Source organism: Rhodobacter sp. (assembly GCA_020637515.1).
Classification (GTDB): Bacteria; Pseudomonadota; Alphaproteobacteria; order Rhodobacterales; family Rhodobacteraceae; genus Pararhodobacter.
In genome coordinates, this window is record JACKKG010000001.1 from 2,535,934 (window position 1) to 2,592,219 (window position 56,286).

Annotated in this window: 55 protein-coding genes, 1 tRNA gene, 1 other RNA gene and 1 pseudogene (2 of these 58 cut by a window edge); 35 read left to right on the forward strand and 23 right to left on the reverse strand. The window is 68.1% G+C overall.

What is annotated here, in order from left to right; all coding sequences use genetic code 11:
• The 5 genes from H6900_12445 to H6900_12465 form a co-directional block, all read left to right on the forward strand.
• A protein-coding gene (locus H6900_12445; protein MCC0074089.1) for a hypothetical protein crosses the window boundary here: on the forward strand, positions 1-620 show its 3' portion. It extends 1,498 nt beyond the left edge of the window; only the last 620 of its 2,118 coding nucleotides appear in the window; its start codon lies off the left edge, out of view; it ends in the stop codon at positions 618-620.
• Between the two features lie 31 nt (positions 621-651).
• Positions 652-1,287 (forward strand): methyltransferase domain-containing protein, encoded by a 636-nt coding sequence (locus H6900_12450; GenBank protein ID MCC0074090.1) that lies wholly within the window; start codon positions 652-654, stop codon positions 1,285-1,287.
• Positions 1,284-2,177, forward strand: coding sequence for a kinase (locus tag H6900_12455; GenBank protein ID MCC0074091.1), 894 nt, complete (start codon positions 1,284-1,286; stop codon positions 2,175-2,177). Before H6900_12450 ends, H6900_12455 begins: the two co-directional genes overlap by 4 nt.
• A complete protein-coding gene (locus H6900_12460) occupies positions 2,174-3,082 on the forward strand; it encodes a pseudouridine-5'-phosphate glycosidase (GenBank protein MCC0074092.1) in 909 nt (302 codons plus the stop codon). The genes H6900_12455 and H6900_12460 overlap by 4 nt, the downstream gene beginning before the upstream one ends.
• A 130-nt stretch (positions 3,083-3,212) precedes the next feature.
• Positions 3,213-3,929 carry a DUF502 domain-containing protein gene (locus tag H6900_12465; GenBank protein ID MCC0074093.1) on the forward strand — a complete coding sequence of 239 codons (717 nt, stop codon included), beginning with the start codon at positions 3,213-3,215 and terminating at the stop codon, positions 3,927-3,929.
• On the opposite strand, the gene H6900_12470 is transcribed toward H6900_12465, so the two are convergent.
• Both H6900_12470 and H6900_12475 read right to left on the reverse strand, forming a co-directional pair.
• A complete protein-coding gene (locus tag H6900_12470) occupies positions 3,926-4,966 on the reverse strand; it encodes a patatin-like phospholipase family protein (GenBank protein MCC0074094.1) in 1,041 nt (346 codons plus the stop codon). The two genes, H6900_12465 and H6900_12470, sit on opposite strands and share 4 nt — an antisense overlap.
• Complete coding sequence (locus H6900_12475; protein ID MCC0074095.1) at positions 4,951-5,730, reverse strand: 3-hydroxybutyrate dehydrogenase; 780 nt, start codon at positions 5,728-5,730, stop codon at positions 4,951-4,953. The genes H6900_12470 and H6900_12475 overlap by 16 nt, the downstream gene beginning before the upstream one ends.
• Positions 5,731-6,160: 430 nt before the next feature.
• On the opposite strand from H6900_12475, the gene H6900_12480 reads away from it, so the two are divergent.
• Together H6900_12480 and H6900_12485 are read left to right on the forward strand one after the other, a co-directional pair.
• Positions 6,161-7,882, forward strand: coding sequence for an ABC transporter substrate-binding protein (locus tag H6900_12480; GenBank protein ID MCC0074096.1), 1,722 nt, complete (start codon positions 6,161-6,163; stop codon positions 7,880-7,882).
• Complete coding sequence (locus H6900_12485) at positions 7,879-8,007, forward strand: entericidin (GenBank protein ID MCC0074097.1); 129 nt, start codon at positions 7,879-7,881, stop codon at positions 8,005-8,007. The genes H6900_12480 and H6900_12485 overlap by 4 nt, the downstream gene beginning before the upstream one ends.
• 61 nt (positions 8,008-8,068) lie before the next feature.
• On the opposite strand, the gene H6900_12490 is transcribed toward H6900_12485, so the two are convergent.
• Positions 8,069-8,692: a helix-turn-helix transcriptional regulator gene (locus tag H6900_12490; GenBank protein MCC0074098.1), complete on the reverse strand. Its 624-nt coding sequence runs from the start codon at positions 8,690-8,692 to the stop codon at positions 8,069-8,071.
• Between the two features lie 135 nt (positions 8,693-8,827).
• Here H6900_12490 and H6900_12495 point away from each other — a divergent pair, with 135 nt between their 5' ends.
• Genes H6900_12495 through H6900_12505 form a run of 3 tightly spaced genes read left to right on the forward strand, consistent with a single transcriptional unit; the run spans position 8,828 to position 12,173 of the window.
• Positions 8,828-10,345, forward strand: coding sequence for an acyl--CoA ligase (locus tag H6900_12495; protein ID MCC0074099.1), 1,518 nt, complete (start codon positions 8,828-8,830; stop codon positions 10,343-10,345).
• Positions 10,342-10,977 (forward strand): DsbA family oxidoreductase, encoded by a 636-nt coding sequence (locus tag H6900_12500; protein ID MCC0074100.1) that lies wholly within the window; start codon positions 10,342-10,344, stop codon positions 10,975-10,977. Before H6900_12495 ends, H6900_12500 begins: the two co-directional genes overlap by 4 nt.
• Complete coding sequence (locus H6900_12505) at positions 10,974-12,173, forward strand: multidrug effflux MFS transporter (protein MCC0074101.1); 1,200 nt, start codon at positions 10,974-10,976, stop codon at positions 12,171-12,173. Before H6900_12500 ends, H6900_12505 begins: the two co-directional genes overlap by 4 nt.
• 158 nt (positions 12,174-12,331) lie before the next feature.
• Here H6900_12505 and H6900_12510 read toward each other — a convergent pair.
• The 6 genes and pseudogenes from H6900_12510 to H6900_12535 form a co-directional block, all read right to left on the reverse strand.
• Positions 12,332-12,514, reverse strand: a pseudogene (locus H6900_12510) (hypothetical protein).
• Positions 12,515-12,638: 124 nt separating this feature from the next.
• A complete protein-coding gene (locus tag H6900_12515; GenBank protein MCC0074102.1) occupies positions 12,639-13,778 on the reverse strand; it encodes an NUDIX domain-containing protein in 1,140 nt (379 codons plus the stop codon).
• Positions 13,765-14,229 carry a TrgA family protein gene (locus H6900_12520; GenBank protein MCC0074103.1) on the reverse strand — a complete coding sequence of 155 codons (465 nt, stop codon included), beginning with the start codon at positions 14,227-14,229 and terminating at the stop codon, positions 13,765-13,767. Before H6900_12520 ends, H6900_12515 begins: the two co-directional genes overlap by 14 nt.
• 32 nt (positions 14,230-14,261) lie before the next feature.
• Entirely contained in the window at positions 14,262-15,473 is a 1,212-nt protein-coding gene (locus H6900_12525; GenBank protein ID MCC0074104.1) for a class I SAM-dependent methyltransferase, read from the reverse strand.
• Between the two features lie 73 nt (positions 15,474-15,546).
• A complete protein-coding gene (locus tag H6900_12530) occupies positions 15,547-16,893 on the reverse strand; it encodes a deoxyribodipyrimidine photo-lyase (GenBank protein MCC0074105.1) in 1,347 nt (448 codons plus the stop codon).
• Between the two features lie 50 nt (positions 16,894-16,943).
• The gene (locus H6900_12535) at positions 16,944-18,164 is read right to left on the reverse strand and encodes an aminotransferase class V-fold PLP-dependent enzyme (GenBank protein ID MCC0074106.1); all 1,221 of its coding nucleotides are present in this window, start codon (positions 18,162-18,164) and stop codon (positions 16,944-16,946) included.
• A gap of 139 nt (positions 18,165-18,303) precedes the next feature.
• On the opposite strand from H6900_12535, the gene H6900_12540 reads away from it, so the two are divergent.
• The 11 genes from H6900_12540 to H6900_12590 all read left to right on the forward strand — a co-directional run bounded on the left by H6900_12540 (position 18,304) and on the right by H6900_12590 (position 26,609).
• Complete coding sequence (locus tag H6900_12540; protein ID MCC0074107.1) at positions 18,304-19,104, forward strand: FadR family transcriptional regulator; 801 nt, start codon at positions 18,304-18,306, stop codon at positions 19,102-19,104.
• Between the two features lie 9 nt (positions 19,105-19,113).
• A complete protein-coding gene (locus H6900_12545) occupies positions 19,114-19,887 on the forward strand; it encodes an ion transporter (protein MCC0074108.1) in 774 nt (257 codons plus the stop codon).
• Between the two features lie 2 nt (positions 19,888-19,889).
• Positions 19,890-20,244: a transfer-messenger RNA gene (ssrA, locus tag H6900_12550) on the forward strand.
• 124 nt (positions 20,245-20,368) lie between these two features.
• A complete protein-coding gene (locus H6900_12555; protein ID MCC0074109.1) occupies positions 20,369-20,836 on the forward strand; it encodes a hypothetical protein in 468 nt (155 codons plus the stop codon).
• Between the two features lie 97 nt (positions 20,837-20,933).
• The gene (locus tag H6900_12560; protein ID MCC0074110.1) at positions 20,934-21,398 is read left to right on the forward strand and encodes a YbaK/EbsC family protein; all 465 of its coding nucleotides are present in this window, start codon (positions 20,934-20,936) and stop codon (positions 21,396-21,398) included.
• The gene (locus tag H6900_12565) at positions 21,395-21,829 is read left to right on the forward strand and encodes an RDD family protein (protein MCC0074111.1); all 435 of its coding nucleotides are present in this window, start codon (positions 21,395-21,397) and stop codon (positions 21,827-21,829) included. Before H6900_12560 ends, H6900_12565 begins: the two co-directional genes overlap by 4 nt.
• A 124-nt stretch (positions 21,830-21,953) precedes the next feature.
• Positions 21,954-22,814, forward strand: coding sequence for an arginyltransferase (locus H6900_12570; protein ID MCC0074112.1), 861 nt, complete (start codon positions 21,954-21,956; stop codon positions 22,812-22,814).
• A 313-nt stretch (positions 22,815-23,127) separates the two neighbouring features.
• On the forward strand, positions 23,128-24,885 hold the full coding sequence (locus H6900_12575; protein ID MCC0074113.1) for an acetolactate synthase 3 large subunit: 1,758 nt from the start codon (positions 23,128-23,130) through the stop codon (positions 24,883-24,885).
• Between the two features lie 90 nt (positions 24,886-24,975).
• Complete coding sequence (gene ilvN / locus H6900_12580; protein ID MCC0074114.1) at positions 24,976-25,536, forward strand: acetolactate synthase small subunit; 561 nt, start codon at positions 24,976-24,978, stop codon at positions 25,534-25,536.
• A gap of 24 nt (positions 25,537-25,560) precedes the next feature.
• On the forward strand, positions 25,561-25,974 hold the full coding sequence (locus tag H6900_12585; GenBank protein MCC0074115.1) for a hypothetical protein: 414 nt from the start codon (positions 25,561-25,563) through the stop codon (positions 25,972-25,974).
• Complete coding sequence (locus tag H6900_12590) at positions 25,971-26,609, forward strand: 5'-methylthioadenosine/S-adenosylhomocysteine nucleosidase (protein ID MCC0074116.1); 639 nt, start codon at positions 25,971-25,973, stop codon at positions 26,607-26,609. Before H6900_12585 ends, H6900_12590 begins: the two co-directional genes overlap by 4 nt.
• Here the strand turns inward: H6900_12590 and H6900_12595 are convergent.
• Together H6900_12595 and H6900_12600 are read right to left on the reverse strand one after the other, a co-directional pair.
• The gene (locus H6900_12595; protein MCC0074117.1) at positions 26,606-27,772 is read right to left on the reverse strand and encodes an NAD(P)/FAD-dependent oxidoreductase; all 1,167 of its coding nucleotides are present in this window, start codon (positions 27,770-27,772) and stop codon (positions 26,606-26,608) included. The two genes, H6900_12590 and H6900_12595, sit on opposite strands and share 4 nt — an antisense overlap.
• A 27-nt stretch (positions 27,773-27,799) precedes the next feature.
• On the reverse strand, positions 27,800-28,159 hold the full coding sequence (locus tag H6900_12600) for a hypothetical protein (protein ID MCC0074118.1): 360 nt from the start codon (positions 28,157-28,159) through the stop codon (positions 27,800-27,802).
• A 232-nt stretch (positions 28,160-28,391) separates the two neighbouring features.
• On the opposite strand from H6900_12600, the gene H6900_12605 reads away from it, so the two are divergent.
• Positions 28,392-28,466: transfer RNA gene (locus H6900_12605), tRNA-Gln, on the forward strand.
• A gap of 138 nt (positions 28,467-28,604) precedes the next feature.
• Here the strand turns inward: H6900_12605 and H6900_12610 are convergent.
• The 7 genes from H6900_12610 to H6900_12640 all read right to left on the reverse strand — a co-directional run bounded on the left by H6900_12610 (position 28,605) and on the right by H6900_12640 (position 38,625).
• A complete protein-coding gene (locus H6900_12610) occupies positions 28,605-29,399 on the reverse strand; it encodes an ABC transporter ATP-binding protein (GenBank protein MCC0074119.1) in 795 nt (264 codons plus the stop codon).
• The gene (locus H6900_12615) at positions 29,392-30,414 is read right to left on the reverse strand and encodes an ABC transporter ATP-binding protein (GenBank protein MCC0074120.1); all 1,023 of its coding nucleotides are present in this window, start codon (positions 30,412-30,414) and stop codon (positions 29,392-29,394) included. Before H6900_12615 ends, H6900_12610 begins: the two co-directional genes overlap by 8 nt.
• Position 30,415: 1 nt before the next feature.
• Entirely contained in the window at positions 30,416-31,303 is an 888-nt protein-coding gene (locus H6900_12620) for an ABC transporter permease (protein MCC0074121.1), read from the reverse strand.
• Positions 31,300-32,307 carry an ABC transporter permease gene (locus H6900_12625; GenBank protein MCC0074122.1) on the reverse strand — a complete coding sequence of 336 codons (1,008 nt, stop codon included), beginning with the start codon at positions 32,305-32,307 and terminating at the stop codon, positions 31,300-31,302. The genes H6900_12620 and H6900_12625 overlap by 4 nt, the downstream gene beginning before the upstream one ends.
• Before the next feature lie 69 nt (positions 32,308-32,376).
• The gene (locus H6900_12630) at positions 32,377-33,951 is read right to left on the reverse strand and encodes an ABC transporter substrate-binding protein (protein ID MCC0074123.1); all 1,575 of its coding nucleotides are present in this window, start codon (positions 33,949-33,951) and stop codon (positions 32,377-32,379) included.
• Between the two features lie 63 nt (positions 33,952-34,014).
• Positions 34,015-37,857, reverse strand: coding sequence for a hydantoinase B/oxoprolinase family protein (locus H6900_12635; GenBank protein ID MCC0074124.1), 3,843 nt, complete (start codon positions 37,855-37,857; stop codon positions 34,015-34,017).
• Between the two features lie 9 nt (positions 37,858-37,866).
• Positions 37,867-38,625: an IclR family transcriptional regulator gene (locus H6900_12640; GenBank protein ID MCC0074125.1), complete on the reverse strand. Its 759-nt coding sequence runs from the start codon at positions 38,623-38,625 to the stop codon at positions 37,867-37,869.
• A gap of 361 nt (positions 38,626-38,986) precedes the next feature.
• On the opposite strand from H6900_12640, the gene H6900_12645 reads away from it, so the two are divergent.
• The 9 genes from H6900_12645 to H6900_12685 all read left to right on the forward strand — a co-directional run bounded on the left by H6900_12645 (position 38,987) and on the right by H6900_12685 (position 48,361).
• The gene (locus tag H6900_12645; GenBank protein ID MCC0074126.1) at positions 38,987-39,868 is read left to right on the forward strand and encodes a LysR family transcriptional regulator; all 882 of its coding nucleotides are present in this window, start codon (positions 38,987-38,989) and stop codon (positions 39,866-39,868) included.
• A 19-nt stretch (positions 39,869-39,887) separates the two neighbouring features.
• Entirely contained in the window at positions 39,888-41,561 is a 1,674-nt protein-coding gene (locus H6900_12650) for a sulfatase-like hydrolase/transferase (GenBank protein ID MCC0074127.1), read from the forward strand.
• A gap of 180 nt (positions 41,562-41,741) precedes the next feature.
• Positions 41,742-43,154 (forward strand): circularly permuted type 2 ATP-grasp protein, encoded by a 1,413-nt coding sequence (locus tag H6900_12655; protein MCC0074128.1) that lies wholly within the window; start codon positions 41,742-41,744, stop codon positions 43,152-43,154.
• Between the two features lie 118 nt (positions 43,155-43,272).
• Entirely contained in the window at positions 43,273-44,226 is a 954-nt protein-coding gene (locus H6900_12660) for an alpha-E domain-containing protein (GenBank protein MCC0074129.1), read from the forward strand.
• Positions 44,223-45,029 (forward strand): transglutaminase family protein, encoded by an 807-nt coding sequence (locus tag H6900_12665; GenBank protein ID MCC0074130.1) that lies wholly within the window; start codon positions 44,223-44,225, stop codon positions 45,027-45,029. Before H6900_12660 ends, H6900_12665 begins: the two co-directional genes overlap by 4 nt.
• Before the next feature lie 60 nt (positions 45,030-45,089).
• Positions 45,090-45,815, forward strand: coding sequence for a peptidase (locus tag H6900_12670; GenBank protein ID MCC0074131.1), 726 nt, complete (start codon positions 45,090-45,092; stop codon positions 45,813-45,815).
• Between the two features lie 97 nt (positions 45,816-45,912).
• Complete coding sequence (locus H6900_12675) at positions 45,913-47,100, forward strand: phosphoglycerate kinase (protein ID MCC0074132.1); 1,188 nt, start codon at positions 45,913-45,915, stop codon at positions 47,098-47,100.
• Positions 47,097-47,387 carry a hypothetical protein gene (locus tag H6900_12680; protein ID MCC0074133.1) on the forward strand — a complete coding sequence of 97 codons (291 nt, stop codon included), beginning with the start codon at positions 47,097-47,099 and terminating at the stop codon, positions 47,385-47,387. Before H6900_12675 ends, H6900_12680 begins: the two co-directional genes overlap by 4 nt.
• Entirely contained in the window at positions 47,384-48,361 is a 978-nt protein-coding gene (locus H6900_12685) for an alpha/beta hydrolase (GenBank protein ID MCC0074134.1), read from the forward strand. Before H6900_12680 ends, H6900_12685 begins: the two co-directional genes overlap by 4 nt.
• Here the strand turns inward: H6900_12685 and H6900_12690 are convergent.
• Positions 48,347-49,111 (reverse strand): sulfite exporter TauE/SafE family protein, encoded by a 765-nt coding sequence (locus tag H6900_12690; GenBank protein MCC0074135.1) that lies wholly within the window; start codon positions 49,109-49,111, stop codon positions 48,347-48,349. The two genes, H6900_12685 and H6900_12690, sit on opposite strands and share 15 nt — an antisense overlap.
• 121 nt (positions 49,112-49,232) lie before the next feature.
• The gene (gene moaA / locus H6900_12695; protein ID MCC0074136.1) at positions 49,233-50,243 is read right to left on the reverse strand and encodes a GTP 3',8-cyclase MoaA; all 1,011 of its coding nucleotides are present in this window, start codon (positions 50,241-50,243) and stop codon (positions 49,233-49,235) included.
• Between the two features lie 93 nt (positions 50,244-50,336).
• On the opposite strand from moaA, the gene H6900_12700 reads away from it, so the two are divergent.
• From H6900_12700 to H6900_12710, 3 genes are all read left to right on the forward strand, one after another.
• The gene (locus tag H6900_12700; GenBank protein MCC0074137.1) at positions 50,337-50,801 is read left to right on the forward strand and encodes a D-galactarate dehydratase; all 465 of its coding nucleotides are present in this window, start codon (positions 50,337-50,339) and stop codon (positions 50,799-50,801) included.
• Between the two features lie 91 nt (positions 50,802-50,892).
• Entirely contained in the window at positions 50,893-52,194 is a 1,302-nt protein-coding gene (locus tag H6900_12705) for an adenylosuccinate lyase (protein MCC0074138.1), read from the forward strand.
• Positions 52,195-52,328: 134 nt separating this feature from the next.
• Positions 52,329-53,141 (forward strand): class I SAM-dependent methyltransferase, encoded by an 813-nt coding sequence (locus H6900_12710; GenBank protein ID MCC0074139.1) that lies wholly within the window; start codon positions 52,329-52,331, stop codon positions 53,139-53,141.
• A gap of 2 nt (positions 53,142-53,143) precedes the next feature.
• Here H6900_12710 and H6900_12715 read toward each other — a convergent pair whose 3' ends face one another.
• From H6900_12715 to fumC, 3 genes are all read right to left on the reverse strand, one after another.
• Positions 53,144-53,329, reverse strand: a complete 186-nt coding sequence (locus tag H6900_12715) for a DUF4169 family protein (protein ID MCC0074140.1) — start codon at positions 53,327-53,329, stop codon at positions 53,144-53,146.
• On the reverse strand, positions 53,329-54,201 hold the full coding sequence (locus tag H6900_12720; protein MCC0074141.1) for a neutral zinc metallopeptidase: 873 nt from the start codon (positions 54,199-54,201) through the stop codon (positions 53,329-53,331). The genes H6900_12715 and H6900_12720 overlap by 1 nt, the downstream gene beginning before the upstream one ends.
• 108 nt (positions 54,202-54,309) lie before the next feature.
• Positions 54,310-55,704, reverse strand: a complete 1,395-nt coding sequence (fumC, locus tag H6900_12725; GenBank protein ID MCC0074142.1) for a class II fumarate hydratase — start codon at positions 55,702-55,704, stop codon at positions 54,310-54,312.
• Between the two features lie 335 nt (positions 55,705-56,039).
• On the opposite strand from fumC, the gene H6900_12730 reads away from it, so the two are divergent.
• Positions 56,040-56,286, forward strand: partial view of a hypothetical protein gene (locus H6900_12730; protein ID MCC0074143.1) — the 5' portion only. The gene runs 1,403 nt beyond the window's last position; only the first 247 of its 1,650 coding nucleotides appear in the window; its start codon is at positions 56,040-56,042; its stop codon lies off the right edge, out of view.

The following is a 56,286-nucleotide window of genomic DNA, read 5'->3' on the forward strand; positions in this document are numbered from 1 at the left end:
TGGCCCTGACGCCGCCCAGCTTCGTGCCGGTGCCGGGCGCGCGCATCCCCCGGCGCATCGCGCATTACTGGGAGGGGCCGCGCAGCCCTGCGATCGAGGACGGCCTCGACGCCTGGGCCGAGTTCCCGCAAACCCTGTTCGACGCGCCCGCCGCGCGGCTCTGGCTGGCCGCCCATGCGCCCGACCTGGGCGGCGCCTTCGACCGGCTGGCCCAGCCCGCGGCGCGCGCCGATCTGTTCCGCGTGGCCTGGATCGCGCACGAGGGCGGGCTGTTCGCCGACCTGGACGAACGGCCGCGCGCATCGGTCGCGTCCTGGCTCGATGGCGCGCGCGCGGTGCTGGTGATCGAACAGGGCCACGGCACCATCGCCAACAATTTCCTGGCCGCGGAACCCGGTCTGGCGCTGTTCACCCAGGCGCGCGAGCGGATCGCGCGGCGCCTCGATCAGGTTGCGACACCCTATCCCTGGTGGGATTGCGGGCCGGCGCAGATGACGCTGGCGGTCTGGCCGCACCGCGACACCCCCGGGCTGCGGCTGCTGACCCAGCAGGCCTATGATGCGCGCGTCGCCACCAATCTGCCATATCCGCACAAACGCGGCCCCGGCCATTGGCGTTGACGCCGCCCGGATGCCGTGCACCAATGACGCGATGACGACCCCCGATCTCTCAGGTGCCTATGCGCTGGACGGCGCCGACGCCTGCCGGCGGCTCTATGCCGACTGGGCAGACAGTTACGATTCCGATTTTGCCGCCGGCATGGATTATCGCCTGCCGGCCGAGACCGCGGCCGCCTGGCTGCGCTCGGACCCGCCGCCGGGCCCGGTGCTGGATGTCGGCGCGGGCACCGGGCTTTTGGCGGCGGCGCTCAGGGGGATGGGCCACCGGGGCGCCATCGACGCGGTGGACCTGTCGGAGGCGATGCTCGACCGGGCGGCGCGCAAGGGTCTCTATCGACGCCTGACCGCCGCCGACGTGACCCGGCCCCTGCCCTTGCCCGCCGAGTATGCCGGTATCGTCAGCTCGGGCACCTTCACCCATGGCCATGTCGGCCCCGAGGCGCTCGCCCCGCTGCTGGCCATCGCCCGGCCCGGCGCCGTCTTCGCCCTGTCGGTCAATGCCGCGGTCTGGGAGGCGCTGGGATTTGCCCGGGCGCTTGATGCCCTGGGGGAACGGATCGGCGGGCTTGACCGCGCCGAGGTGTCGATCTACGGCGAGGCGGCGCGGCGGCGCGACCCCGCCCATGCCGCCGACCATGCCCTGATCGTGACATTCCGCAAGACATGACCACGCCTGACATTCTCTGCATCGGCTCGGTCCTTTGGGACATCATCGGCCGCACCCGGGGCGCCTTGCGCAGCAGGGGCGACGTGGCCGGCCAGATCACGCGCCTGCCCGGCGGCGTGGCGATGAACATCGCGATGACGCTGGCCCGGTTCGGGATGCGGCCCGCCGTGCTGACGGCGATCGGCCGCGATGCCGAGGGGCGCGAACTGATCGAGGCCGTGCGCCACCTGGGCGTGATCCCCGATTTCGCCCTGCGGACCGATCGGCCCACGGATCGCTACATGGCGATCGAGGACGCGGGCGGGTTGGTCGCCGCAATTGCCGACGCGCACACGCTGGAAGCCTGCGACGACGCGATCCTGGCGCCCCTGACCGACGGCCGCCTGGGCCGACCCGGGGCGCCCTGGCGCGGGCCCATCGCGCTGGATGGCAACCTGACGGCGGACCTGTTGGGCCGCATCGCCGGCGCACCCGCCTTTGACGGGGCCGATCTGCGCGTCGCCCCCGCCAGCCCCGGCAAGGCCGAACGCCTGCTGCCCCTGCTGGCGCATCCCGGCACCGTGCTTTACGTGAATCGGCAAGAGGCCAGCCTGCTCACCGGCCGGGACCATTCCGACAGTCGCGCCGCCGCCGAGGCGCTGGTCGCCGCCGGTGCGCCGCGCGCGCTGGTCACCGATGGCGCCCGCGACGCCTCGGACGCCCGACTCGACGCGCCGACCCTGACCGTCGCCGCCCATCCCGTGCAGGCCCGCCGCGTCACCGGGGCCGGCGACACGTTCATGGCCGCGCATCTCTTTGCCGAAACCCGCGGCGCCACCCGGCCCGAGGCCCTGACCCGTGCCCAGGCCGCCGCCGCCGCCTATGTGGCCCAAGACGAGGGAACGCCATGACCACTCTTCCGCTGACCTTTTCGACCGAGGTGCGCGAGGCCCGCGCCCGGGGCCTGCCGCTGGTGGCCCTGGAATCAACCATCATCACCCATGGGATGCCGTGGCCGCAGAACGTCGAGACCGCCCGCGCGGTCGAGGACGCGGTGCGTGGGGCGGGCGCGGTTCCGGCCACCATCGCGGTGCTGGACGGGACGGTGCACATCGGGCTGGAGGCCGCCGATCTGGACCGTCTGGGCCGGGCCGAGGGCGTGATGAAACTGTCGCGCGCCGATCTGGCGGTCTGCGTCGCGCAGGGCCGCACCGGCGCAACGACGGTCGCGGCGACGATGATCTGCGCCCATCTGGCCGGGATCGCGGTCTTTGCCACCGGCGGGATCGGCGGCGTGCATCGCGGAGCCGAGACCAGCTTCGACATCTCGGCCGATCTGCACGAACTGGCGAAAACGCCGGTTACCGTGGTCGCCGCCGGCGCCAAGGCGATCCTCGATCTGCCAAAGACGCTCGAGGTTCTCGAAACCCTGGGCGTGCCGGTCATCGCCGTGGGGCAGGACGAACTGCCGGGCTTCTGGTCGCGCGCCTCGGGGTTGAAGGCCCCGGTGCGGATGGACCATCCCCAGCAGATCGCCGCCGCCCACCGGATGCGCGCGGCCCTGGGGATCGCGGGCGGGCAACTGGTGGCCAACCCGATCCCGGCCGAGGCCGAGATTCCGCGCGAACAGATCCTGCCGGTGATCGAAACCGCCCTGGACGAGGCCGAGGCCCGCGGCATCGCCGCCAAGGCCGTCACCCCCTTCCTGCTGCAACGCATTTTCGAGCTGACCGACGGCCGGTCGCTGACCGCGAACACCGCCCTGGTGCTGAACAACGCCCGCCTGGCGGCACGGATCGCCGCTGAATTGGTCTGACATTCCTTTGCGCCCGTCGCGCTGATTTGCCTGACATTTCTTCGACCGGATTTCCCCGCCGCGCCCCTTGCGCGCGGGACCCGTCTTGCCCATATCCCTCAGGCCCTGCGCCCTTTGGACCCGTGACATCATGACCCATAGTCCACGCCCGCCACGCCGGGGGTTGCTCGCCGGCCTGCGGGCCTCGTTCCTGACGGGGCTGGTCATCGTCGCTCCGGCGGTGTTGACGATCTGGCTGATCACCACGGTCGTTGAATTCGTGGACAGCCGGGTCATGCCGCTGATCCCCGAAGGGTTCGTCCAGCGGTTCCTGCCCGAAGGCTACACGCGCCTCGATATCCTGAACCTGCCCGGGATCGGCCTGATCATCGCGCTGGTTTTCACGCTGCTGGTCGGTTGGCTGGCCAAGGGCTACATCGGCCGCAGCCTGATCCAGTGGGGCGAGGACCTGGTGGCCCGGATGCCGGTCGTGCGGTCGATCTACAACGGGCTGAAACAGATCGCGGAAACGGTGTTCTCGACCTCGAGCACCTCGTTCAGCAAGGCCTGCCTTGTGGAATACCCGCGTCCGGGCCTGTGGGCGGTCGCCTTTGTCTCGACCGAGACCAAGGGCGAGATCGCGCGCAAGCTGACCGAGGCCAGCGGCGAGGACCGGTTGATCTCGGTTTTCCTGCCGACCACGCCCAACCCGACCTCGGGGTTCTTGCTGTTCGTGCCGGAATCGACGGTCATTACCCTGGACATGTCGATCGAGGACGCCGCCAAACTGATCATTTCGGCCGGGCTGGTCTCGCCCGATCCCGATCGGCCGGGCCAGGTGCGCGGCGGCAAGCGGCGGCGCGACTAGTCGAACATCGCCACCAGATCGACCGTCGCGCGCTTGTTCAGGTCCTTGGCATGGGCCGCCAGGAAGCGGTCGGCGGCCTTGCGCCCGGCCTCGAACAGCCGATCCAGCAGCAGGGGCGTCGGCGCGATCTTGGTGCGCACCGAAAGGCTGCGCATCAGCGGCTCGTCGTCGATGAGATGCACCAGAACGTCCTTCATCGCGCCCTTTTGCACCGCCCCCTGGGCGATCAGACGCTTGACGAAGGCGATCGCCCTGAGATCGCGCAAGAGCGCGGCGTTGAAGCTGATCTCGTTGATACGGTTCAGGATTTCCTGCACGTTGTCCGGCACTTCGGGGCGAAAGAGCGGGTTCAGCGAGACGATCACCACGTCGTCCGGCAGGCCCGGATCATACAGCGGATGCAGCGCCGGATTGGCCGAATAGCCGCCGTCCCAATAGTGCTGGCCGTCGATCTCGACCGCCTTGAAAAAGGTCGGCAGGCAGGCCGAGGCGAGGATTGCCTCATGCGTGACCTCGGCGTCGCCAAAGACGCGCACCTTGCCGGTGTGCACATTGGTCGCCGCCACGAAAAGCCGCGGTCCGGCGTGCGCGTGCACCTCGTCGATCTTGAGCGCGCGCACGGCGGGCTCCAACGGGTTCGACCACAGCGGGCCCCAGTCATAGGGGCTGACCATCTGCGCGGCCAGTTCGGCGGGCGACACCGGCATGAAGCTTTCGGCGACCGAAGCGGCGTATTCCGCGCCCGCCATGAAGGGCTTGAACCAGTCGATGCCGGGCACGTCGTTGAATTCGAACGCGCCGACGCGCTCCCACAGGGCGCGCAGCGCCGCGCGCGCGCCGTCACGCCCGCCGGTCGCCATGCCCGCCTTGAAGGCCGCGCCGTTCAGCGCCCCGGCCGAGGTGCCCGAGATCGCCGCGATCTCGAGCCAATCGTCATCCAGCAGGCGGTCCAGCACGCCCCAGGTGAAGGCGCCATGCGCGCCCCCACCCTGAAGCGCCAGGTTGATGCGTTTGCGGGTCCTCACGCGGCGGTCCAGCCACCATCCACCGACAGGGTCGTGCCGGTGATCTGCGCCGCCGCGGCCGAACACAGGAAGACCGCGGTGCCGCCGATTTCCTCGACCGTGGCGAACTGGCGCGAGGGCTGGCGGTCCAGCATGACCTCGCGGATGACCGTCTCGCGGTCCATGTTGTGCGTCTTCATCTGATCGGGGATCTGGGCTTCGACCAGCGGTGTCAGCACATAGCCCGGACAGATCGCGTTCGCGGTGATCCCCTTGCCGGCGGCTTCCAGAGCGGTCACCTTGGTCAGGCCGACGATGCCGTGCTTGGCCGCGACATAGGCCGATTTGAACGGCGAGGCCCTGAGCCCGTGCGCCGAGGCGATGTTGACGATCCGTCCCCAGCCCTTGTCATACATGCCCGGCAGCGCGGCCGCGGTGGTGTGAAAGGCCGAGCTCAGGTTGATCGCGAGGATCGCGTTCCACTTGTCGATCGGGAATTCCTCGATCCGGGCGACGTGCTGGATGCCGGCGTTGTTCACCAGGATGTCGCATCCCCCGGCCTGCTCCACCAGCGCGCGGCAGTCCTCGGGTTTGGACATGTCGGCCTTGATGTAGCGCACGGTCGTGCCGTGGCGCCGGGCCAGGTCCTGCGCCAGCGCGTGATCCTCGTCGCGGTCGGTAAAGGAATTCAGCACGACCTCGGCGCCGGCGGCGGCCAGGGCCTCGGCGGTGCCCAGCCCGATGCCCGAGTTCGATCCCGTGACGATCGCGCGGCGGCCCGTGAGCGGCTTGTCCATCTGACTCTCCTGTCGATGTTGGTTCGCATGCGCAGCATACGCGCCGCACCCGCGCAGGCCAGAGCGAATTCGGGCGAGCGACTACACGTTAGCGGGAACAATTCGGCCCGACCCAGACACCGCGCGGCGTAAAAAAAACGCCCGCACAAGGCGGGCGTCAGTCGTTGAGGCAGGTTTCATACAGGCAAGAAACCTATCGAGCAGTGAGTTACTTATAGCCAATCCTTGAGACGACTCCAAGCTTAAAGTTTACAGCCAGCCGCCCCCCCTGTAGGCAGGTCGCGAACGCCAACGGCCTCGGGGGATCGTTTCGACCATGCGCAGAAATCACCGCTTTCACCCATGGATTGTTTCCGTTCTGACCCTTGCCGCGCTGGTATTCGTCCCCTCGACCAGCCCCGCGCAGGACCTGCCGACGCATGGCATCGCTATGTATGGCGACCCGGCCCTGCCACCAGATTTCGCGTTCCTGCCCTATGCGAACCCCGATGCACCCCAGGGCGGGCGAATCGTTTTCGCGGAAATCGGCGGGTTTGATTCGCTCAATCCCTTCATCCTGCGCGGATCGGCGCCCTGGGGCGTCAACCTGCTGACGGTTCAATCGCTTCTGGGTCGCAGTTACGACGAGCCGTTTACCCTGTATGGCGTTCTGGCCGAGTCCGTCGAGACCGATTCGGACCGCGATTTCGTCACCTTCACGTTACGCGACGAGGCCCGATTCTCGGATGGAAGCCCCGTCACGGTGGCCGATGTGCTCTGGTCCTTCGAGACGCTGGGCACCCAGGGGCACCCCCGCTACCGCACCGCCTGGGACAAGATCGCCGCGATCGAACAGGTCGGGCCGCGGTCGATCCGCGTCACCTTTACCGAACCCGACCGCGAGTTGCCGCTGATCCTGGGCCTGCGCCCGATCCTGCAACGGTCTCAATTCGACGTGAGCGCGGGTGGGCGGGAATTCGCCGAGTCCGGGCTGACCCCGGTGATCGGCTCGGGCCCCTATGAGGTGGCCGAGGTCGATCCGGGGCGTTCGATCACCTTTCGGCGGGTCGCCAACTGGTGGGGCAACGACCTGCCCTTTTTTCGCGGCCAGAACAATCTCGACGAAATCCGCTATGAATACTACAGCGACGCCTCGGTCGCGTTCGAGGCCTTCAAGAGCGGTCTCATCAGCGTGTGGCGCGAGCCGAACGCCGCCCGCTGGGCCGACAGCTACGATTTCCCCGCCGTGACCGATGGCCGCGTGCGCCGGGTCGATATCCCACACCAGCGCCCCTCGGGGATGTCGGGGTTCGTGTTCAACACCCGCCGGCCGCAATTCGCGGATTGGCGGGTGCGCGAGGCGCTGATCCTGGCCTTTGATTTCGAACGCATCAACACCACCGTCACCGGCGGCGCCGAGCCGCGCATCGCCTCCTATTTCGGGAACTCGGTTCTCGGGATGCGGCCCGGCCCGGCCGAGGGGCGCGTGCGGGCGCTGCTGTCGCCCTTTGCCGATGACCTGCCCCCCGGCGCGTTGGACGGCTACGCGCTGCCCGTCAGCGATGGCCGCGCCAACCGGCGCAACCTGCGCGCGGCGACGCGGCTGCTGGACCAGGCGGGATGGCGGCCCGATGCCGAGGGCGTGCTGCGCAATGCGGCCGGCGATGCGTTCCGCTTCGAAATCCTTCTGATGCAGGGGCAGACCGACTATCAGACCATCGCCAGCGCCTATGTCGAATCCCTGCAAACCCTGGGGATCGCGGCGCGTGTGACGGTGATCGACCCGGCGCAATACGTCCAGCGCACCAATGGCTACGACTTCGACATGACCTATCTTCTGCGCCTGATGTCCTTGAGCCCGGGCAACGAACAGACGCTGTATTGGGGCGCAAACGGCGTCAGCGATCCGGGCACCCGCAACTGGGCCGGGGTTCACGACCCCGCGGTCGAGGCGATGATCTCCACCATGCTGGGGTCGCGGACCGAGGCGGATTTCACCGCCGCGGTGCGCGCGCTCGACCGGGTGCTGATGGCCGGGCGCTATGTCATCCCCTTCTGGTATGCGCCCGTCAGCCGATTGGCGGTGGCCCAAGGGTTGCATTATCCCGCAACCTTGCCCATATATGGTGACTGGACCGGCTTCCTGCCCGAAGTATGGTGGTTTCAGGAATGAACTCAAAACTCGTGCTTGCCCTTGCGCTGATGCTGGCCACACTGGCCGGCTGCAACACCGTCGAAGGGATCGGCCGCGACATCTCGGGCGGCGCCAACGCGGTGCGGGGGTGGTTCAGCCACTGACCCCGACCCCGGCGCGCGCCCGGTCGTGTGTCTGTCGGGCCGGTGTCGCCGGGTCTGGCGCCTAATCCAGCGACGTGACCCAGAGGATCGTGGCATCCTCGGGGCTGAGGCTGATGACATTGTGCCCCATCGACGCATCGTAATAGGCGCTGTCGCCGCGCTTCATGTCGATCGGCGCGTAGAATTCTGTCAGCAACCGGATCTGGCCGGTCAGCACATACAGGAATTCCTCACCATCGTGGCGCACCCAACCGTCGAAATCCTCAAAGGATCGGGCCCGGATCCGGGCGCGGTAGGGCAGCATCGACTTGCGCGTCAGCCCACCCGACAGCAACTCGTGCTCGTAGGTCGTGGTGACATGGGCCTCGCCCTCGCCCGCGCGGGTGGTGGTCATGCGCCCACCCGGCGCGGTGTTGCGCGGCGGGGTGAACAACTGGGGCACGGAAATGCCCAACCCCTCGGCCAGCTTCTTCAGCCCGTCGTAGGTGGGCGACATCTGGCCGTTCTCGATCTTGGACAGTGTCGAGCGCGCCAGCCCCGCGGCCTGCGCCGCCTGCTCGAGCGTCCAGCCGCGATCCTTGCGCAGCGCGCGCACGCGCTCGGCCAGATCGACCGGGGTTGCCAGCGCCTCTTCGCCGTCGGAACGGACAATGCGCGAGATCATCGGGTTGGACAGATCGCTCATGATGGGCGCGTTCTGCGCCAAAACGGCGCGAATGTCGAGATGCCGCCAAAGACGGCGCCCGCCGGCATGGCGCCCGGACGGATGGCGGGCCCGCGCCCTCTTGCCCCGGAAAGCGCAAAAGGTTAGCTCGATTCCATGCACGCGTTAATTGACTCTGGTCCCCCGGCACCGCCGCCTGCCCTGTTCAACCTGGCGCGCCACGTTCTGGGGGCCGGGTCGTGCACGCCCGACAAGATCGCCTTGCAGATCCTGACCCTCTCGGGCGCGGAACGCTGGTCCTATGCGGCGCTCGGCGCGGCGGTGCGGGGGATCGGCACGGGGCTGATCGCCCTGGGCCTGGCGCCCGGCGACCGGGTGTTGCTGCGGCTGGGCAACACGGTGGATTTTCCGCTGGCCTTTCTGGGGGCGATCACCGCCGGTCTGGTGCCCGTGCCGACCTCGTCGCAGCTGACCACCGACGAGATCACCGCCATGGCCGCGCAAATTGCCCCCGCGGCGGTGGTCGCGGCGCCCGGCATCGCGCTGCCCGAGGGCGCGGCGCGGGTGATCGACATCCCTGCCCTGCACGCCATGCGCGCGCTTCCGCCCTGTGACTGGGCGATGGGTGCGCCCGACCGGCTGGCCTATCTGATCTTTACGTCGGGCACCTCGGGGCGACCGCGGGCGGTCATGCACGCGCATCGCGCGGTCTGGGCGCGGCGGCTGATGTGGCAAGGCTGGTATGGGCTGACGCCCGAGGACCGGCTGCTGCACGCCGGCGCATTCAACTGGACCTACACCCTGGGCACCGGACTGCTGGACCCCTGGGCCATCGGCGCGACCGCCCTCATCCCAGGTGCCGGGGTCACGCCCGCGCAATTGCCGCTGCTGCTGAAACGCTTCGACGCGACGATCTTTGCAGCGGCGCCGGGGGTCTACCGGCAGATGCTGCGCGCGCCGCTGGCGCCGATGCCACGGCTCAGGCACGGGCTGTCGGCCGGCGAGACGCTGCCCGAGGGCACGCGCCACGCCTGGACCCAGGCCACCGGCACGCCGATCTACGAGGCGCTCGGCATGTCCGAAGTGTCCACCTATGTATCGGCCGCCCCCGGCCGGCCCGCGCCCGCGGGGACCGCGGGCTATGCGCAGCCGGGCCGCCGGATCGCCGTTCTGGGCCCCGATCACAGCCCGGTCGCGCGCGGCGAGGCGGGGGTGCTGGCGGTCGGCGCGGACGACCCCGGCCTGTTCCTGGGCTATTGGGGCCAGCCTGAAGAAACGGCGGCGAAATTCGCCAGGGGCTGGTTCCTCACCGGCGACACGGTCCGCATGGAGAGCGACGGCGCGATCCGCTACCTGGGGCGCGACGACGACATGATGAACGCGGGCGGCTACCGCGTCTCGCCGCTCGAGGTGGAGCATGTCATGGCCATGCACCCGGGCATCGCCGAATGCGCCGCGGTCGAGGTGCCGGTCCGCGATGGCGTCAGCGTGATCGGGCTGTTCTATGTGCCCGGCGCGGTGCCCGTGACCGAGGGCGCGCTGGCCGACCACGCGGCGCACCACCTGGCCCGATACAAGCAACCGCGGCTGTTTCGCCCCCTCGACGCGCTGCCCAAGGGCGCCAACGCCAAGATCAACCGCCGCGCGCTGCGGCAGGGATGGAGCCCGGAATGACCACCAAACTCGACATCTTCTCGGACCCGATCTGCCCCTGGTGCTATATTGGCAAGGCCCGGCTCGAATCCGCGCTGGAGCAGCGGCCCGATCACCCGTTCCTCATCGAGTGGCACCCGTTCATGCTGAACCCCGCGATGCCGCCTGCCGGCATGGACCGGCTGGCCTATATGCAGGCCAAGTTCGGCGACGCGGACGGTATCCTGAAAGCCTATTTGCCAATTCAGCAAGCCGCCGAGGCCGCCGGCCTGCCGTTCCACCTGGAGCGGATCACGCGCACGCCCGCGACGCTGGATGCCCACCGGCTGATCCATTGGGCCGGGCTCGAGGGGCGCCAGAATGCGGTCGTCAGCGCGCTGTTTCGCGCCTATTTCGCCGAAGGGCGCGACATCGGCGATGCCGCCGTCCTGTCCGAGGTTGCCGGCGCGGCGGGGATGGATGCCACGATGACCGCGCGGCTTCTGGCCACCGATGCCGATGCCCAGGACATCCGCGAACGCGATGCCATGATCCGCGAACGCGGCCTGGGCGGCGTGCCCGGGTTCCTGATCGGGCGCAAATACGTCCTGACGGGCGCGCAACCGGCCGAGGTCTGGACCCGGCTCATCGACGATCTGGTGGCCAGCGCATGACCCCCCGCCGCAAACCCCTGCCTTTCCCCGAATTCGTCGCGCTGCTGGCGCTGCTCATGGCCACGGTTGCCTATTCGGTGGACGCGATGTTGCCCTTGCTGCGCCCCATCGGCGAGGACCTGGCGCCCCATGCGCCCGAACAGGCGCAACTGGTCATCACGGTCTTCATGGTCGGATTGGGGCTGGGCACCTTTACCATGGGGCCGATCTCGGACGCGTTCGGGCGCAAGCCCGTGATGCTGGCGGGCATCGTGCTGTATATGGTCGCCGCGGTGGTGGCGGCCCTGTCGCAGAACCTGGCGGTCCTGCTGGCCGCGCGCTTTGTGCAGGGGCTGGGAACCTCGGCGCCGCGGACCGTCAGTCAGGCGATGGTGCGTGACCTCTACGCGGGGCGGCAGATGGCGCGCGTTGTGTCCTTTGGCATGACCGTGTTCACGCTGTTTCCCGCCGTCGCGCCCTTTGTGGGCTCGCTCGTGGGGGCGGCCTTTGGCTGGCGCGCGATCTTCGTCAGCTTTCTGGTGTTTGGCGCGGTGACCCTGCTGTGGCTGGGCCTGCGCCAGCCCGAGACACTGGCGCCCGAGAACCGCCGGCCCCTGGCGATCGGCCCGTTGTGGAGCGCGCTGAAGACGGTGCTGGGGCACGCGCAGGTGCGGCTCTATCTGGCGGCGATGACCTTTACCTTCACCACCATGCTGTTGTGGCTGAGCACCGTCGCGCAATTGTTCGACACGGCCTTTGACCGGGCGGACGAGTTTCCCTCGTGGTTCGCAATGGTCGCGCTGCTGTCGGCCCCGGCCAGCCTGCTCAACGCGCGCCTGGTGATGCGGTTCGGGATGCAGCGGATGGTGACTGTGGCGTTGGGCATGCAACTGGCCATGGTGTCGCTGTGCCTGCTGGGGTTCGGCCTGCACCTGCCCTTTGCCGGCTTTGCGCTGTTCGTGGCGATGATGCTGATCCAGTTTTTCACCATCGGCTTTCTGGTCGGCAATCTGAACGCCCTGACGCTGGAGCCGATGGGCCATGTCGCGGGTATGGCGGCGTCGGTCGCGGGCGGGGTTTCGACGATGTGCGCGGCCTTTCTGGCGGCCCTGTTGGCACATTTCGTCGCGGGGGACCCGGCGGTTCTGGCCGCCGGGGTTCTTCTGGCATTGCTTGGGTCGGCGGCCTGCATGGCGCTGGCCCGCCGCGTCGGTTGAGGGGTTCGGACCGCCGCGCGCGGCGGGGGTCACGCTCAGACGGGCGGCGGCGCAAGCAGGACGGGTGGCGGTGGCGCGATCAGGACAGGCGGGTCGATGACCAGGATGATCTCGGTCGGGACGGGCTGTCCATCGGTGCCCAACGTGCCCAATTGTGCCACCGTTGCACCGCTGAGCGTGTCGCTGATGCTGGTGGCCAGGCTTCCCGTGCCATCACGCACCGACGACACCGCGGCCAGTCCCAACCCGGTGACCGCCGCCGCCAGAACCACCCAATCCACCGTTACGGCCCCATCAACGCGGGCCAAAAAATACTTCATTGAAAACAATATTCTGCGCATGGCTTTTCCTCCATCATGGGCGCACAATGCGGCCAGTCAGGCGCGCCGATTCCGGCAAAACCAAGGCGTAGGCGGCGTTTTTTGAGGGCGGTGCGTTTGCGTGCCGATTTTGCGTGACGCTGCGTCAGCCTTGGCGCAGCCGTGCGCGGTTCAACGCCAGCCATTGCGCTGAAATCAGCAAGGGGCCGTTCTCGGCCTCGCCCGAGTCGAGCAGCGCCATCAGGCGGTCGAACGGGATGACATGGGCGCGGATATCCTCGGCCTCGGTTTCGAGACCGCTCACCCCTTCGGCCGCCTGCGGCAGGGCTGCCAGGCCGACGAAGCTGACGATGTATTCCGTCACCGCGCCCGGGCTGACGTAGTAACGCGCGACCGGGTGCAACCGGTTCAGGTCCAGCCGCGCCTCTTCCAGCGCCTCGCGGCGGGCGGCGGCCTCGGGGGTTTCGCCGGGGTCGATGCGCCCGGCGATCGGCTCCAGCGACCAGGCGTTGGCGTCGCCGCGCGCATAGGGCCCGTAACGGAACTGTTCGACCAGCATCACCGTGTCACGCACCGGGTCATAGGGCAGAACCGTGACCGCGTCGCCCATGATGAAGCCGGCGCGGGTGACCGTCTCGCTGTGGCTGCCGTCGAACCGGCGAAACCGCAGGTCCGTTTCCTCGACCCCGAAGAACCAGGTGTAGGGCCTCCTGTGCGCCGCCACTTCGACGTCGCCCGGTCGGCCCTGCCGGCGCAGGGTCGCGGGGGCGGGTTCGGCGCGCGCGCGCAGTCGGCTGGCGGCACGGACCTTGAGCATCGGATAGCGTTCGATGATTGCCTCGGGTGTGGCATCGGGCAGCAGCGCCATGACCTCGGCCACGGTCTCGACCGCCAGCGCCCCGGCGCGCGCGACCCAGGCCTGAAGCGACCAGTCCGCCCCGCCCTGCCACAGGCCGGCGCGGGGCAGATAGATCTGCGCGCGGACCGGCTGGCCCCCATGCTGGACGGTGATCGGCACCGGGTCATAGCCAAAGGCGCGTTCGTAGCCGTCCAGCCGCTCGCGGGCCAGGGCGCCGGGATGAACCAGCAGCCCCTGCGCCACGGCGCCCGGTCGCGCGGTGAACAGCGGAAAGTCCAGCGACCGCCCCGACGGCGCCATGGCGTGACAGATCGCGTGATCGTCCAGCCGGGCCTCTGCCGCGCGCAACGCCTCGCCGGCGACGGCCGCATAGAGCGGCGGATGGCGCAGCGTGCCATAGAGAAAGAGCGGTTCAGCCCCGGTCATTGCGGCGGCGTTCCATCATGACCCAGAGCACATGCAGGATCACGCCAATGACCGCGCCGCCGCTGAGGGTCAGCACAAGGAAATCCTGCACCAGCATTTCGCGCAGCCAGTCGATGATGATCGAGAAATAGCCGGTCACGGCCTCCATCGGTTCGTCATAGCGCCGGTGATACCCGCGATAGAAAACCTCGCCGACGGCCGTCACCGCCGTGATGGCCACCGCCGCCAGGACCACCCCCTGCACACCCTGATAGATCGAATGCCACAGCGCCCGGCCAATGCGGCGGCCGACGAACAGCCAGGCGACCACAGCGGCGACGGCGGCCGCCCAGAGCGGCAAGGTCGAGCCGTCGCGCATCTCGCCGAAATGCATCAGTTCGAACTGTTTCGAGCAATAGGCCGCGAACACCGCGAACAACACGGCGGCGATCGGCTGAATCAACGTGAACATGGCACCTCCTGCCCGTGCCCGGCGCGGCCCCGTCAGGCGGGACGGCGCAGGGTGATCTGGGTCACGTCACAGATACCCGTGTGAAACGCGCCTGCGCAAGAGGTGAGGTAGAAGTCCCACATCCGCTTGAATCGGGCATCGTAACCCAGTGTCTGGATCCGGTCCCAGGTCTCGGTAAAGGTTTCGTGCCAGCGGCGCAGGGTCTGGCTGTAGCTCTCGCCGAACTCGATCGAGGCCAACCACCCCAGCCCCGCCTGCTGCGCTTCGTGCGCAAAGCGCGCGGGCGAGATCAGCATGCCCCCGGGAAAGATGTATTTCTGGATGAAATCCACGTTCTTGCGATAGGTCGCGAACCGCTCGTTGGGCACGGTGATGACCTGGATCGTCGCCCGCGCCCCTTCCTTCAGCCGGTCGCGCACCGCATTGAAATAGGTGGGCCAGTATTTCTCGCCCACCGCCTCGAACATCTCGATCGAGGCGATGCCGTCATAGCGGCCGACCTCGTCGCGGTAGTCCTGAAGCTTGATCTCGACCTTGTCGCCCAGACCCGCGCGTTGCATCCGCGCGACGGCGAAATCGTGCTGCGCCCGGCTGATGGTCAGGCCGGTGACCTTGAGCCCGCGCTTGCCGGCGGCGTATTCCGCGAACCCGCCCCAGCCGCAGCCGATCTCCAGCACATGATCGCCCGGTTGCAGGCCCAGGGAATCCACCAGCGCCTCGTATTTCTGTTCCTGGGCGCGCTCGAGGCTTTCCTGTCCGGTGCGGAACAACGCCGAGGAATACGTCATGCTGTCATCGAGCCACAGCTTATAGAAATCGTTCCCAAGATCATAGTGATAGGCGATGTTCTTTTTCGCCTGCTTGCGCGAGTTGCCGCGCAGCCAGTGGCGAACCCGTTCATAGGTGCGCACCAGCGCCATGCCGGTGAAATCGTCCAGAAGCGCGGGGTTGTCCTTGAACACGACATCCATCATCGCCTGAAGGTCGGGGGTGCTCCACCATCCGTCGATATAGGCGTCGGCAAAGCCCAGGTCACCTTCGCGGATCAGGCGGGCAAAGGCGTCGGGGTTGTGGACACGCACCTCGGCCGCCTGGCCCGGTTCGCGGCCCTGGGCGCGGAACCGCCGCCCATCGGGCAGCACGATGTCGAGGCGTCCGTAATTCATTCCCTGAAGCTGGGCGAAGACCGGCTTGAAATAGCGCGGAAGATCCGACTGCCCGTCGGTGGTGGTCAGGAATTCCATGCGTCCCCCTGTCGAAGTCTTTGCTTCTGTTGGGGAAACTCTAGCGCCCGAGTCGCAGGTTGCAAAAGAAAAATTAGCCGGCGCGCGCGCGAAACGCCTGATAGGCCGCCAGCGCACGCAGGCGACCCTGGGCGGGATCGATCAGGGGTCGGGGATAGGGTTGCCCGGGTTCAAGGCCCCAGGCGCGCGGCGCGGCCTCGAACCAGGCCCGCGCCTCGGGGCCGGGATGCGGGGCGATCTCGGCTATGAAGGTCCTTCTATAGGCCATTGATTTATCGAATTTATCAGCCTGTGTATCGGGGTTGAAAACGCGGAAATACGGGGCTGCGTCAGGGCCCGATCCGGCGACCCATTGCCACCCCATCGCGTTCGAGGCCGGGTCCCAGTCCGTCAGGCAGTCCGCAAACCAGTCCATACCGATTTTCCAATGGGAAATCAGGTTCTTGGTAAGATAACTTGCGACCACCATACGGACCCGGTTGTGCAGGGTGCCGGTCACATACATCTGCCGCAATCCGGCATCGACCAGCGTCACGCCGGTGCGGGCGCGGCGCCATGTTTCCGTGGCGTCACTCTCGCCCTGCCAGGGAAAACCGGCCCATTCTGGACGCCAGGCCTCGGTCAGCAGATGCGGCGTGTGGAACATCAGGTGGTGGGCAAAGTCACGCCAGGCGAGCTCCTTGCGGAAGGTCTCGCCCCCGGCACCCTGAGGTGCGGCATGCCAGACGCGGCGCGGGCCGATCTCGCCATAGGTCAGGTTTTCGGACAGGCCCGAGGTCGCCGGAAGCGCCGGAAAATCCCGCTCTGTGGCGTAGCGGGCGACGGGGCCGGCGAGGAACCGCGCCAGCCGGTCCTGCGCCCGGACCTCGCCGGTCTCGGCGTAGCGGGCCAGCACCGGGGCACCGCGATTCATCGCAGCGCCCAGTCGCCAACTGGCCAGATCCTCGGACCCGGGCCATTCGGCGGGGGGCGTCAATCGGGCGGGCGCGGGCACCGGCGGCGCGACGCCCAGCCCCTGCAACGCCCTCCAGAACGGGGTGAAAACCTTGTAGAACTGGCCACTTGCGGGGCGCAGCTCCCACGGTTCGGCCAACGTGTGACCGGCGAAAGAGCGCGCCTCGATACCCAGGGTCCTGAGCGTGTCCTTGATGAGGCGATCGCGATCGCGGGTTTGCGGCTCATAGAGACGCCCCCACCAGACGCCCTGCGCGCCGGTCTCGCGCACCAGGTCCAGCAACGCGGTCAGCGCCGGCCCCCGGCGCAGGATCAGCCGCGCGCCCTGACCGGCCAGCCGTTGCGCGAAGCTTTCGACCGCCTGCCCCATGCGCCAGCGGGCCGCCGCGCCCAGCCCCGTCACCGACGCATCCGCCACGAACACCGGGATCAGCGGGCGCCCCGTCGCGGCGGCGGCGGCCAGCATCGGGTTGTCGTCCAGCCGCAGATCGCGGCGGAACCACACGATCAGCGGTGTCACAGAACCCGGTCCAGCGCGGCGATCAGTTGGTCCACCTCGGCACGCGCGGTGTAATGGACGAAGCTCATGCGCAGCACGCCGTGGTCGGGATTGGCACCCTGCGCCGCCAGCGCGCGGACGGCATAGAAATCGCCGCCCCCCGCCATGATCCCCAGCCCGGCCAGATCGCGCGCGATATCGACGCCGCGCCGTTCGGCCATCACGGCGACCGTGGGCGCGCGCCGCGCGGCCTGTTTCGGCCCCAGCAGCCGCAATTCATTGCGGCCGCCCAGGTAGTCCAGCAGCGGTTGCAGCAGCGCCGTTTCATGCGCGCGCATCAGATCGTGCACCAGCGCCGCGCGTCCCTTGGGGTCCAGCCCCGCGCCGCCGTGATGCGCGGCCTGCGCGTCGATGTAATCGGCCATCCCGGCACAGGCGGCCACCTGCGCGTGGTCGGGGCCGGCCGGGGTAAAGCGTTTGAACAGGTCGTCGCCGTTGAAATAGTGCCCCTGGTTGGGCAGCGCCATCCCCAGGGCGCGGCGGATGACCAGAATTCCCTGATGGGGGCCATAGGTCTTGTAGGCGGAAAACAGGTAGATATCCGCCCCCAGCGCGGCGATGTCGGGAAAGCCGTGCGGCGCGTAGCTGACGCCGTCCACGCAGACCACGGCGCCCTCGGCATGGGCCATGGCGGCGATCTCGGCCACGGGGTTCACCTCGGCCACGACGTTCGAGCAATGGGGAAAGCACACCAGCTTCGCGCCTTTCAGCAGCGGGCCCAGCCGGTCCAGCGGCAGGTGTCCGGTCGCCGGGTCGATCTGCCATTCGCGCACCTCGATGCCGCTGTCGGCCAGCCGGCGCCAGGGCCCGGTGTTGGCCTCGTGGTCCTGGTTGGTGACGACGATCGCATCGCCCGGTTTCAGGTGCTGGCGAAAGGCCTGCGCCAGCACATAGGTGTTGGCCGTGGTCGAGGGGCCAAAGGACACCTCGTCCGTCGCGACGCCCATCAGCGCCGCCAGGCGGGCGCGGGCCTCGTCCATCTCCTCGCCGCCCAGGCGGCTGGCCTCGTAGGGGCCATAGGGCTGGACCTTGCGCTGGTGGTAGAAGCGCGTCAGCCGGTCAATGACCGGCTTGCAGGTATAGCTGCCACCGGCGTTCTCGAAGAAGGCCTGCCCTTGCAGGGCGGGCTCGGCAAAGGCCGGGAATTGGGCGCGCGTGAAATCGAGGTCCAGAACCATGCGAATCTCCCTGTTGTCGGGGCACGATAGGACGGCGCCGGGCCGCCGACCAGAGCAACGGGCGGATTGACACGACTTCCGAGGTCTGACATTCTATTGACAGACAATAAAAAACCCTTGAATCGAGCAGGTTCGCCCCATGAAAGCGCCCTTACCCCCAGCGGGCAAGAGCCCCGATCGCGCCACCGCGATCGCCGGACTCTTGCAAGACAACATCGTCTCGGGTCACTACGTTGCGGGCGACCGGCTGCCGTCCGAGGCCGACCTGTGCGCCCATTTCAAGGTGTCGCGCCCGACCCTGCGCGAGGCCCTGGGCCGCCTGGCCGCGCGCGGGCTGATCGCGTCGCGGCGCGGCGCGGGCGGCGGCGCCTTCGTCACCAGCCCCGACCCGGCTGTCGCGGGCGAGCAGATCGCGGCCCTGATCGCGCTCACCACCCGGGCCGAGGGCAACGCCCATCGCCCGCTGCTGACCGAGGCCCGCATCCAGATGCAACTGGGCTGCGCCGATCTGGCGGTGTTGCGCCGGGCCGACATCGCCGACCTGCGCGCCGAGATCGACCTGCAATCGGATTTCGCCTTGCCCGAGGCCGATTTCGTCGCGTCGATGAAGCGCATGAACCTGGCGCTGGCCATGGCATCGGGGAACGCGGCGATGGCGATGCTGACGCAGGGCCTGGTCGAGGCCGAGTTCGCGCTGATGCCCGAGGGGGGGTATCCCACCCGGCTGCGCGCGCGCTACCTGTCCTATCATGTGCGCATCGCCAATGGCATCGCGGGCGGCCGGGTCGAGGACACGCGCGCCGCGCTGACCGAGCTGTGGAGCTTCGAGATCGAGCGCGCGAACGGAGGCCCCGACGATGCCCAGCCGGTCGAGCGGCCACCGAAGATGCGCGATCTGCGCCTGCCGCCCGTGCAACGTCTGACGCCCCTCGAGGAGTGAACCGCGACCATGGCCGCAACCCTGCGTCACCGGCTCTCGACCGTCATCGACCCTGAAATGAACACCCGGCCCGGGCTGTCGGGTTTCAATCAGGTGGTGATCGCCTGCATCCTGTTGCTGGTGGTCATCGGCGTGATGGAAACCGAGGTCCATTTCATCCGCCATTACGGCGGACTGGCCAGCGGGCTGAAAACGGTGCTGTTCGTATTTTTCGCCATCGAATACCTGTTGCGGCTGTGGGTTGCGCCGCTGAACCCCAAAGTCCGCAGCATGCTGCATTATGCGCTGTCGCCGGCTGCATTGCTGGACCTGGCGGTGATGGTCACCTTTGTCACGCCCTTCCTGGGGCTTGAGGTCACGGTGTTCCGGCTGCTGCAACTGACCCGGCTGGTGCGGCTGGCGCGGCTGGGCCGGTTCAGCCGGGCGCTGAATCTGGTCTATGTCGCCATCCGGTCGCGATCGACCGAGCTGTCGCTGGCCTTTGGCCTGGCGTTCGCGCTGATGCTGGCGGCCTCGACCCTGCTCTATTTCGTCGAATCCACCGCCCAGCCCGAGGCCTTCGGATCGATCCCGCGGGCGATGTGGTGGGCGGTCGAGACGCTGACCACGGTGGGCTACGGCGATGTGGTGCCGGTGACGCCGCTGGGCCGGTTCCTGGCGGCGGTGACCGCGCTGTGCGGGATCGGCATCATCGCGCTGCCGACCGGGATGCTGGCGGGCGCCTTTTCCGACGCAATTCGCCACGCGCGCGAGGATCGCCAACACGGCGGCCCCGACACCTGACCCCCCTTGAGACCGCGCCGCCCTGCGCCTATATTGGCGCTGTTCCCGGCAACGGGGACTATGGACATAAACGCGCTCGGAATAATCGGATCGGACCCGGGGGCGGTACCCGGCGGCTCCACCAAAGTCCTTCATTGGGGGCAAATGGGGCCGAAACAGGATCGACGAACGTCTAAAGGGGTTTGCTTTGTCCCGGTGAGCGACCACCGTTATCGGTGCAAAACGTACAGTTGCCAATGACAACCGTGCTCCGGTGGCCGTCGCTGCGTAATGCAGTTGACCTAAACCGATTCTAAGTCCTGGCGCTTAGCCGCGTCAGGCGGGGTTCGCAGGCACCTGGCAACAGAAGCCTGCACTTTCCCCACCACATGCCGCGTGCCGACGCCCCGGATCGGATCGGTTTTCTGCAACCGCGAATGCGCTGAAGGCTTTTCTTCGCCTGCGAAAACCCTATGCTGGCCCAAACGAAACGGGGGCAGGCATGGACCGTGGAATCGATTACGGCAACCTCATGCACCAGGCCATGCGCGGTCTGATCCGCGAGGTCATGACCCGCGTCGAGCAGGGCGGCCTGCCCGGCGCGCATCACTTCTTCATCACGTTGAACACCCATTACCCGGGTGTCGAGATGGCCGACTGGCTGCGCGCGCGCTATCCCGACGAGATCACCATCGTGATCCAGAACTGGTATGAGAACCTGACCGTGGACGATGGCGGCTTTGCAGTGACGCTGAATTTCGGCAATCAACCCGAGCCGCTCTATATCCCCTTCGACGCGATCTCGACCTTCGTCGATCCCTCGGTCGAGTTCGGCCTGAAATTCGAGACCCAGCTCGACGATGAGGACGACGACGAGGACGAGGACGACGAGGATGCCGAACTCCTCCATTCCGAGCCCGAGCCGCACAAGGCGGGCGAGGTCGTGAGCCTCGACAAGTTCCGCAAGTAACGGCGCGCGCGCCACGGGTTTTGTCGCTCCCGAGCCCCCGCACGGGGTTGCGCCACCCGCGGCCCGCGCCCATCTTGGCAGGAAACCGGAGCGATCCATGAGCAAATCCCTGAAACGCGTGGCCGCGGCCATCGAAGACGCGGGCCTCGAGGCCGAGATCCTGAACCCCGGCCCCAGCCGCACCGCCGACGAGGCCGCCGCGGCCTGCGGCTGCGCGCTGGACCAGATCGTGAAGTCGCTGATCTTTCAAGGCACGAGCGGCACGATCTATCTGTTCCTGACCGCCGGCGGCAACCGGCTGGACCTGGACAAGGCGGCGGCCCTCGCTGGCGAACCGCTGGAACGGGCGGATGCCAACACGGTGCGCGCGGTGACCGGCTTCGCCATCGGCGGCGTCGCGCCGCTGGGGCATCTGAGCGCGCCCGCGATCTTCGCCGACCCGCGGCTGAAGGATTTCCCCGTGGTCTACGCGGCCGCGGGCACGCCGAACCATGTCTTTTCGGTGGACCCGGGCGCGCTGTTCGCCGCCTGCGGCGCGCACGAGGCCGCGTTCACGCAATGAGCCTGCCGCACCCCGAAGACGACCCCGCCTTTTACGACCATCTCATCGCCAAGCGGTTCCTGGCCTGGGTGATCGACCTGCTGGTGACGGCGCTGCTGACGCTGTTGGTCATCGTGCTGACGCTGGGGTTGGCGGCCCTGGTGTTTCCGCTGGTCTGGGCGGTCATCGCGGTCGCCTATCGCACGGTGATGCTGACCCGCTATGGTGCGACGGCCGGGATGCTGGTCGCCGCGGTGCGGTTGCGCCGTCTCGATGGCCGGCGCCCGGATTCGACCCTGTGCCTGTGGCACTCGGCGCTCTATTCGGGGTCGATGATCGTGTTTCCGGTGCAGATCGCCTCGGTCGCGATGATGCTGACGACGCCCTATCGCCAGGGGCTGAACGACTGGATTCTGGGGACCACCATCCTCAACGATTATGTCGAACGATGACGCCTCGGCGCGGATGAACACGGGACTTGGCGGACGGGGTCGGCCTTGCTAACGTGACCACGATGCGCAAGGGATCAGGGCGCGTCGGATCACGCCGAGCACTGGAAAGGACGGGGCGCCCACCATGCGCCATACGCTGCCCATCGCACCGCAATTCTACGTCACGGCGCCACAGCCCTGCCCCTATCTGGCCGGGCAGAGCGAACGCAAGCTGTTCACGGCGTTGACCGGCGACGGCGCGCGCGCGCTCAACGATACGCTGTCGAAACAGGGATTTCGCCGCTCGCAGAACGTGCTGTATCGGCCGGCCTGTTCGGAATGCGCGGCCTGCCTGTCGGCGCGTATCCGGGTGGCCGATTTCGCCCCGACGCGCAGTCAGCGCAAGACCGCCAACCGCAACGCGCATCTGCACCGCGAGGCCACCAGCGCCTGGGCCACCGACGAACAGTTCGCGCTGTTCCGCCGCTATCTGGACAGCCGGCATGCCGATGGCGGCATGGCGGACATGGATATCTTCGAATTCGCAGCCATGATCGAGGAAACGCCGGTCCGCTCGCGGGTGATCGAATACACCGAGCGCCCCGACGGCAGCACGCGCAAGGGCCGGGGATCCGGGCGCAGCCTGGTGGCGGTCTGCCTGACCGACGTGCTGGATGACGGGTTGAGCCTGGTCTATTCCTTTTACGACCCCGACCGCATCAAGGACGGGCTGGGCACCTACATGATCCTCGATCACGTCGCCCTGGCGCGGCAGGCCGGCCTGCCATACGTCTATCTGGGCTACTGGGTGCCGGGCAGCGCCAAGATGGCCTACAAGGCGCGGTTCGGCGCGCTCGAGGTCTACCGCGAGGGCGCGTGGCAGGACCTGGGCGATCCCGCCGGTTATGACCGCCAGTTGCACCCGCTGGCGGTGCGACCGATCACCGAGCAGGTCGCCGCGATCACCCTGCCGCCCGCCGAATCAGGGGGCAGATCGGTGCGCTGATCGCGTCTGCTTTGCGATTTTTGCGCTGCGACACCCTGCCGCGCAATATTTGCAAAGAAAATCGCGGGAAATGGTTCGAAACCCGCGCTCAGCCCGGTTGACGCTGCTGTGCGGCGGACGTAATGTCCCCGCGAACACGAGGAGAGGCGGATGTCCGCTGTACTTATCAGTTCCGGGGGACCATACGGACAGGCCTGAGCCTGCACCGACGTCCCCCGCTGCCCCCCTGACAGGGGGTTTTTTGTTGCCCAAACGGCCGGTCTGAGTCAAAGGCTGGCACGAGACCAAGGTGGAGAAGATCATGTCCCAGCAGATGGCGCCTTCGCAGATGACGGGTGCGAAGATGGTCGTTCAGGCGCTCAAGGACCAGGGTGTCGAGGTCGTGTTCGGCTATCCCGGCGGCGCCGTCCTGCCGATCTATGACGAGATCTTCCAGCAAAACGAGATCCGCCACATTCTGGTGCGCCACGAACAGGGCGCCGTGCACATGGCCGAAGGCTACGCGCGCTCGACCGGCAAGCCGGGGGTGGTGCTGGTGACCTCGGGGCCGGGGGCGACGAACGCGGTCACGGGCATCACCGACGCCTTGATGGATTCGATCCCGGTCGTGGTGCTGTCGGGCCAGGTGCCGACCTTCCTGATCGGCACCGACGGCTTCCAGGAGGCCGACACCGTCGGCATCACCCGCCCCTGCACCAAGAACAACTGGCTGGTCAAGGATCCCAACCGCCTGGCCGACACGATCCATCAGGCGTTCCACGTCGCGACCTCGGGTCGCCCGGGGCCGGTGCTGGTCGATATCCCCAAGGACGTGCAATTCGCCGAAGGCACCTATATCCCGCCGCAAAAGGCGCGCACGCAGCATTACCAGCCCCGCGTCAAGGGCGACATCGAGGCGATCACCCAACTGGTCGAGCTGATCGAACAGGCCGAACGTCCGGTTCTCTATACCGGCGGCGGGGTCATCAATTCGGGCCCGGCAGCCTGCCAGTTGCTGTGCGAACTGGCCGACGCCTCGGGGATTCCGGTGACCTCGACGCTGATGGGCCTGGGCGCCTATCCCGCCAGCGGCAAGCACTGGATCGGGATGCTGGGGATGCATGGTCTCTACGAGGCCAACATGGCGATGCATGACTGCGACCTGATGATCAACATCGGCGCGCGGTTCGACGACCGCATCACCGGCCGCGTCAACGCCTTCTCGCCCGACTCGCGCAAGGCGCATATCGACATCGACCCGTCCTCGGTCAACAAGGTGATCCGCGTCGATCTGCCGATCATCGGCGACGTGGGCCATGTGCTGGAAGATCTGCTCAAGATCTGGAAATCGCGCGGCCGCAAGACCAATCGCGAGGCGCTGGCCCGCTGGTGGAAACAGATCGACGAATGGAAGGCCGTGAATTGTCTGGCCTACAAGGGCTCGACCAGCATCATCAAGCCGCAATACGCGTTGCAACGGCTCGAGGCGCTGACACGCGGGCGCGATCGCTACATCACGACCGAGGTCGGCCAGCACCAGATGTGGGCCGCGCAGTTCCTGCATTTCGACGGGCCGAACCGCTGGATGACCTCGGGCGGGTTGGGCACCATGGGCTACGGTCTGCCGGCGTCGATCGGCGTGCAGATCGCGCACCCCGACGCGCTGGTCATCAACGTCGCGGGCGAGGCCAGCTGGTTGATGAACATGCAGGAGATGGGCACCGCCGTGCAGTTCCGCGCGCCGGTCAAGCAGTTCATCCTGAACAACGAGCGCCTGGGCATGGTGCGCCAGTGGCAGCAACTGCTGCACGGCGAACGCTATTCGCATTCCTGGTCCGAATCGCTGCCCGATTTCGTCAAGCTGGCCGAGGCCTTTGGGTGCAAGGGCATCCGCGCCACCCACCCCGACGAGGTGGACGACGCGATCCGCGCGATGCTGGACTACGAGGGGCCGGTCATCTTCGATTGTCTGGTCGAAAAGCACGAGAACTGCCTGCCGATGATCCCCTCGGGCAATGCGCACAACGACATGCTGCTGCCCGACGGCGATGTGCGCAACGCCATCAAGGGCGCGGGCGGCGCGCTGGTCTGACGCCCGGCAGCCCCCACCGGCCCCGTGTCGTGGCGGCGACGCGGGTCCGCGCCGCCTCCCCGCCCATTCCCTCCCGCATTGAGGTCTGCCATGTCTCCGCTTCAAATCTCGCAAGGCTCGTCCAAGCATTCGGCCTATGAACTTCGCGATCCCCACGCCGAGGTGATCGAAAGCCACACGCTGGCGGTCATCGTCGATAACGAACCGGGCGTTCTGGCGCGGGTGATCGGGCTGTTCTCGGGGCGCGGTTACAACATCGAAAGCCTGACCGTGGCCGAGACCGACCACCAGGGCCATCGCTCGCGCATCACCATCGTCACCACGGGCACGCCGCAGGTGATCGAACAGATCAAGGCCCAGCTCGGCCGCATGGTGCCCGTGCACGAGGTCCACGACCTGACCGTCGAAGGCCACGCGGTCGAGCGTGAGCTTGCCCTTCTCAAGGTCGCCGGCAAGGGCGAGTCGCGGATCGAGGCCCTGCGCCTGGCCGAGATCTTCCGCGCCAATGTCGTCGATTCGACGCTGCAAAGCTTCGTCTTCGAAATGACCGGCGCGCCCTCCAAGATCGACGCCTTCGCCGAGTTGATGCGCCCCCTGGGACTGACCGAGATCGCCCGCACCGGCGTCGCGGCGCTTGCAAGGGGCGTCTGACCCCTGCGCCGCGCCCTGCCCTATGTGACCGGTGCGGCGCTGGCGGCGGCGTTGGTGCTGACCGGCGTGGCCGCCTGGCAGACCGTGCGGATCGCGCAGCGAACGCCCCCTGGCACGCCGACCACCGCGCGGGTGCTGGCGCGCAGCTTTCGCCCCCCCGCGCCGGGGATGCTGGCCGAAAGCCGCGTGCAGGTGCTGGTCGATCTGCCCGGGCGCGGCCCTGTCACGCTGGAGGTCGCGCACCCGCCGGCCTCTCTTTGTGCGGTCCATGACGGCGCGATCCTTGCCATGGCGCTGACCGAGGGCGACCCGCCGACGCTGGCCTGCATGCCGCAGATCCCCTTGCAACGCCGCCGCGCGACACTGGTCGCCCTGGTGCTGGCGCTTGGCGTCGCGGCGCTGTCGTCCCTGGCATTCCGCATCCTGAGGCCGCGATGACCCTTCCGCCCCTGACCCGACTGGCGGGCCACGACGTGCTGTTCGTCATGGCGGCCCCGGCCGAATTCGGCCCCCATCTGCAAGCCCGCATCACGCCCCTGATTACCGGGATCGGCCCGATCGAGGCCGCGATCGGCACCGCGCGCGCGCTGGCGCGCCTGGCCCATGGCGGGACGCTGCCCGATCTCGTGGTGTCGCTGGGATCGGCGGGATCGGCGCGGCTGGATCACTGCGGTCTCTACCAGGCCAGCCACGTCGCCTGGCGCGACATCGACGCCTCGGCGTTGGGGTTCGAGCGGGGCACCACGCCGCTTCTGGACCTGCCCGCCGTGCTGCCCCTGCCCTTGCGTCTGCCCGGCATCCCCGAGGCCACCCTGTCCACCGGCGCGACCGTCGTTTCGGGCCCCGCCTACGCGACGATCGCCCAGGACATGGTGGACATGGAAACCTTTGCCGTGCTGCGCGCCTGCATGGGCGTGGACCGGCCGCTGATGGCGCTGCGCGGCATCTCGGACGGGCACGCCGAGCTGACGGGCCTGCACGACTGGACGGCCTATCTGCACATCATCGACGAGAAGCTGGCCCAGGCCGTGGACACGCTGACCGACGCGCTGGCGGCGGGATTGCTGGCCTAGCAGTCCTGCCCCGCCGCCCACCCCGAGGACCAGGCCCACTGAAAGTTGTAACCCCCGAGCCAGCCGGTGACGTCCACCACCTCGCCCACGAAGTATAGCCCCGGCACGGTGCGCGCCTGCATCGTGCGCGCGTCCAGCGCGGCGGTATCGACGCCGCCCAGCGTCACCTCGGCGGTGCGCCAGCCCTCGGTTCCGGCAGGCACCAGCCGCCAGCGGTGCAGCGCGTCGCCCAGCCGCTGCAAACCCGCCCTGGATTGTTCGGCCAGTTTGCCGCTCAGGCCCGCGCGCTCGACCACGGCGCGGGCCAGTTTCTCGGGTAGATCGAGGGCATTCGCCAGGTCCTGGCGCCCCCGCGCGTCGCGCGCCTGCGCGGCTTCGGCGGCGATGTCGCGCCCGCGCGCCAGATCGACGCGGATCGCCTGCCCTTCGCGCCAGTAGCTGGAAATTTGCAGGATCGACGGCCCCGACAGGCCCCGGTGGGTGAACAGCAACCCCTCGTCAAAGGCGATTTTGGCGCCGTCCAGCCCCACCCGCGCCTGCACCGTCACCCCGGCCAGCGGTCGCATCGCGTCGAGCTGTCCGTCGGTGAAGGTCAGCGGCACCAGCCCCGGGCGCGGTTCCACCAGCGGCAGGCCAAAGTCCTGCGCCACCTGATAGCCAAAGCCGCTGGCCCCCATCCTGGGAATCGACTTGCCCCCCGTTGCGACCACCACCGAGGCCGCTTTCAGACGGCCCTGGCCGGTCTCGACCGTGAAGCCGGGGTGCACGCGATCGACCCGCACCCCCAGCCGCAACACGCCACCGGCCTCGGCCAGGTCGCGCAGCAGCAGGTCCACGATCTGCCGGGCCGAGCCGTCACAAAACAGCTGGCCCAGCGTCTTTTCGTGCCAGGCAATTCCGGCGCGGTTCACCCGGGCGATGAAATCGTTCTGCGTGAACCGCCTGAGCGCGGACAGCGCGAAACGCGGATTGGCCGACAGGAAACGCTCGGGCGCGATGTCGCGATTGGTGAAGTTGCACCGCCCGCCCCCCGAGATGCGGATCTTTTCACCGGCCGCGCGGGCGTGGTCCAGCACCAGCACGCGTCGGCCCCGGCGTGCCGCTTCGATCGCGGCCATGAGCCCCGCCGCGCCCGCGCCCAGCACGATCACATCCCAGTCCATCGCCGCCTCCACCGCTGCGCGCCGGGTCTACACCCTGTCACGCCCGCCGGAAAGCACCGCCTTCGCGCGGTGGTCGCCGCTGAGCCGCCAATGATGCAGCACCGGCACCAGACCCGGCGTGACGGGGCCAGCGCGTGGCACCTGGGTCAGCGTGACGCCGGCCGGTGCCTCGGCGCGCAACAGGGCTTCGCCAAGATCGAAATGCGTATGCGCGCGCGCCCGGCACCACCCGCGCCAGCCGCGCGCCTTCGGGGCGATCCGGTGCAGCGGGGTCTCACGACAGCCGAGGACGCGCGCGGCGTAGAGCGGATGAAACGGGGGACTCACTTGATGGGCAAAGGCGCCCCCGGCGTGGTGCGCCAGCCGTTCCAGCCAGTGGCGGGTCACATCCGCATAGAGCTGGGCAAACGGTTGATGCGCGCGAAGCGGCCCCGAGGAGCGCGCCGGAAATGCCGGCCGTCAGGGGAAAACCGGTGGGTTCAAACACCCGGGAATCGGGCCACGCCCCCCGCTTGCAAGCAAGTGCGCCGTGGCCCGCGCGCAACCGGGGATCGCGAGGAACTTTTTTCCAACTCCCCCCTTGCAGTGCCCAAGTCACTTGGGTAAACACCGCCGCAGTTGGGGCGTGGCCAAGTGGTAAGGCATCGGTTTTTGGTACCGTGTACCGTAGGTTCGAATCCTACCGCCCCAGCCATCTCAAGTTCAGCAGGAAAAACAGACGCTTGGGACAGGGTCCGCGCGTCGGGCCGCGTGGTTTCCGGGTCTCGTTCGGGGCGCATGAAAACGGCGAGGGTTGCCCCTCGCCCCGGATGTGTCGCCCTGGCGCGGCCGGTCAATCCGGCACGCGCACCTCGGGCATGGCGGCCAGAAGGCTGCGCGCATAGTCGCTTTCGGGCGCGTCGAATACGCGCTGCGTCTCACCCTGTTCCTTGATCTCGCCGCGATAGATCAGCGCCACGCGGTCGCAGACATAGCGGATCACGCCCAGGTCGTGACTGATGAAGAAATAGGTCAGCCCCAGCCGCTGTTGCAGGTCGATCAGCAGGTTCAGGACCTGCGCCTGCACCGACACGTCCAGCGCCGAGGTCGGCTCGTCCAGCAGCACCAGCGCGGGTCCGGGCGCCAGCGCGCGGGCGATGCAGATGCGCTGGCGCTGTCCGCCCGAGAATTCGTGCGGATGCCGGTAGAGGTGCTGCGGCCCCAGGCCCACCAGATCCAGCAGTTCCGCCGCCTTTTCGGTGCGCTGGCGACGATCCAGGCCCAGGGTCCGGCGGTGGATCAGCATGGGTTCGGTGACGATGTCGTGCACCGACATGCGCGGATTGAGCGAGGCATAGGGGTCCTGGAACACGATCTGCACCCGCGCCCTGAGCGCGCGCAGCGCGGCGGGGCTGAGGGTCGCCATGTCCTGCCCTTCGAACAGGATGCGGCCCGAGGTGGGCGTGTCCAGACGCAGGATCTGGCGCGTCAACGTGGTCTTGCCGGACCCGCTTTCCCCCACCAACCCGAAGCTTTCGCCCCGGCGCACCGACAGGCTGACCTCGTGCAGCGCGCGCACCCCGGCGGTTGTGCCGAACATGCCCCGGCGCGCCGGAAACAGGCGCGAGACGCCCTCGATCTCAAGCATGGCGGGTCTCCTCGACGACGGGACAGGCGACGCGGTGCCCCGGCGCGCGCTCGTGCACCGCGGGGTCGGACGCGCAGGACGGCCGCGCCAGCGCGCAGCGCGGGGCAAAGCGGCAGCCCGCGGGCGGATGGACCAGGTTGGGAACCGCGCCCGCCAGCCCCTGCAAGGCGCCGCGGGCCACGTCGCGGGAGGGAATGGCCCGCATCAGCGCCTGGGTATAGGGATGCGCCGGATCGCCCAGAACGGCGCGGATCGGCCCCTGTTCGACGATGCTGCCCGCATACATCACCGCGACATGGGTGCAGGTTTGTGCCACCACGCCCAGGTTGTGGGTGATCAGCACCACGCCCATGTCATGCGCGGCGACCATCTGTTTCAGCAGCGTCAGGATCTGCGCCTGCACCGACACGTCCAGCGCCGTCGTCGGCTCGTCGGCGATCAGCAGATCCGGCCGCCCGATCAGCGCCATGGCGATCAGCACGCGCTGCCGCATCCCGCCCGAGAACTGGTGCGGATAGTCATCGAGCCGCGATTCGGCGGCCGGGATACCGACCTCGGTCAGCATCGCGATGGCCAGTTTGCGCGCCGCGGCGTGACGGGCGCGGCGGCCGGCCCCGGCGGTCAGGTTCAGAATGGCGGGGTCGTGGCGGGCGGCGGCCAGGGCCACGTCGATCAGTTGCGTGCCGATGCGGAACGCGGGGTTCAGGTTGGTCGTCGGGTCCTGAAAGATCATCCCCACGCGACGCCCGCGCAGCCCGCGCATCCGGCGCTCGTCGAGGGTCAGCACATCGGTGCCGTTCAGCAGGATCTGGCCGCCCGTGTATTCGGCCGGCGGGGATCGCAGCAGCCGCGAGACCGACAGCCCCGTCACCGACTTGCCGCAGCCGGTCTCGCCGACCAGGCCCCAGATCTCGCCCTTGTTCACCCTGAGCGACACCCCTGCCAGGACGCGGGCCGCGCCCTCGAAGGAATGCATCGACAGGTTGAGGTCGCGAATGTCCAGCAACGCCGTCATCTCAACGCCTCGCACGCGGGTCGAGCACGTCGCGCAGACCGTCGCCCAACAGGTTGAAACCGAACACGGCCAGGAACATCGCCATGCCGGGGAACACCGCGGTCCACCAGAAATCGGGCATGTAGCCGCGCGCGATGGACAGCAGCGTGCCCCATTCCGGCGTCGGGGGGCGGACGCCGATGCCAATGAACCCCAGCGCCGCGACGGTGAGGATCGCGAACCCCATGTCGAGCGACATCTTCACGATCACCGGCGAGACGATGTTGGGCAGGATATGCCGAAACAGCACGCGCGCCGGGCTGGCGCCGATCGCGCGGGCGGCGGCGACATAGACCTCCTCGCGCGCTTGCAGCACCTCGCCGCGCACCAGGCGCGCATAGCCCGGCCACCAGGCCAGCGCGATGGCGACGATCATGTTGACGAACCCCGGCCCCAGCGCGGCGGCGACCGCCATCGCCAGGATCAGGCTGGGGATCGTCAGCATGAGGTCGGAGAACCGCATCAGCACGTCGTCGATCCAGCCGCCATTGAAGCCCGCAAGCGCGCCGACGATCACCCCCAGAACGGTGCCGACAAAGACCACCGCAAAGCCCGCGGCCACCGACACCGGCGTGCCCGCCATGACCAGCGACAGCACGTCCTGCCCCAGTTCGTTGGTGCCGAACGGATGCGCGAGCGACGGCGGGGCGAAACGGTGCGCGGTATCGACGCCGCCCATCACGTGCTCGGGGTATGGCGCCAGCAGCCCGCCGAACAGCGTGAAGAACAGCACGATCGCCACCATGGTCGCACCGACCACCGACAGGCGGCTTTGGCGAAAGCGATAGAGCGCGCGGTGAAGGGCCTCGGCCCGGGCGCTGCGGCGGGTGTCCTGGACGGCCTCGGTCATTGGTAGCGGACCTTCGGGTTGATGACGCCGTAAAGCACGTCGATGACGATATTGGCAGAGATGAACAGCGCGCCGATCACCAGCGCCACGCTGACCACCGGCATGAAGTCCTGCGCGACGATTGCCTGCGTGGCGTAGAGCCCGATTCCCGGCCAGTCAAAGACCGTTTCCACCAGCACCGTGCCTCCCAGAAGCCAGCCGAAATACAAACCGATCACCGTCAGGGACGAGGAAATCGCGTTTCTCAGGACGTATTTGAACACGATCAACCGGGGCGACAGACCCAGCGCGCGGGCGGTGGTGACATAGTCCTGGTGCATCACCTCGATGGTCGAGGCGCGCATCATCCTGAGGATCGTCGCCAGGGGCGACAGCGACATGGCGATGGCAGGCATGGCCAGGTAGCGGGCGGCCGTCAAGAACCCCTCCCAGTCGCCCTGGATCAGCGCATCCACGGTGTAGAACCCGGTGACCGTGTGCGGCGGGTCGAAGATGATCGGAAACCGCCCGCCCAGCGGCAACCACATCAGCCACATGGCAAAGCACAGTTGCAGCAGCAGACCCAGGAAGAAGCGCGGCATCGAGATCGCCGCCACGCTCAGGATGTTGGACAGGTAGTCGGGCCAGCGGTTGCGCCAGACGGCGGCCATCAGCCCGGCGGGAATGCCGACGACGATCGCCAGCAGCAGCGCCGCCAGCACCAGTTCCAGCGTCGCCGGCAAATAGGTCGCCAGATCCTGCGCCACTGGCCGGCGGGTGAAGATCGAGGTGCCGAAATCCCCGTGCAACAGGCCGCCCAGATAGGTTGCGTATTGCACCCAGAGCGGTTGATCCAGGCCGAACTCCTGCGCCAGCGCGGCGATCTCGGCCCGGGTCGCGTTGGGACCGGCGGCCAGCGCCACGGGGTCGCCCGGCAGCACGCGGGCAATCACGAACATGATGACCGTGAGGCCGAAGAGCACCGGCAGAACCAGCAGGATCCGCCTGAGGATGAACCGCAGCATCGTGTCGGGGCCTCGTCTTGCAGGAAAAAGACCGGGCGCGGGGGAGCGCCGCGCCCGGACCGGACAGGGTTACAGCGACAGCGGCCAGGCCTCGATCGCGTTCGAGGCAACGGGCGTGAAGTGGAAGCCCTGCACGGTGTCGCGCATCCCCAGGCGCCGCTTTTCGAGGACGCCGAAGATATCCGGGCAATCCGCGACCAGCAGGTCCTGAAGCTGATAGTAGATCTCGACCCGGCGGACGGGGTCGATCTCGGTGCGGCCGGCCTCGATCAGGCGGTCGGCTTCGGGGTTGTGGTAGACCGCGTTCTGCCAGCCGCCATTGCGCGACGAATGATAGGCGGCATAGGCGATGTTGTCGGGATCGCCGTAGTTCGCGGTCTGGTAGACCGGGAACAGGTCGGGGAAGGTTTCCGGCGATTGGCAGGCGGCCACCATGTCCGGCCAGTTCATCGGCGTGATGTCCAGCTGGATGTTCAGGGCCTGCAGGCTGTCCAGCAGGATCAGCGCCCAGCGGCGTTGCTGCTCAAGGCCGTTCACATGCACCATGCGCAGCGTGATCCCGCCCTCTGGCGTGGCGGTCATCGCCAGATGTTCGCGCGCCAGGTCCAGGTTCTGGCGATAGACGGCCAGGTCGGGGTTGTGACCCAGGATGCCGGTGGGCAGCGGTCCGACCATCAGTTCGGCATAGCCCGAGGCTTCGAGCATGGCCTGATAGTTCATCGCATAGGCCACGGCCTTGCGCATGTTGATGTCGGCCATCGGCCCGTGTTCGGTGTTCATCTTGATCGAGAAGGTGCGGTATTCCGGTTCGATCACGCGCACCACGCCGGGGGCGTTTTCCAGCGCGTCCATGTCCTCGCTGGTCAGGTCCACGGCGATATGCACCTCGCCGCGTTGCAACATCAGCCGCTGGGTCGAGGTTTCGCGCACGATCTGCCAGATCACGCCATCCAGGTTGCCGCCGTTCGCCTGCCAGGCGGTCTCGGCCCGTTGCAGGTGATAGAGCGCGCCGGCCTCGGTCCGGCGGACGGTGAACGGACCCGAGCCCGCGACGTTCGCCTGAAGCCAGGCGGCACTGTCGTCGCTGCCGGCGTTCGCTTCGGCCTGGGCCTTCGAGACGATGAAGATCCACGGAATGACCTGCAGGAAGGCCGCAAAGGGGCTGGCCAGTTCGAAGCGCACGGTCCGGGCGTCGGGGGCGGTGATCGCGTCGGGATCGACGATGCCGCGGATCATCCAGCTGTTGCCCCGCGCCAGCCTGAGCGCCCGCTGATACGAGAAGATCACGTCCTCGGCGGTGACCGGCGAACCGTCGTGGAACACCGCGTCGGGGTTCAGCGCAAAGGTATAGGTCTTGCCGTCGCCGCTGACCTCCCAGCTTTGTGCCAGGGCCGGAACGGGCTCTGGCGGGTTGCCGGCGACGCGGACCAGCGGGTCATAGGTGTTGCGCAGGAAGAAGCTGGCGGAATAGCCGGTCGCGGTGTGCGGATCGAAGTTCGGGATATCCTGCCCCGAGGCAATCACCAGGATGTTGCGGCCCGACTGGGCGAACATCTCTTTCGGAAAGGTCGCGGCGGCCAGGCCGGCGCCCGACAGCGCCAGGAAGCTCCGGCGCGAGAGGGTTTTCAGGTCGATCGTGGACATTCGGGTCTCCATGTTGGGTAAGACCGGCCGGGTCGGCACCGGCCGGGATCGGGTGGTCGGGTCTCAGGCCGTTGCCGCCATTTCTGGTGGGGCGGTCAGGGCCGAAGGATGGAAACGGCGGACATAATCGCGGGTGACATAGCCCAGCCGAAGGTCGCGCTGCACCAGCGCGACATCGCGTTCGGACGGATCGCCATACCCGGCGCCCCCGCCCAGCATCAGTTCGACCCGCTCGCCGGGGGTGTGCAGTTCGACCAGCTTGCCGGTGCCGCAATCCTCGATCAGCGTGTCGTCGCAGGCCAGCACCTTGCCGCTGGCCATGCCGCCGTGTTGCCCGCCGAACAGGCCCGGGATCGGGTTGTTCACCCCCTCGGGGAACACGGACGCCAGGGTCATGCGGCCGTCGGCGACCAGTTTGCGGAACACCACGCGCTGGCCCAGCCCGCCCCGGTGACGCCCCGCGCCCCCGGTATCGGCCACCAGCGCCTTTTCCTCGACCAGGATCGGCGCGCGGCTTTCCATCAGTTCGATCGACGTGTTCGCCGCCGAGGTCGGCCACAGCAGCGCGGAATGCCCGTCCCCGCGTTCGGACCCGCCCTGCCCGCCACCGCAAAACAGCATGTCGGAATAGAACGCCCCGTCGGCATCCTGGCCATAGACGGTCGAGGCGACGGCCAGTCCGGTGAAGGCCTGCACGTCGCCGGGACGGGCCTCGGCCAGCGCCTGGAAGATGTTGGGCGCCAGATACCAGCCGGTGCGGGTGCGGATGTTGACCGAGGCCGGGTAGGTGCAGTTCAGGATCGAGCCTTCGGGCGCCTTCACGGTGAACGGACGGTAGCAGCCGGCGTTGCCGCGCACCTTGGGGGTCAACATGCACTTCAACGGATAGGTCGCATGGGCGGCGGTATAGTTCAGCGTCGAATTGAGCCCGCCTTGCGCCAGTTGAGGCGGCGCGCCGTCGAAATCGATCTCCATCGCGTCGCCCTGGACCCGGATCGCCACCGGATAGGTCATCAACGTGCCCAGCGGGTTGTTGGTGATCGTGCCGGTATAGGTGCCGTCGGGAATGGCGCGCACGGCGTCGCGCATCGCGCCCTCGGACAGGTCCTGAACCACCTGCGCCAGCGCGCCCAGATCCTCCATCCCGTATTCGCCCATGAACGCTTCCAGCCGTTCCGCGCCGATCACGTTCGCGGTGACGAAGGACTGGATGTCGCCGATCACCTGCGCGCCGTTGCGGACGTTCTGCGCGATCATCCGCAACAGCGTCTCGTTCGGCACGCCCGCGTCATACAGTTTCATCGGCGGGATCTGCAGGCCTTCCTCGTAGATCTCGCGCGCCTTCAGCGAATCCTTGGTGCCGCCGATGTCGGACACATGGCCAACCGTCCCCATCAACCCGACCAGCCGGCCGTTGCGGAAGGCGGGCGTGACGATGGCGATATCGAAGAGGTGCCCGGCGCACAGCCAGGGATCGTTGGTCAACAGCACGTCGCCCGGTTTCAGCGTCTCGGCCGGGTAGCGTTCGAGCAGCGCCTTGACCGCGCGCGGCAAGGTCAGGTTGAAGACCGGCATCGCGCGGGGCGAATGGGCCAGTGTCTCGCCGGTGGGGTCCAGCAATTCGCAGGCGAAATCCTGCGCCTCGGAGATGACCAGCGAAAAGGCGGTGCGGCACACGGTCTGCCACATTTCCTCGACCACGTTGACCAGCCGGCTCCACATGATCTCGAGCCCGATGGGATCGGCCTGGATGACGCGAACGGCATCGTCGCGGCTCATGCCGGCGGTGATGCGGGTCTCGGCCTCCTGGGTGGCGGCGACCTCGATGCAGAGGTTCTGCGCGTCATCCACCCGAACCCGGTCGCGCGGGCCGACGATGGTGGTGGATTCGCGTTCCTCGACAATGGCCGGGCCGTCGAAACGGTCGCCTGGCACCAGCGCGTAACGGTCATAGACCGTGGCGTCAAAGGCACCGTCCCCGAACCAGGCGCGGCGGTGGCCCTTGACGCGCCCCTCGACCCCGGCACCGCCAACGGCGCCCTTGACCGAGATCGCCGGCTGCGGACCGACGCAGCGCAGCCGGAACGTCACGGCCTCGATCCGCGCGCCCTCGAAGACCTTGGTGTAGCGCGCCTCATAGGCCTTGGCAAAGGCCTCGCGGATCGCGGGCAGGCTTTCGGCCGCCACCGGCCCCGCCGGCAGCGGAACCGAGATGTCGTGCATCTGCCCCACAAGCCGCATGTCGGCGTGAACCTCGATCGTGATGTCGGACGCCTTGACCCCGGCGGCCGTCAGATGGCCCCGGCCCTCGACCTCGAGGTCCTGCAACAGCGCGTTCAGGGGCGCGGCGTCGAAATCGTCGGACAGTTCGACCCGGTGCGAGCGCACGCCCTCGAAGCTGAGCGGCGCCACCAGGAACCCGAGCGCCGAGGCCGCGCCCGAGGCCGGCGGAATGATGACCTCGGCCACGCCCATCGCGCGGGCGACGTTGACCGCGTGCGCGGGCCCGGCGCCGCCAAAGGCCACCATCGCGTAGTGGCGCGGGTCCTTGCCCTTTTCGATCAGGTGCACCCGGGCCGAGGCCGCCATGTTCTCGGCCACGACCTTGTGGATGCCGAGCGCGGCCTCCTCGATCGTCAGGCCCAGCGGGGTCGCCACCCGGGCCACCGCGCGGCGCGCCGCGTCCAGGTCCAGCGTCATGCGCCCGCCCAGGAAAAAGCCGGGGTCGTAATAGCCCAGCACCAGGTTGGCGTCGGTCACGGTGGGTTGCAGCCCGCCCAGCCCGTAGCAGGCCGGGCCCGGGTCCGAGGCCGCCGAATGCGGCCCGACCTTGAGCAGCCCGACCTCGTCCAGCGCCGCGATCGAGCCCCCGCCCGCGCCGATCTCGATCATGTCGATGACCGGCGCCTTGATCGGCAGGCCCGAGCCCTTGGTGAAGCGATGGACGCGCGCGGCCTCCATCATCGGCGCGATCTCGGCGCGGTTGTCCTCGATCATGCAAGCCTTGGCCGTGGTGCCCCCCATGTCGAAGGAAATCACGTCCGCCCGCCCGGCCAGATCGCCGAACAGCGCGGTCGCCAGCCCGCCCCCCGCCGGACCCGATTCCAGCAGACGGATCGGCAGTTCGCGCGCCGTCGCCAACGAGACCAGCCCGCCGGCCGAATGCATCAGCCTGAGCGCACCGCCAAAACCGCGCGCGCGCAGGTCAGCCTCGAGCCGTTTCAGATAACGGTCCATCAGCGGCTGCACATAGGCGTTGGCGCAGGTCGTCACGGTGCGCTGATATTCGCCCATCTCGGCGACCACGTCGGACGAGATCGACACCGACACCCCCGGAACCGCGGCGCGGATCAGCGCGGCCGCGCGGCGTTCGTGGGCGGGGTTGGCATAGGAATGCAGAAACGCGACCGCGATCGCCTCGCAGCCCTGCGCGGCCAGCGACCTGGCGGCGGCGGTGACGCCGGCCTCGTCCAGGGGGGTCAGCACCGCGCCCTCGGCGGTCAGGCGTTCGGACACCTCGATGCGCCGGTCGCGCGGCGCCAGCGGATCGGGGAATTCCACGAACAGGTCATAGATGTCGTAGCGTTGCTCGGTCCCCATCTCAAGGATGTCGCGGAACCCCCGGGTGGTGATCAGGCCCAGTTTCGCGCCCTTGCGCTCGATCACGGCATTGGTGACCAGCGTCGTGCCGTGCACCATGTCGCCCACGTCGGACAGCGCGATGCCGCGCAGCGCGACCAGTTCCTGAAGCCCGATCAAGGCCGCCTCGGCGGGATCGTGCGGCGTGGTCAGGCGCTTGTGCAGGGTCACCGCGCCTTCGACCGCGTCATAGAGAATGAAGTCGGTGAACGTGCCGCCAATGTCGAACCCGACCCGCCACCGCGCCGCACTGCTTGCTTCGTTCATGTCCGTGTCTCACCTTTTCCTGGGTGTCCTGCCGCCCAGGACGCCGGTCACTTCGGCCGCTCCGTCCAGCAACAGGGTTTCGATGGTTGTCCGGTCCTCGGCCGAGGCCAGGGCCGCCGGGTAGACGATGCACAGCGCGACCGCCTCGCCGGTTTCCGCATCTTCGACGGCGACGGACAGGGCATCGACACCGCGCGTCGATTCCTGGCCCGAAAAGGCCACGCCCGTGCGCCGCACCTCGGTCAGCCGTTCGAACAGCTCGTCCAGGGTCTGCGGCGACAGGTCCGAGGGCGGCACAATCCCGTCCGGGAACATCGCCCGCACCTCGGCATCCGATTTCAGCGCCAGCAAGGCCCGCCCGGTGCCGCTGCCATGCGCCGTCAGGCGGCGGCCGATGTTCGACACGACGCGCAGCGCATGGGTGCCCGGATGGTCGGTCACGGCGGCGATCTCGGTGCCGATCAGCTTGCTGACATAGCCGGTGTGCCCGGTCTGGGCGCTGATCCGTGCCACCACCTCGGCCGCGCGTTCGACCAGACTGGAGGACCGGCGGTAACTGATCGCCGCGTCGAGCACCAGCACGCCCGGCCGGTAGCGTTTGGTCTTGCCGATGGTTTCCAGCATCCCCGCGTCGCGCATCGCCCTGAGCAGACGCGAGGCGTTGCTCTTGGGGATACCCAGCCGTTCGACCGTGTCCATCACCGTCAATTCGGTGCAATCGGCACCAAAGCAGCGCAGGACATTGGCGGCGGAGTTGAGTATCGACATCTCTTGCCTAAAGTTGCAAAATATGGAACCATGGTCCCGCTATATGCGACTATGAACAATCCGGGGTCGCGCTGTCAACGGGTCGCGCACGCGGTCACCCGGGCGCGCCGGCCGATCGCAAAATTCTGCACTGAAAATGAACGATAAATCCCGGCCGCGCCGACAACCGCGCCACCGGGTGAACAGGCCCGCTGCGCCCTTGCGGTCGGGCGAATCACTGGCCGCGCGGCGGGCGGGCCCCCGGCGCGGCCGACCGCCGAAGGGCGCAACCGCGGCCGGTGTGCGGCGGTGTCTCGTCTCATTGACAAAACGAAATCGTCAGCCATAGGTATCGTGCAGATCGATAGAATTTTCCGACCCGATGCGCTTCAACGGCTTCGACCTCAACCTGCTTGTCGCCTTTCGCAAGCTGCTGGAAACCGGCAGCGTGTCGGAATCCGCGCGCCAGCTCGACATGTCGCAATCGGCGGTCTCGGGCGCGTTGCAGCGGTTGCGCAACCAGTTCGGTGACGAACTGTTCGTGCCCTCGGGTCACCGCATGGTGCCGACCGCGCGCGCCCTCGACCTGGCCGAATCCGCCGCGCGCCTTCTGGCCGAGGCCGAGGCGATGACCCTGGGCGCCGGACCCTTCGATCCGGCGACCAGCGCGCGCCGCATCGTCGTCAGCGCCGCCGACCATTTGACCGACCTGCTGTTCGCCCCGATGATGCGCGCCGTTCGCAGCCGCGCGCCGCATCTGCGGCTGGAATTGCTGCCGCTGCTGCCCGGCAACTGGGCGATGGTCGAAACCGGCGAGGCCGATGTCCAGATCATGCCGCAGGAATTCCTGACGCCCGAGCAATCGAACCGCCTGTTGCTGCAAGATCGCTACGCGCTGCTCTATGATCCCGCCGAGGGCGCGCCCGCGCCGGGGCGACCGGTGGTGGCGGCGCGGCTGGGGGCGCCCCGGCGGCACCGCGGCGGGCTGGGACACCACAGTGCCGCGCGTCTGCTCGACCGGGCCGAAATCGTCGTGACCCAGTTCACCCAGGTGCCCGACCTGATCGAGGGCAGCGCCCGCGTGGCGGTGGTGCCCGAACTCTACGCCCGCCTTCTGTGCCGCCGTCGTCCGCTGGCCGTCGCCCCCCTGCCCGACGCGCCGGCGATCCACGTGCACGCCCAGTTCAACCGCGCCCGCCAGTCCGATGCCGGGCTGTCGTGGTTTCTGGACCGCCTGGCGGAAACCGCCGCCACCCTGACCTGAACGCCCGCCGGAGGACCCGATGGCCAAAGCCAAGAACATTCTGTTCATCATGTGCGACCAACTGCGCTGGGACTATCTGTCCTGCTATGGCCACCCGCATCTGAAGACGCCGCATATCGACCGGCTCGCGGCGATGGGGGTGCGGTTCACCAACGCGCGCATCCAGTCGCCGCTGTGCGGCCCGTCCCGGATGAGCTGTTACACCGGCCGCTACGTGCATTCGCACGGGGCGACCTGGAACAATGTGCCGCTCAAGGTCGGCGAGATGACCATGGGCGACCACCTCAGGGCCCTGGGGATGGAGACCTGGCTGGTCGGCAAGACGCATATGGCCGCCGACGCCGAGGGGATGAAGCGTCTGGGGCTCGAACCCGATTCGGTGATCGGCGCGCGGCTGTCGGAATGCGGCTTCGACGTCTGGGAACGCGACGACGGCCTGCGTGGCGAGGGGCCGGCCGGCTTCTACGATCCGCGCGGCGCCCTGGCCTATAACGACTATCTGCGCACCAAGGGCTATGTCTCGGACAACCCCTGGCACGATTTCGCCAACTCGGGGCTGGATGACGACGGCAACGTGCTGTCGGGCTGGTTCCTGAGCAATTCGGACCAGGAAGCGAACATCGCCGAGGAAGACAGCGAAACCCCCTACATGACCCGGCGCGGCATGGCGTTCATCGATTCGCGCGGCGATCAGCCCTGGCTGTGCCACCTGTCGCTGATCAAGCCGCACTGGCCCTATGTCGTGCCCGCGCCCTATCACGCGATGTATGGCCCGCAGGATTTCCTGCCCGTGGTCCGCACCCAGGCCGAACGCGAAACCGACCACCCGGTGCTGGGCGCCTTCATGAACGCGCCCGTGGCCAATGCCTTTGCCCGCGACGACATCCGCGACAAGGTCCTGCGCGCCTACATGGGCCTCATCAAGCAGATCGACGACCAGATGGGCAGGCTGTTCCAGCATCTGGAAGACACCGGCCGGATGCAGGACACGATGATCGTGTTGACCTCGGATCACGGGGATTATCTGGGCGACCACTGGCTGGGCGAAAAGATGTTCTTCCACGACACCTCGGTGAAGGTGCCGCTGATCGTCTACGACCCCTCGTCCGAGGCCGACGCCACCCGCGGCACCACCTGCGACGCGCTGATCGAACAGATCGACCTGCTGCCGACCTTTGTCGAGGTCGCCGGCGGCAAGGCGCAGGACCTGGACCACATCCTCGAGGGGCACTCGCTGCGCCCGATCCTGAACGGCACCGCGCGCGCAACCACGCGCAAGGCGGCGATCTGCGAATACGACTGGTCGATGAGCCCCGCCGCCGGCCGGATGAACCTGCATCCCGACGAGGCGCGCATGTTCATGGTCGCCGACGACCGCTGGAAGATGATCCATTTCGAGAACGGCGCGCGGCCGGTGCTGTTCGATCTGGTCGAGGACCCGCAGGAACTGGTCGATCTGGGCGCCTCCGAGGGCCACGCCGAGGTGATCGAGGGGCTCTACGAACACCTTTTCGCCTGGGCGCGGCGCCAGTCGCAACGGCAGACGCGCTCGAACGGGGCGATCATGGCCGCGCGCGGCGAATCGCAGGGCAAGGGCATCTTCATCGGCATCGTGGACGAATCCGCCGCGCCCGCCGAACAGAGCGCCTTTTACACCGGGCGCAAGGCGGCCGACCATCGCCCGCGCGGCTGAGCGGGGCAAAGGATCGCGACGGTTCCACCCCGGGCGCGCGCCGCTTTTTTCGGCGCGCGCCGGACTTTTGTGCCTGTTTTTCGGGCAATTCCCTGCCCGCGGCCCGGCGACGTTGCCCGATCTCTTACCATTGCCGCCCGCGTGGGATCGTCTAAACTCGGCGCACGGGGGTGAGCGAGTATGAGCATATTCTTCAACGAAATGATGACCGGCGGCGCGGTTCGCCCACCGTATGCGCAGTTGCAGGACTGGGTCAGCCAGATGCCCGCCGACTTGCGCAACCTCAAGCAGGCCGAGGCCGAGGCCCTGTTCCGGCGCATCGGCATCACCTTTGCCGTCTATGGCGAGGGAGGCGATCCCGACCGGCTGATCCCCTTCGACATGTTCCCCCGCGTGTTCAGCGCGCAGGAATGGTTCCGGCTGGAACGCGGCATCAAGCAACGCGCCCGCGCCCTGAACGCCTTTCTGGCCGATGTCTACGACCGGGGCGAGATCGTCCGCGCGGGCCGCATCCCTGCCCGGCTGGTCTATCTGAACGAGGCCTATGAAAAGGCCGTCGCCGGCATCCGCCCGTCCAAGGGGGTCTATTCGCATATCGTCGGCATCGACCTGGTGCGCACCGGGCCTGACGAGTTCTATGTGCTCGAGGACAACTGCCGCACGCCCTCGGGTGTCAGCTACATGCTGGAAAACCGCGAGATCATGATGCGGATGTTCCCCGACCTGTTCCGCCAGAACCGCATCCAGCCGGTCGAGGCCTATCCCGAACTCCTGCGCCGCACGCTGGCCTCGGTCGCGCCCGAGGGCTGCGCCGGCGATCCGACGATCGCGATCCTGACCCCGGGGCACTACAATTCGGCCTATTACGAGCACAGCTTCCTGGCCGACATGATGGGCGTCGAACTGGTCGAGGGGCAGGACCTGTTCGTCGAGGGCAAGCACGTCTGGATGCGCACCACCCAGGGACCGAAACAGGTTGACGTGATTTACCGGCGTATCGACGACGCCTTTCTGGACCCGCTCTGCTTTCGACCCGATTCGATGCTGGGCGTGCCGGGTCTGATGGACGTCTACCGCTCGGGCGGGGTGTCGATCTGTTCGGCCCCCGGGGCGGGCGTCGCGGATGACAAGGCCGTCTACACCTATGTCCCCGAGATGGTGCGCTTCTATCTGGGCGAGGAGCCGATCTTGCAGAACGTGCCCACCTGGCAATGCGCCAAGGCCGATGACCTAAGCCATGTGCTGGACAACCTCGCGGACCTGGTGGTCAAGGAGGTCCACGGCTCGGGGGGATACGGGATGCTGGTGGGGCCGAAATCGACGCGCGAGCAGATCGAGGCGTTCCGCGCCAAGATCGTCGCCGACCCTGACAACTACATCGCCCAGCCGACCCTGGCGCTGTCCACCGTGCCGTCCTTTGTCGAGGAAGGCGTGGCGCCGCGGCATGTGGACCTGCGCCCCTATTGCCTGGTGGGCGAACGCATCGAACTGGTGCCCGGCGGGCTGACCCGGGTGGCGCTGCGCGAGGGCTCGCTGGTGGTGAATTCAAGCCAGGGCGGCGGCGTCAAGGACACCTGGGTGCTGGCGGAATGAGGGGCGCCCGAGGGTCAGCGCGGCGCCGGTGGCAGGCGCCGGGGGTTTCGCACCCCCGGACCCCCGCGGCGTATTTCCGACAAGATGATGGGGCGCGGCGTGCGAGGGGGGCGATATCATGCTGAGCAGAACCGCGGACAACCTGTATTGGCTGGCGCGCTACATGGAGCGCGCGGAAACCGTGGCGCGGCTTCTGGAAGTGGGCGAGCGGATGGCGCTGCTGCCCAATTCGGAACAGGGCTACCGCAACGAATGGGAGGCGCTGCTGCACGCCGGCGGCATGGCCGACACCTTTGCGCGCAAATACGGCGACCCGGTGCAGCGCAACATCGAGAGCCATCTGTTCTACGACACCGAGAACCCCTCGTCCGTGGCCTCGTGCATCGGGCGGGCGCGCGAGAACGGGCGCATCGTGCGCACCGCGCTGACGACGCAGGTCTGGGACGCGCTGAACACCGCCTTTCAAGAGCTGCGCGCCTTGCAGCGTGCGCCGCGACGCGACGGGTCGCTGGACCAGCTCACGGAATGGACCCGGCGGCACACGGCGATGGTGCGCGGCGCCATCGACGCCACCTTGCTGCGCAACGACGGCTGGGATTTCCTGAACCTCGGGTATTATCTGGAACGCGCGGACGCGACGGCGCGGCTGCTGGACGTGAAATACTATGTCCTGCTGCCGCACGTCGATTTCGTCGGGTCGGGGCTGGACAATTACCAGTGGCGGATGCTGTTGCGCGCGATGGGCCTGCACCGTGCCTTTCACTGGGCCGAGGGCGGCGAGATCAGCGCGACCAAGATCGCCAACTTCCTGATCCTGAACGACAAGACCCCGCGCGGGTTGATCACCTGCGTGGACGGGATCAGCCACCATCTGGACCGGCTGCGGCAAGCCTATGGGGTCTCGACCCCGGCGCAGGCCGCGGGGCGCGCCCTGCTGGCCGGGATGTCGGGCATCACCGTGGCCGAAATCTTCGACGAGGGGCTGCACGAGTTCCTCACCCGGTTCATCCGCGAGGCGGGCGAGGTCGGCCAGCAGATTCATGACAGCTATCTCAGCGGGGACATGCGATGAGGCTGACTGTCGATCACGTCACCAGCTATCTTTACGAGCAACCGGTGCGGCTGGTGGTGCAAAGCCACCGGCTGACGCCCACCCTGTGCCGCAACCAGAGCGTTCTGGACTGGACGGTCACGGTCAGCGACGGGCTCGAGGGCGGCGCGTTCCGTGACGGCGCCGGCGACTGGGTGCAGGGCTGGACGGTGCGCGGGCCGGTCAGTCGCATCGACGTCACCGTGCGCGGCACGGTCGAGACGCACGACCGTTCGGGCATCCTGCGCGGCAACCGCGAGGGGATCCCCGTCACCGCCTGGCTGGACGAGACCGCGCCCACCCGTCCCGATACGGTGCTGCGCGAGATGGCGGCGGCGGGCGACGGGGCCGACGCGCTGGCGCTGGCGCACGACCTGTCGGCGCGCGTCGCGGCGGCGATCGCCTATCGGCCCGGCGCCACCCATGCCCACACCACCGCCGCCGAGGCCCTCGCGCTGGGCGAAGGCGTCTGCCAGGACCACGCGCACGCGCTGATCGCGCTGGCGCGTCTGCGGGATCTGCCGGCGCGCTATGTCTCGGGCTACCTGTTCGCCGATGCCGAGGGCACCGCGCACGAGGCCGCCCACGCCTGGGCCGAGATCTGGATCGACACGCTCGGCTGGGTCGGTTTCGACCCCGCGAACCGCTGCTGTCCGGATGAACGCTACATCCGGCTGGGCTGCGGCGCCGATGCCAGGGCGGCGGCACCGATCCGCGGCATCGCCCGCGGCGGGGCACGCGAAGTGATGGAAATCGCCGTTGCGGTCGCCGCGGCGCAGCAGTAGTCTGCGCGGCTGCCGCACCGGGGTCAGAGGGGTCCCGCGCGTCGGCCTGGGAGGGTGGCGATGACCTATTGCGTCGGTTTGCTTCTGAAGGCGGGCATGGTCTTGCTGTCCGACACGCGCACCAACGCAGGCCTGGACAACATCGCCACCTATCGCAAGATGTTCACCTTCGAGGTGCCGGGTGAGCGCGCTGTTGTGCTGCTGACCGCGGGCAGCCTGTCGGTGACGCAGACCACCATCGCCCGTCTGCGCGAGTCGATCGAACACCCCGAAACCGACGGCGCGCGCTCGATCCTGGCCGCGCAGACCATGCTGGAGGTGGCCGAGATCGTCGGCAACACGCTGGCCTCGGTCCGCCAGGACATCGACGGCAAGATGAGCGCCTCGAAGGTCAGCGTCTCGGCCTCGATGATCGTCGCCGGTCAGCGCAAGGGCGGCGCGATGCGCATGTTCCTGATCTACCCCGAGGGGAATTTCATCGAGGCGACCGAGGACACGCCCTATCTGCAGATCGGCGAGCACAAATACGGCAAGCCGATCCTGGACCGCGTGGTGACGCCCGACACCTCGCTCGAGGATGCGCGCAAGGCGGTGCTGCTGTCGATGGATTCCACGCTGCGCTCGAACCTGTCGGTGGGGATGCCGCTGGATTACTGCGTGATCGAACGCGATGCCTGCACCGTCAGTCAGGTGCAGCGGATCGAGGCCCAGGACGAGGATTTCCGCGCCATGTCGCAGGCCTGGTCCAACGCCCTGCGCGACGGGTTCCAGAAGATCCGCATCTGAGCCCGCGCTGGGCAGGAAGCCGCCCCGACCGCGCGTCAGCGGTTGACGCGGGCGCCCCATGCGGGCATCCCTAACGCCAAAGAACCGGAGAGGCGCGATGAGCTGGAAAACCCTCGACTCCTTCGATTTCGCGAGCAAGACGGCGCTCGTTCGCGTGGACATCAACGTGCCCGTCGAGAACGGCGCGGTGAGCGATTTCACCCGCATCGACGCGGTTCTGCCGACGATCCGCGAATTGGCCGAAAAGGGCGCGCGGGTGGTTCTGCTGGCCCATTTCGGCCGTCCCAAGGGCAAGGTCGTGCCGGCCATGTCGCTGTCGCAGGTTCGTCCCGCGCTGGCCCAGCGGTTGGGTCGGCCGGTGGCCTTTGCCGAGGATTGCATCGGCGCCCCGGCCAAGCAGGCCATCCAGGCGATGCAGCCGGGCGACGTGCTGCTGCTGGAAAACACCCGCTTTCATCCGGGCGAGGAACAGAATGACCCGATGATGGCGGCCTCGCTGGCGGCATTGGGCGACATCTACGTCAACGATGCCTTTTCGGCGGCGCACCGGGCGCACGCCTCGACCGAGGGCATCGCCACGCTGCTGCCGTCCTGCGCCGGCCGCCTGATGGAGGCCGAGCTGCGGGCGCTGGACGCGGCGCTGGGCAACCCCCGGCGCCCGCTCGTGGCGGTGGTGGGCGGGGCCAAGGTCTCGACCAAACTCGATCTGCTGGGCAATCTGGTGGCCAGGGTCGATGCGCTGGTGATCGGTGGCGGCATGGCCAACACCTTTCTGGCGGCGCAGGGAAAGCCGGTCGGAAAATCGCTGTGCGAACACGACCTGGCCGACACCGCGCGCGCGATCCTGGACAAGGCCGCGGATACCGGTTGCACGATCCTCTTGCCCTCGGACCTGGTGGTCGCGCGCGAATTCAAGGCCCATGCCGCGCATGAGGTGGTGGCCGAATGCCCCGCCGACGCGATGATCCTGGACGCCGGCCCCGCCAGCGTCGCGGCGATCGCCAACCTGTTCGACAGCGCCCAGACGCTGATCTGGAACGGCCCTCTCGGCGCCTTCGAGCTGGAGCCGTTCGACGCCGCGACCAACGCCGCCGCGGCCAGGGCGGCGGAGCGGACGCGCGCGGGTGCGCTGATTTCGGTCGCCGGCGGGGGCGATACGGTCGCGGCGCTGAACCGGGCCGGGGCGGCGCAGGATTTCACCTATATCTCGACCGCCGGCGGCGCCTTCCTGGAATGGATGGAGGGCAAGGTCCTGCCCGGCGTCGCGGTGCTGGAGCGGTCATGACCCGCCCTGCCCCCGACCCCGACGACCCCAAGGGGCTGATCCGCGAAAGCTTTCGCATCGATGGGATCACCGAGAGCGAGTGCCGTTCGATCCTGATGGACTGGGCGCTGAGCCTGCCACTGGATGCCGATCAGCCGGCGACGGCGGCGCGGTTGCACGCGCGCCACGCCGCCACCGCGCACCCGATGACCGCCCTTCTGGCCGAGGCCGCGCGCGCGACGCCATCGACGCAGCGCCGTCGCGGCGGGCGCGCGGGTCGGTTCGCAGGCCATCAGGACCCGGCATGAGCCTGCTGGCGGCGGCAGCGGGCGTGGTGGCCGGCTCGTCGGCGCTGACGCTGCTGAACGCGCGGCGACGCGAGACCGCCTGGCGCCACGCCTTTCCGCCGGAAGGGCAGTTCATCCCCGTCGAGGGGCGCCGCATCCATGCGCATGTCAGCGGTCGGACGGACGCCCCCGCCGTGGTGCTGATCCACGGCGCGAACGGCAATCTGAGGGATTTCACCTTTGACCTGGCGGATCGGCTGGCCGGCCGGTTCCGGGTGATCGCCGTGGATCGGCCCGGCATGGGCTGGTCCGACGGCTGGGGCGAGGCCGACAGCGACCCGATGGTGCAGGCGCGCGTGCTGCGTCAGGCGGTGGCCGCGCTTGGGGTCACGCGGCCCGTCGTGCTGGGCCATTCCTATGGCGGATCGGTGGCGATGGGCTGGGCCTTGCAGGACCCGCAGACCGCCGGACTGGTGCTGCTGGCCGGGGCCACGCACCCGTGGCAGGGCTACGGCCTGGGCGCCTGGTATGCGGTGAATGCCACGCCGCTGGGCCGTCCCGCGCGGGTGCTGGCGGCGGGGCTGGCGCCCCGGCGGATGATCGACGCCTCGCTGGCCGCGGTCTTTGCACCCGCGCCGGTGCCTATTGGCTATGCGGCGCATTTTGGCCCGGGCCTGGCGCTCAGGCGGCAGACGCAGGCGGCGAACACGCGGCAGGTCAATGCCCTGCTGGCGCATGTCACGCGGATGCAGCCCCGTTACGCCGCGCTTTGCTTGCCGATCGAGGTTCTGCACGGCGACGCGGACACCGTGGTCGGCATCGACATCCACGCCCGCAAGCTGGCGGCCGAGGTGCCCTCGGCCCGGCTGACGGTGCTGGCGGGGGCCGGGCACATGCCCCATCATTCCCACCCCGACGCGGTTCTGGACGCCGTGAACCGGGTTGCGGCGCGCGCCGGCCTGCCCGGCGCCCCGGACGGCTCAGAGCGCGGCTAGACCGTCCCAGACCAGCTTCACCCCGACCAGCGCGACCATCGTATAGGTGAAGGGATAGAAGACCTCGGCCCGCATCCGCCTGACGATCGCCGCGCCGATCCGCACCGCGACCACCGCCAGCGGCGCCAGCACCAGCGCCGAGATCAGAACGTCGCGCTGGAACATCCCCAGCGCCGCATAGGGCACAACCTTGATCGCGTTCACCACCGCGAAAAAGATCACCGAGGTTCCGGTATAGGTCCGGGGGTCCAGCCGCTTGGGCAAGACCTGGATCTGGAACGGCGGCCCGCCGGCGTGCGCCACGAACGAGGTGAACCCCGCGACCGCCCCCCACAGCCAGCCCATCGCCGGGATGTGACGCGGCGCCCGGCCCAGCCAGCGCCCCAGCAGCGCGCGCGCAGCAAAGGCCAGCGCCACCGCGCCGACCATCAGCCGCACCACCGCGTCCGAGGTGATCGCCGCCGTCGCCCAGCCCAGTCCGATGCCGATCAGCGCGGCCGGCAGCATCACCCGCAGCACCGACCCGTCGCGCCAGCCGCGCCAGGTCCACAGGCTGACCGCATCCATCATCAGAAGGATCGGCAGCAGCACCGCCGCCGCCAGCACCGGCGGCATGACCAGCGACATGACCGGCACGCCCATCAGCGCGAAGGCGCCGCCCAGCCCGCCCTTTGACAGCCCGACCAGCGACACCGCCAGCACGGTGACCCACAGCATCGCCGGGGTCGCGAAAACCGTCCAATCCGCCATGCGCCGGGTGCTCCTGTCCAAGGGACCGCCCTGCCCCCGCGGCGCCACCAGACCCTGCCGCGTCGCACTTGTCCAGCCCCCTCCAGGGCGACACCGGGCGGGCCCGTAAGGGAGGCGGGCGTCAGCCGCCTGTATGGCTCATGTGGCGGCTCATTTGCCCGGCGACGCGCTGGCGCGAATAATCGAAATCGTGGCCCTTGGGCTTGCGCGAAATGGCCGCGCGGATCGCCTGCTCCAGAACCCGGTCGTCGTCCGAGGCCCTGAGCGGCGCGCGCAGATCGGCCATGTCCTCTTGCCCCAGGCACATGAACAGCTCGCCCGTGCAGGTCACGCGCACCCGGTTGCAGCTTTCGCAGAAATTATGCGTGAGCGGGGTGATGAAACCGATGCGCTGGCCGGTTTCCTCGATGCGGACATAGCGCGCGGGACCGCCCGTCCGGTCGGGCAGATCGGTCAGGGTAAAGACCTCGGCCAGGCGGGCGCGCAGGTCCTTTAGCGGCCAATATTGATCGAGACGCGCCTCTTCGGACATCTCGCCCATGGGCATCACCTCGATGAAGGTCAGGTCGTGCCCCTCACGCGCGCACCATTCGGTGATGGGGACCAGCTCGTCCTCGTTGAAGCCTTTCAGCGCGACGACGTTGATCTTGATCGTCAGGCCCGCCGCGCGCGCCGCGTCGATACCGGCCAGCACCTGCGACAGCCGTCCCCAACGGGTGATGGTGGCGAATTTCGCGTCGTCGAGCGTGTCGAGCGAGACATTCACCCGCCGCACCCCCGCCTCGGCCAGCGGGGCGGCGAATTTCGCCAGTTGCGAACCGTTGGTGGTCAGCGTCAGCTCCTTCAGCGCGCCGCTGTCCAGGTGCCGCCGCATCCCCTGAAAGAACGTCAGAATGCCCTTGCGCACCAGCGGTTCGCCGCCCGTGATGCGCAACTTCTCGACGCCCAGCCCGATGAAGGCCGTGCACAGCCGGTCGAGTTCCTCGAGCGAGAGCAGATCCTTCTTGGGCAGAAAGGTCATGTGCTCGGCCATGCAATAGGTGCAGCGAAAATCGCAGCGATCCGTGACCGAGACGCGCAGATACTGGATCGCGCGTGCAAAGGGGTCGACAAGGGGGGCTTTGGTGGACATGGAACCTCCGGTTGCGGCAAAGCTAGTGCGCGTTCGCGTGAGAGACAAGGCAGCCGCCTTGCCGGGTGCGCGGCGCGGGGCTAGTGTTCGGCCATGCGTAGTGCCCCGACTCTGTTGCTGATCCCCCTGCTGGCCGCCTGCGGCCTGTCGCTGCCCGGCCGCGACACGCCGGCACCGGCGCCGGATGTCGCGGTGACCCTCGACCCGGGCGACAGCGTGACGCACCCCCAGGCCCGGCCCGGGGACGCGCAGACCGATCCGCAAACGGCCGCGCCAGCCGCCGTGCAGGCCAGTGCGCCGGCCGGTGCCGACGGCTATCTGGGCGAAACGCTGGCCGGGCTGGGCGCGCCGGCCGACCGGGGCCTTTGGCTGACAACCGGGTTGGTCACGGCGCCGCGTCCAGGGCGGGTCGTCGCGGCCTCGGGCCGGGCGGTCGCGGTCGAATTGCGCCCCTCGGGCGCGGCGGCGACGGCGGGCAGCCAGATCTCGTTGCAGGCGATGCAGGCGCTGGGGCTTTCGCTGGGCGATCTGGCGACGCTCGCGGTCTATGCCGACTGAGGCCGACTGACACCGGCCGGGGCGCCCTTGCACGCCCAGCCGCTGCGGTCTATCAGGCGCTCAGCCGTCCCCCAGAGACCGAGGTCCGCCCATGATCCCCCGCTATTCCCGCCCCGAAATGGTCGCCATCTGGTCGCCGGAAACCAAGTTCAGGATCTGGTTCGAGATCGAGGCCCACGCCTGCGACGCGCAGGCCGCGCTGGGTGTGATCCCCAAGGCCAACGCCGAAGCCGTCTGGCGCGCCAAGGACGTCGAATTCGACGTTGCCCGCATCGACGAGATCGAGGCCGTCACCAAGCATGACGTGATCGCGTTTCTGACCCATCTGGCCGAACATGTCGGTGCCGAGGACGCGCGCTTTGTCCACCAGGGGATGACCAGTTCGGACGTGCTGGACACCACGCTGAACGTGCAGTTGGTGCGCGCCGCCGACATCCTGCTGGCGGATATGGACAAGGTGCTGACGGCCCTGAAACGGCGCGCCTATGAACACAAGGACACCGTGCGCATCGGCCGCTCGCACGGGATTCATGCGGAACCCACGACGATGGGGCTGACCTTTGCGCGGTTCTACGCCGAGATGGCGCGCGGCAAGGCCCGGCTCGAGGCCGCCCGGGCCGAAGTCGCGACCGGCGCGATCAGCGGCGCGGTCGGCACCTTCGCCAACATCGACCCGGCGGTCGAAGAGCATGTCTGCGCGATGCTGGGCCTCTCGCCCGAGCCGATCAGCACCCAGGTGATCCCGCGCGACCGCCACGCGATGTTCTTTGCCACGCTGGGCGTGATTGCCGCGTCGATCGAGAACATCGCCATCGAGATCCGGCACATGCAGCGCACCGAGGTGCTCGAGGCCGAGGAGTTCTTCTCGGCCGGGCAGAAGGGTTCGTCGGCGATGCCGCACAAGCGCAACCCCGTGCTGACCGAGAACCTGACAGGTCTGGCGCGTCTGGTGCGCATGGCGGTGGTGCCTGCGATGGAAAATGTCGCGCTCTGGCACGAACGCGACATCAGCCATTCCAGCGTCGAACGCGGCATCGGCCCCGACACCACGATCACCCTGGACTTCGCTCTGAACCGGCTGGCGGGGGTGATCGAGAAACTGGTGATCTACCCCGAGAACATGCTCAGAAACATGAACAAGTTCAAGGGCCTGGTCATGTCGCAGCGGGTGCTTCTGGCCCTGACCCAGGCCGGAGTCTCGCGCGAGGACGCCTATCGCCTGGTGCAGCGCAACGCGATGAAGGTCTGGGAACAGGGCAAGGATTTCCGCGAGGAACTGCTGGCCGACGCCGAGGTGCGCAAGGCGCTGACCGAGGACCAGATCAACGAGAAATTCGATCTGGGCTATCATACCAAGCATGTCGATACGATCTTCCGCCGGGTGTTCGGCTGACCGACCGCTCAAGACCGCGACACAGGGACTGGGGCGCAGGGACTCGGGCGCGGGCGATCCGGCAGCCATGCTGAGCCTTGATCGGATGTCGGAGTTCCGTTAAGGGAATTTACCTTTCCTTACGGAATTACCCCATGACCGCCTCCGATATTGTGTTGCGTAACTTGTACCTCGACCTGATTCAAGACGTTCTCATCAACGAAATCTACAAGGACCCGCCGCTGAAACGCACGCCTTTGACCCGCCTTTTCAAGGCGTTGGGAATGCGGGCCAAGCATGTCACCGGGACCGAATTCGACCCCAGCCGTCGCACCAAGGGGCTGGACTGGCCCTCGGTCGCGCATACCATGATCGGCCAGGGGCGCATGTCGAACCTGCGCCAGATCTGCTCGGACGTGATCGAACGCGGGGTCCCGGGGGACTTCATCGAAACCGGCGTCTGGCGCGGTGGTGCGTGCATCTACATGCGCGCGATCCTGAAGGCCTATGGCGATACCGGCCGCACGGTCTGGGTTGCCGACAGTTTCGAGGGGCTCCCGCCGCCCAACGCCGAGGCCTACGCGCTGGACAAGGGGGACAAGCACTACACCCTGCCCGCCCTGGCGATCTCGCGCGAACAGGTCGAGGCGAACTTTCGCCTTTATGGCCTGATGGACGATCAGGTGAAATTCCTGAAGGGCTGGTTCAGCCAGACCCTGCCCACGGCGCCGATCGACAAGCTGGCCGTGCTGCGGCTCGATGGCGACATGTATGAAAGCACGATGGACGGGCTCAAGGCCCTCTATCACAAGGTCAGCCCGGGCGGCTATGTGGTGGTGGACGACTATCACGCCGTCGCCGCCTGCAAGGCCGCCGTGCACGACTACCTGAACGCCGAGGCCAAGGGCGAGACCGTCGAGATCCAGGAAATCGACGGCACCGGCGTCTACTGGCAGCGGCGCGTCTGAGATCAGTCGCCGGGCGTCTCGCGGGCGTGACCGTCAAGGTCACGCCGGGCTTTTTCGGCCCGCGCCCGGGCCAGATCGCGATCGGACTTGGCCAGGCCGTGTTTCGCGGCATTCGCGGTGCCCGTTGCGCGGGCTTCTTCGCGGGCCGCCTGCTTGCGCCGGGTGCGCAGATTGACGATCTTTGCCATCACAGACTCTGCGCGCGGAACGTGTCGCATTGCCCGGGATCGCCCGAGCGGTAGCCGCGAAAGAACCAGTCCTGCCGCTGTTGCGAGGTGCCGTGCGTAAAGCTGTCGGGCACCGGACGGCGGCCGGCCGCGCGTTGCAGCGCGTCGTCGCCGATGCGCGCGGCGGTCTCCAGCGCCTGGCGGATGTCGGCATCGGTCACGCGCAGCCGTTGCGATGCCTGTTGCGCCCAGAGGCCGGCATAGCAATCGGCCTGCAATTCGATCCGCACCGACAGCGCGTTCGCCTGGCTTTCCGACACGCGCGCGCGCTGCGCGTTGACCTGCCCCAACGTGCCCAGCAGGTCCTGGACGTGGTGCGCGACCTCATGCGCGATGACATAGGCATTGGCGAAATCGCCGCCCGCGCCAAGCTGATCGCGCATCACGCGGAAGAAATCGGTATCCAGGTAGACCTTGGTATCGCCCGGGCAATAGAACGGACCCATGGCCGCCTGCGCGGCACCGCAGGCCGACCCGGTGGCGCCGGAATACAGCACCAGCGTCGTCGGCGCATACCGTCGCCCCGAGGCGCGGAAGATCTCGGTCCAGACCTGTTCGGTTTCCGCCAGGACGGTCGCCACAAAGGCCTCCTGGTCGTCGTCGATCCGGTTCGGGCCCGTCGGCGCCGGGGCCGAGGCGACCGTGCCACCACCACCCGAGGCGTTCAGGAACGGGGTCACATCGACGCCGAAATACGCGCCCACCAGCAGCACGACCAGCGTGCCGACGATCCCCAGCGCCCCGCCGGGGCCGCGCCCGCCGCCACCGCCCCCGCCGGCCCGGCCGCGCCGGTCCTCGATGTTGCTGCTGGTCCGTCTGCCACGCCATTCCATCGCACGCCCTCCTGCTCACCTGTGCGCCATGTTGCCGCAGCCGCGGCGGGTGTCAAACGAAAGGGCGGCCCCGCGGGACCGCCCCTTGTGCGTTTCGCACCCCCGGGATCAGCCCCTGGGGCCGATCATGTCCTCGGGCCGAACGATGCGATCGAAGGTCTCGGCATCGACAAAACCCAGGGCGATCGCTTCTTCCTTCAGCGTGGTGCCATTCTTGTGCGCGGTCTTCGCCACCTTGGTCGCGTTGTCGTAGCCGATCGTCGGCGCCAGCGCCGTGACCAGCATCAGCGATTCCTTCATCAGCTTGTCGATGCGCTGGGTGTTGGCCTGGGTGCCCACCACCATGTTGTCGGTGAACGCGCTGGCCGAGTCGCCCAGAAGCTGCATGGATTGCAGCACGTTGTAGGACATCATCGGGTTGTAGACGTTCAGTTCGAAATGCCCCTGGCTGCCGGCGAATCCCACCGCCGCATCATTGCCCATGACATGCGCGCAGACCATGGTCAGCGCCTCGGCCTGGGTCGGGTTCACCTTTCCGGGCATGATCGACGAGCCGGGTTCGTTTTCCGGCAGGATCAACTCGCCCAGACCCGAGCGCGGGCCCGAGCCCAGCAGCCGCAGGTCGTTGGCGATCTTGAAAAGCGAGGCGGCGACGGTCTTCAGCGCGCCCGAGAACATGACCATCGCGTCATGGGCGGCCAGCGCCTCGAACTTGTTCGGGGCGGTGACGAACGGCAGGCCGGTGATCTCGGCGATCTGCGCGGCGACGCGCGAATCCCAGCCGACCCGCGTGTTCAGCCCGGTGCCGACCGCGGTGCCGCCCTGCGCCAGTTCGTAGATATGCGGCAGGCACATGGTCACCCGTTCGATCCCGCGTTCGACCTGCTTGGCATAGCCCGAGAATTCCTGGCCCAGCGTCAGCGGCGTCGCGTCCTGCGTGTGGGTGCGGCCGATCTTTATGATGTCCTTGAACTCTTCTGCCTTGGCGGCGAGCGCACGGTGCAGCTTTTCGAGGCCGGGGATCAGCACGTCGCGCGCCTGCATGGCGATGGCGACATGCATCGCGGTCGGGAAGGTGTCGTTCGACGACTGCCCCATGTTGCAATGGTCGTTCGGGTGCACCGGCGATTTCGAGCCCATGACCCCGCCCAGCATCTCGATGGCGCGGTTCGAGATGACCTCGTTCGCGTTCATGTTCGACTGCGTGCCCGAGCCGGTCTGCCAGACCACCAGCGGGAAGTTGTCGTCGAACTTGCCGTCGATCACCTCGGTCGCGGCGGCGGCGATGGCGTCGGCCAGTTCGGGCGCCATGTCGCCCTGCGCCTTGTTCACCAGCGCGCAGGCCTTCTTGATGACGCCAAGCGCGCGGATGATCGGCACCGGCTGACGCTCCCACCCGATGGGAAAGTTGATGACGCTGCGCTGGGTCTGCGCGCCCCAATACTTGTCGGCGGGGACGTCCAGCGGGCCGAAGCTGTCGGTCTCGGTGCGGGTCGCGGTCATGGCGAGGCTCTCCTGCGATGGATCTGCCCGTCTCTTAGCCAGCGGCGGGCGAAAACGCAATTGGTATGCGGATGTATGCAAAGCAGGCGGCATCCGGCGTTCAAACAGAGTTGATGCGCGCGGTCCGCGACCCGGCGGAGTGTTGCCTGAATCGCCGCTTTGTTGCAGGCTGCCGCCACGGCGCTCGCCCGCCCCCGGTCGAGGGACGACGACATTTCAGGAGTAAGACTTTGCCTCAAGACGGTTTTAAGGCCGCCCGGCGCACCGCCCTTTTCATCGCGGTGCTGGGCTCCGGGGCCGCGACCCTTTCCACTTTGCCCGCGCGGGCCGACACGATGGACCCGTGGTATATGCCCGCCGCGACCCGCGCCGCCCAATTCGCCGATTTCCGCGAGGATCACCGCCGCAGCGTGGTTGAATTCCAGCCCTTCCGGGCCGAACTGCTGGGCACGGCAACCGATGGCACGGCGCTCAGGCTGACCTCGCTCAACCCCTATGTGAACGCCTGGTTCGTGCTGGAAACCGGCGAGGGGCGCAGCGCCCGAAGCTGGCATCTCGAGAATGCCGCACCCGAGCTGTTCA

Bases quoted from the DNA above. Each gene is read 5' to 3' on its own strand.
- H6900_12555 (MCC0074109.1), top strand. From the start codon at position 20,369: ATGGACCGTGGAATCGATTACGGCAACCTCATGCACCAGGCCATGCGC.
- H6900_12650 (MCC0074127.1), top strand. From the start codon at position 39,888: ATGGCCAAAGCCAAGAACATTCTGTTCATCATGTGCGACCAACTGCGC.
- H6900_12575 (MCC0074113.1), top strand. From the start codon at position 23,128: ATGGCGCCTTCGCAGATGACGGGTGCGAAGATGGTCGTTCAGGCGCTC.
- H6900_12615 (MCC0074120.1), bottom strand. From the start codon at position 30,414: ATGACGGCGTTGCTGGACATTCGCGACCTCAACCTGTCGATGCATTCC.
- H6900_12495 (MCC0074099.1), top strand. From the start codon at position 8,828: ATGCACGCGTTAATTGACTCTGGTCCCCCGGCACCGCCGCCTGCCCTG.
- H6900_12715 (MCC0074140.1), bottom strand. From the start codon at position 53,329: ATGGCAAAGATCGTCAATCTGCGCACCCGGCGCAAGCAGGCGGCCCGC.
- H6900_12720 (MCC0074141.1), bottom strand. From the start codon at position 54,201: ATGGAATGGCGTGGCAGACGGACCAGCAGCAACATCGAGGACCGGCGC.
- H6900_12505 (MCC0074101.1), top strand. From the start codon at position 10,974: ATGACCCCCCGCCGCAAACCCCTGCCTTTCCCCGAATTCGTCGCGCTG.
- ilvN (MCC0074114.1), top strand. From the start codon at position 24,976: ATGTCTCCGCTTCAAATCTCGCAAGGCTCGTCCAAGCATTCGGCCTAT.
- H6900_12640 (MCC0074125.1), bottom strand. From the start codon at position 38,625: ATGTCGATACTCAACTCCGCCGCCAATGTCCTGCGCTGCTTTGGTGCC.
- H6900_12545 (MCC0074108.1), top strand. From the start codon at position 19,114: ATGGCCGCAACCCTGCGTCACCGGCTCTCGACCGTCATCGACCCTGAA.
- H6900_12570 (MCC0074112.1), top strand. From the start codon at position 21,954: ATGCGCCATACGCTGCCCATCGCACCGCAATTCTACGTCACGGCGCCA.
- H6900_12455 (MCC0074091.1), top strand. From the start codon at position 1,284: ATGACCACGCCTGACATTCTCTGCATCGGCTCGGTCCTTTGGGACATC.
- H6900_12535 (MCC0074106.1), bottom strand. From the start codon at position 18,164: ATGGTTCTGGACCTCGATTTCACGCGCGCCCAATTCCCGGCCTTTGCC.
- H6900_12625 (MCC0074122.1), bottom strand. From the start codon at position 32,307: ATGCTGCGGTTCATCCTCAGGCGGATCCTGCTGGTTCTGCCGGTGCTC.
- H6900_12480 (MCC0074096.1), top strand. From the start codon at position 6,161: ATGTATGGCGACCCGGCCCTGCCACCAGATTTCGCGTTCCTGCCCTAT.
- fumC (MCC0074142.1), bottom strand. From the start codon at position 55,704: ATGACCGCGACCCGCACCGAGACCGACAGCTTCGGCCCGCTGGACGTC.
- H6900_12635 (MCC0074124.1), bottom strand. From the start codon at position 37,857: ATGAACGAAGCAAGCAGTGCGGCGCGGTGGCGGGTCGGGTTCGACATT.
- H6900_12705 (MCC0074138.1), top strand. From the start codon at position 50,893: ATGATCCCCCGCTATTCCCGCCCCGAAATGGTCGCCATCTGGTCGCCG.
- H6900_12700 (MCC0074137.1), top strand. From the start codon at position 50,337: ATGCGTAGTGCCCCGACTCTGTTGCTGATCCCCCTGCTGGCCGCCTGC.
- H6900_12565 (MCC0074111.1), top strand. From the start codon at position 21,395: ATGAGCCTGCCGCACCCCGAAGACGACCCCGCCTTTTACGACCATCTC.
- H6900_12680 (MCC0074133.1), top strand. From the start codon at position 47,097: ATGACCCGCCCTGCCCCCGACCCCGACGACCCCAAGGGGCTGATCCGC.
- H6900_12595 (MCC0074117.1), bottom strand. From the start codon at position 27,772: ATGGACTGGGATGTGATCGTGCTGGGCGCGGGCGCGGCGGGGCTCATG.
- H6900_12475 (MCC0074095.1), bottom strand. From the start codon at position 5,730: ATGGACAAGCCGCTCACGGGCCGCCGCGCGATCGTCACGGGATCGAAC.
- H6900_12685 (MCC0074134.1), top strand. From the start codon at position 47,384: ATGAGCCTGCTGGCGGCGGCAGCGGGCGTGGTGGCCGGCTCGTCGGCG.
- H6900_12500 (MCC0074100.1), top strand. From the start codon at position 10,342: ATGACCACCAAACTCGACATCTTCTCGGACCCGATCTGCCCCTGGTGC.
- H6900_12525 (MCC0074104.1), bottom strand. From the start codon at position 15,473: ATGGAATTCCTGACCACCACCGACGGGCAGTCGGATCTTCCGCGCTAT.
- H6900_12590 (MCC0074116.1), top strand. From the start codon at position 25,971: ATGACCCTTCCGCCCCTGACCCGACTGGCGGGCCACGACGTGCTGTTC.
- H6900_12560 (MCC0074110.1), top strand. From the start codon at position 20,934: ATGAGCAAATCCCTGAAACGCGTGGCCGCGGCCATCGAAGACGCGGGC.
- H6900_12610 (MCC0074119.1), bottom strand. From the start codon at position 29,399: ATGCTTGAGATCGAGGGCGTCTCGCGCCTGTTTCCGGCGCGCCGGGGC.
- H6900_12460 (MCC0074092.1), top strand. From the start codon at position 2,174: ATGACCACTCTTCCGCTGACCTTTTCGACCGAGGTGCGCGAGGCCCGC.
- H6900_12660 (MCC0074129.1), top strand. From the start codon at position 43,273: ATGCTGAGCAGAACCGCGGACAACCTGTATTGGCTGGCGCGCTACATG.
- H6900_12630 (MCC0074123.1), bottom strand. From the start codon at position 33,951: ATGTCCACGATCGACCTGAAAACCCTCTCGCGCCGGAGCTTCCTGGCG.
- H6900_12465 (MCC0074093.1), top strand. From the start codon at position 3,213: ATGACCCATAGTCCACGCCCGCCACGCCGGGGGTTGCTCGCCGGCCTG.
- H6900_12655 (MCC0074128.1), top strand. From the start codon at position 41,742: ATGAGCATATTCTTCAACGAAATGATGACCGGCGGCGCGGTTCGCCCA.
- H6900_12520 (MCC0074103.1), bottom strand. From the start codon at position 14,229: ATGTTCACGTTGATTCAGCCGATCGCCGCCGTGTTGTTCGCGGTGTTC.
- H6900_12710 (MCC0074139.1), top strand. From the start codon at position 52,329: ATGACCGCCTCCGATATTGTGTTGCGTAACTTGTACCTCGACCTGATT.
- H6900_12675 (MCC0074132.1), top strand. From the start codon at position 45,913: ATGAGCTGGAAAACCCTCGACTCCTTCGATTTCGCGAGCAAGACGGCG.
- H6900_12450 (MCC0074090.1), top strand. From the start codon at position 652: ATGACGACCCCCGATCTCTCAGGTGCCTATGCGCTGGACGGCGCCGAC.
- H6900_12620 (MCC0074121.1), bottom strand. From the start codon at position 31,303: ATGACCGAGGCCGTCCAGGACACCCGCCGCAGCGCCCGGGCCGAGGCC.
- H6900_12690 (MCC0074135.1), bottom strand. From the start codon at position 49,111: ATGGCGGATTGGACGGTTTTCGCGACCCCGGCGATGCTGTGGGTCACC.
- H6900_12665 (MCC0074130.1), top strand. From the start codon at position 44,223: ATGAGGCTGACTGTCGATCACGTCACCAGCTATCTTTACGAGCAACCG.
- H6900_12490 (MCC0074098.1), bottom strand. From the start codon at position 8,692: ATGAGCGATCTGTCCAACCCGATGATCTCGCGCATTGTCCGTTCCGAC.
- H6900_12645 (MCC0074126.1), top strand. From the start codon at position 38,987: ATGCGCTTCAACGGCTTCGACCTCAACCTGCTTGTCGCCTTTCGCAAG.
- H6900_12530 (MCC0074105.1), bottom strand. From the start codon at position 16,893: ATGCTGGCCGCCGCCGCCGCGACGGGGCGCCCGCTGATCCCGGTGTTC.
- H6900_12485 (MCC0074097.1), top strand. From the start codon at position 7,879: ATGAACTCAAAACTCGTGCTTGCCCTTGCGCTGATGCTGGCCACACTG.
- H6900_12540 (MCC0074107.1), top strand. From the start codon at position 18,304: ATGAAAGCGCCCTTACCCCCAGCGGGCAAGAGCCCCGATCGCGCCACC.
- H6900_12515 (MCC0074102.1), bottom strand. From the start codon at position 13,778: ATGACCGGGGCTGAACCGCTCTTTCTCTATGGCACGCTGCGCCATCCG.
- H6900_12670 (MCC0074131.1), top strand. From the start codon at position 45,090: ATGACCTATTGCGTCGGTTTGCTTCTGAAGGCGGGCATGGTCTTGCTG.
- moaA (MCC0074136.1), bottom strand. From the start codon at position 50,243: ATGTCCACCAAAGCCCCCCTTGTCGACCCCTTTGCACGCGCGATCCAG.